The 57,671-nt window shown below is 36.9% G+C and carries 50 protein-coding genes and 1 tRNA gene (2 of these 51 cut by a window edge); 24 read left to right on the top strand and 27 right to left on the bottom strand.

Going from position 1 to position 57,671, the window contains the following annotated elements; translation table 11 throughout:
* Positions 1-829 carry the 5' portion of an aminotransferase class I/II-fold pyridoxal phosphate-dependent enzyme gene (locus tag C7S20_RS15160; RefSeq protein WP_107014263.1) on the bottom strand. Its footprint begins 1,580 nt before the window's first position, so 829 of the gene's 2,409 nt are visible here — the first part of the coding sequence; its start codon is at positions 827-829; the stop codon falls past the left edge of the window.
* Positions 830-1,052: 223 nt separating this feature from the next.
* Between C7S20_RS15160 and C7S20_RS15155 the strand changes: the two genes are divergently transcribed.
* From C7S20_RS15155 to C7S20_RS15145, 3 genes are all read left to right on the top strand, one after another.
* Positions 1,053-1,421: a DUF7793 family protein gene (locus tag C7S20_RS15155; protein ID WP_227009023.1), complete on the top strand. Its 369-nt coding sequence runs from the start codon at positions 1,053-1,055 to the stop codon at positions 1,419-1,421.
* A 20-nt stretch (positions 1,422-1,441) separates the two neighbouring features.
* Positions 1,442-2,365 carry a helix-turn-helix domain-containing protein gene (locus C7S20_RS15150; protein ID WP_107013265.1) on the top strand — a complete coding sequence of 308 codons (924 nt, stop codon included), beginning with the start codon at positions 1,442-1,444 and terminating at the stop codon, positions 2,363-2,365.
* Positions 2,366-2,597: 232 nt separating this feature from the next.
* Entirely contained in the window at positions 2,598-2,888 is a 291-nt protein-coding gene (locus tag C7S20_RS15145) for a DUF6520 family protein (protein WP_107013264.1), read from the top strand.
* A 154-nt stretch (positions 2,889-3,042) separates the two neighbouring features.
* On the opposite strand, the gene C7S20_RS15140 is transcribed toward C7S20_RS15145, so the two are convergent.
* The 3 genes from C7S20_RS15140 to C7S20_RS15130 are packed head-to-tail and all read right to left on the bottom strand — an operon-like array spanning position 3,043 to position 10,320.
* Positions 3,043-5,892 (bottom strand): M16 family metallopeptidase, encoded by a 2,850-nt coding sequence (locus C7S20_RS15140; RefSeq protein ID WP_107013263.1) that lies wholly within the window; start codon positions 5,890-5,892, stop codon positions 3,043-3,045.
* Between the two features lie 13 nt (positions 5,893-5,905).
* Positions 5,906-7,309, bottom strand: a complete 1,404-nt coding sequence (locus C7S20_RS15135) for a RagB/SusD family nutrient uptake outer membrane protein (RefSeq protein WP_107013262.1) — start codon at positions 7,307-7,309, stop codon at positions 5,906-5,908.
* Positions 7,310-7,320: 11 nt separating this feature from the next.
* Positions 7,321-10,320: a SusC/RagA family TonB-linked outer membrane protein gene (locus C7S20_RS15130; RefSeq protein WP_107013261.1), complete on the bottom strand. Its 3,000-nt coding sequence runs from the start codon at positions 10,318-10,320 to the stop codon at positions 7,321-7,323.
* 708 nt (positions 10,321-11,028) lie between these two features.
* On the opposite strand from C7S20_RS15130, the gene C7S20_RS15125 reads away from it, so the two are divergent.
* From C7S20_RS15125 to C7S20_RS15090, 8 genes are all read left to right on the top strand, one after another.
* Positions 11,029-11,289 (top strand): helix-turn-helix domain-containing protein, encoded by a 261-nt coding sequence (locus tag C7S20_RS15125; protein ID WP_107013260.1) that lies wholly within the window; start codon positions 11,029-11,031, stop codon positions 11,287-11,289.
* A 315-nt stretch (positions 11,290-11,604) separates the two neighbouring features.
* The gene (locus tag C7S20_RS15120; protein WP_107013259.1) at positions 11,605-13,170 is read left to right on the top strand and encodes a type I restriction-modification system subunit M; all 1,566 of its coding nucleotides are present in this window, start codon (positions 11,605-11,607) and stop codon (positions 13,168-13,170) included.
* A complete protein-coding gene (locus C7S20_RS15115; RefSeq protein ID WP_107013258.1) occupies positions 13,154-14,371 on the top strand; it encodes a restriction endonuclease subunit S in 1,218 nt (405 codons plus the stop codon). The genes C7S20_RS15120 and C7S20_RS15115 overlap by 17 nt, the downstream gene beginning before the upstream one ends.
* Complete coding sequence (locus C7S20_RS15110) at positions 14,364-17,987, top strand: YobI family P-loop NTPase (protein ID WP_107013257.1); 3,624 nt, start codon at positions 14,364-14,366, stop codon at positions 17,985-17,987. Before C7S20_RS15115 ends, C7S20_RS15110 begins: the two co-directional genes overlap by 8 nt.
* Before the next feature lie 3 nt (positions 17,988-17,990).
* Positions 17,991-19,334 (top strand): Fic family protein, encoded by a 1,344-nt coding sequence (locus C7S20_RS15105; RefSeq protein WP_107013256.1) that lies wholly within the window; start codon positions 17,991-17,993, stop codon positions 19,332-19,334.
* The gene (locus C7S20_RS15100) at positions 19,331-22,471 is read left to right on the top strand and encodes a type I restriction endonuclease subunit R (protein ID WP_107013255.1); all 3,141 of its coding nucleotides are present in this window, start codon (positions 19,331-19,333) and stop codon (positions 22,469-22,471) included. Before C7S20_RS15105 ends, C7S20_RS15100 begins: the two co-directional genes overlap by 4 nt.
* Positions 22,472-23,282: 811 nt before the next feature.
* Complete coding sequence (locus C7S20_RS15095; RefSeq protein WP_107013254.1) at positions 23,283-24,488, top strand: site-specific integrase; 1,206 nt, start codon at positions 23,283-23,285, stop codon at positions 24,486-24,488.
* A 253-nt stretch (positions 24,489-24,741) separates the two neighbouring features.
* Positions 24,742-26,325 carry an SUMF1/EgtB/PvdO family nonheme iron enzyme gene (locus tag C7S20_RS15090; protein ID WP_107013253.1) on the top strand — a complete coding sequence of 528 codons (1,584 nt, stop codon included), beginning with the start codon at positions 24,742-24,744 and terminating at the stop codon, positions 26,323-26,325.
* A gap of 387 nt (positions 26,326-26,712) precedes the next feature.
* On the opposite strand, the gene C7S20_RS15080 is transcribed toward C7S20_RS15090, so the two are convergent.
* The 3 genes from C7S20_RS15080 to C7S20_RS15070 are packed head-to-tail and all read right to left on the bottom strand — an operon-like array spanning position 26,713 to position 28,436.
* The gene (locus tag C7S20_RS15080; protein WP_107013251.1) at positions 26,713-27,426 is read right to left on the bottom strand and encodes a TerC family protein; all 714 of its coding nucleotides are present in this window, start codon (positions 27,424-27,426) and stop codon (positions 26,713-26,715) included.
* A gap of 25 nt (positions 27,427-27,451) precedes the next feature.
* Positions 27,452-27,916 (bottom strand): COG2426 family protein, encoded by a 465-nt coding sequence (locus C7S20_RS15075; protein WP_107013250.1) that lies wholly within the window; start codon positions 27,914-27,916, stop codon positions 27,452-27,454.
* 40 nt (positions 27,917-27,956) lie between these two features.
* On the bottom strand, positions 27,957-28,436 hold the full coding sequence (locus C7S20_RS15070) for a DUF892 family protein (RefSeq protein WP_107013249.1): 480 nt from the start codon (positions 28,434-28,436) through the stop codon (positions 27,957-27,959).
* A 120-nt stretch (positions 28,437-28,556) separates the two neighbouring features.
* Between C7S20_RS15070 and C7S20_RS19580 the strand changes: the two genes are divergently transcribed.
* Positions 28,557-28,784 carry a hypothetical protein gene (locus C7S20_RS19580; protein WP_159039949.1) on the top strand — a complete coding sequence of 76 codons (228 nt, stop codon included), beginning with the start codon at positions 28,557-28,559 and terminating at the stop codon, positions 28,782-28,784.
* Positions 28,785-28,794: 10 nt separating this feature from the next.
* The gene (locus C7S20_RS15060; protein WP_107013247.1) at positions 28,795-29,139 is read left to right on the top strand and encodes a hypothetical protein; all 345 of its coding nucleotides are present in this window, start codon (positions 28,795-28,797) and stop codon (positions 29,137-29,139) included.
* Between the two features lie 277 nt (positions 29,140-29,416).
* Here the strand turns inward: C7S20_RS15060 and C7S20_RS15055 are convergent, their stop codons facing one another.
* From C7S20_RS15055 to C7S20_RS15030, 4 genes are all read right to left on the bottom strand, one after another.
* Complete coding sequence (locus tag C7S20_RS15055) at positions 29,417-30,145, bottom strand: class I SAM-dependent methyltransferase (RefSeq protein WP_227009022.1); 729 nt, start codon at positions 30,143-30,145, stop codon at positions 29,417-29,419.
* 570 nt (positions 30,146-30,715) lie between these two features.
* Positions 30,716-31,057, bottom strand: coding sequence for a hypothetical protein (locus tag C7S20_RS15040; RefSeq protein ID WP_107013244.1), 342 nt, complete (start codon positions 31,055-31,057; stop codon positions 30,716-30,718).
* Positions 31,058-31,285: 228 nt separating this feature from the next.
* Positions 31,286-31,930, bottom strand: coding sequence for an outer membrane beta-barrel protein (locus C7S20_RS15035; RefSeq protein WP_107013243.1), 645 nt, complete (start codon positions 31,928-31,930; stop codon positions 31,286-31,288).
* A gap of 143 nt (positions 31,931-32,073) precedes the next feature.
* A complete protein-coding gene (locus tag C7S20_RS15030) occupies positions 32,074-32,856 on the bottom strand; it encodes a hypothetical protein (protein ID WP_107013242.1) in 783 nt (260 codons plus the stop codon).
* Positions 32,857-33,542: 686 nt separating this feature from the next.
* Between C7S20_RS15030 and mbpA the strand changes: the two genes are divergently transcribed.
* Genes mbpA through C7S20_RS15015 form a run of 3 tightly spaced genes read left to right on the top strand, consistent with a single transcriptional unit; the run spans position 33,543 to position 35,206 of the window.
* A complete protein-coding gene (gene mbpA, locus C7S20_RS15025) occupies positions 33,543-34,028 on the top strand; it encodes a mobilization protein MbpA (RefSeq protein ID WP_227009021.1) in 486 nt (161 codons plus the stop codon).
* Positions 34,025-34,891 carry a relaxase/mobilization nuclease domain-containing protein gene (locus C7S20_RS15020; protein WP_227009020.1) on the top strand — a complete coding sequence of 289 codons (867 nt, stop codon included), beginning with the start codon at positions 34,025-34,027 and terminating at the stop codon, positions 34,889-34,891. Before mbpA ends, C7S20_RS15020 begins: the two co-directional genes overlap by 4 nt.
* A 12-nt stretch (positions 34,892-34,903) precedes the next feature.
* Positions 34,904-35,206: a DUF6730 family protein gene (locus tag C7S20_RS15015; RefSeq protein ID WP_107013240.1), complete on the top strand. Its 303-nt coding sequence runs from the start codon at positions 34,904-34,906 to the stop codon at positions 35,204-35,206.
* A 204-nt stretch (positions 35,207-35,410) separates the two neighbouring features.
* Here C7S20_RS15015 and C7S20_RS15010 read toward each other — a convergent pair.
* Positions 35,411-35,484, bottom strand: a tRNA-Met gene (locus tag C7S20_RS15010).
* 181 nt (positions 35,485-35,665) lie between these two features.
* Between C7S20_RS15010 and C7S20_RS15005 the strand changes: the two genes are divergently transcribed.
* Complete coding sequence (locus C7S20_RS15005) at positions 35,666-36,052, top strand: START-like domain-containing protein (protein ID WP_107013239.1); 387 nt, start codon at positions 35,666-35,668, stop codon at positions 36,050-36,052.
* A 51-nt stretch (positions 36,053-36,103) separates the two neighbouring features.
* A complete protein-coding gene (locus C7S20_RS15000; RefSeq protein ID WP_107013238.1) occupies positions 36,104-36,949 on the top strand; it encodes an aminotransferase class IV in 846 nt (281 codons plus the stop codon).
* Here the strand turns inward: C7S20_RS15000 and C7S20_RS14995 are convergent.
* From C7S20_RS14995 to C7S20_RS14975, 5 genes are all read right to left on the bottom strand, one after another.
* The gene (locus tag C7S20_RS14995; RefSeq protein ID WP_107013237.1) at positions 36,946-37,506 is read right to left on the bottom strand and encodes a YqgE/AlgH family protein; all 561 of its coding nucleotides are present in this window, start codon (positions 37,504-37,506) and stop codon (positions 36,946-36,948) included. The two genes, C7S20_RS15000 and C7S20_RS14995, sit on opposite strands and share 4 nt — an antisense overlap.
* Before the next feature lie 120 nt (positions 37,507-37,626).
* A complete protein-coding gene (locus C7S20_RS14990) occupies positions 37,627-37,899 on the bottom strand; it encodes an HU family DNA-binding protein (protein WP_006990442.1) in 273 nt (90 codons plus the stop codon).
* A gap of 186 nt (positions 37,900-38,085) precedes the next feature.
* Positions 38,086-39,036: a methionyl-tRNA formyltransferase gene (gene fmt / locus C7S20_RS14985; protein WP_107013236.1), complete on the bottom strand. Its 951-nt coding sequence runs from the start codon at positions 39,034-39,036 to the stop codon at positions 38,086-38,088.
* Entirely contained in the window at positions 39,033-40,934 is a 1,902-nt protein-coding gene (locus C7S20_RS14980) for a RecQ family ATP-dependent DNA helicase (protein WP_107013235.1), read from the bottom strand. Before C7S20_RS14980 ends, fmt begins: the two co-directional genes overlap by 4 nt.
* A gap of 8 nt (positions 40,935-40,942) precedes the next feature.
* Positions 40,943-41,476 (bottom strand): AAA family ATPase, encoded by a 534-nt coding sequence (locus C7S20_RS14975; protein ID WP_107013234.1) that lies wholly within the window; start codon positions 41,474-41,476, stop codon positions 40,943-40,945.
* 81 nt (positions 41,477-41,557) lie between these two features.
* Here C7S20_RS14975 and C7S20_RS14970 point away from each other — a divergent pair, with 81 nt between their 5' ends.
* The 3 genes from C7S20_RS14970 (at position 41,558) to murA (ending at position 43,919) form a co-directional block, all read left to right on the top strand.
* Positions 41,558-41,851, top strand: coding sequence for a DUF493 family protein (locus C7S20_RS14970; RefSeq protein WP_107013233.1), 294 nt, complete (start codon positions 41,558-41,560; stop codon positions 41,849-41,851).
* A gap of 101 nt (positions 41,852-41,952) precedes the next feature.
* Entirely contained in the window at positions 41,953-42,591 is a 639-nt protein-coding gene (locus C7S20_RS14965) for a DUF4290 domain-containing protein (RefSeq protein ID WP_107013232.1), read from the top strand.
* A gap of 14 nt (positions 42,592-42,605) precedes the next feature.
* Positions 42,606-43,919, top strand: a complete 1,314-nt coding sequence (murA, locus tag C7S20_RS14960) for a UDP-N-acetylglucosamine 1-carboxyvinyltransferase (RefSeq protein ID WP_107013231.1) — start codon at positions 42,606-42,608, stop codon at positions 43,917-43,919.
* A gap of 79 nt (positions 43,920-43,998) precedes the next feature.
* Here murA and C7S20_RS14955 read toward each other — a convergent pair whose 3' ends face one another.
* Entirely contained in the window at positions 43,999-45,465 is a 1,467-nt protein-coding gene (locus C7S20_RS14955) for a nicotinate-nucleotide adenylyltransferase (RefSeq protein WP_107014259.1), read from the bottom strand.
* Positions 45,466-45,567: 102 nt separating this feature from the next.
* On the opposite strand from C7S20_RS14955, the gene C7S20_RS14950 reads away from it, so the two are divergent.
* Positions 45,568-46,329 (top strand): MBL fold metallo-hydrolase, encoded by a 762-nt coding sequence (locus C7S20_RS14950; protein WP_107013230.1) that lies wholly within the window; start codon positions 45,568-45,570, stop codon positions 46,327-46,329.
* Positions 46,330-46,824, top strand: coding sequence for a hypothetical protein (locus C7S20_RS14945; protein ID WP_107013229.1), 495 nt, complete (start codon positions 46,330-46,332; stop codon positions 46,822-46,824).
* Here the strand turns inward: C7S20_RS14945 and C7S20_RS14940 are convergent.
* From C7S20_RS14940 to C7S20_RS14900, 9 genes are all read right to left on the bottom strand, one after another.
* The gene (locus tag C7S20_RS14940; RefSeq protein WP_107013228.1) at positions 46,807-47,469 is read right to left on the bottom strand and encodes an alpha/beta hydrolase; all 663 of its coding nucleotides are present in this window, start codon (positions 47,467-47,469) and stop codon (positions 46,807-46,809) included. The genes C7S20_RS14945 and C7S20_RS14940 overlap by 18 nt on opposite strands.
* Positions 47,466-47,789, bottom strand: coding sequence for a DUF4870 domain-containing protein (locus C7S20_RS14935; protein WP_107013227.1), 324 nt, complete (start codon positions 47,787-47,789; stop codon positions 47,466-47,468). The genes C7S20_RS14940 and C7S20_RS14935 overlap by 4 nt, the downstream gene beginning before the upstream one ends.
* A 4-nt stretch (positions 47,790-47,793) precedes the next feature.
* Entirely contained in the window at positions 47,794-49,047 is a 1,254-nt protein-coding gene (locus C7S20_RS14930) for a dihydroorotase (RefSeq protein WP_107013226.1), read from the bottom strand.
* On the bottom strand, positions 49,044-50,963 hold the full coding sequence (locus C7S20_RS14925) for a BatA domain-containing protein (protein WP_159039947.1): 1,920 nt from the start codon (positions 50,961-50,963) through the stop codon (positions 49,044-49,046). The genes C7S20_RS14930 and C7S20_RS14925 overlap by 4 nt, the downstream gene beginning before the upstream one ends.
* Before the next feature lie 48 nt (positions 50,964-51,011).
* Positions 51,012-52,217, bottom strand: a complete 1,206-nt coding sequence (locus tag C7S20_RS14920) for a GAF domain-containing sensor histidine kinase (RefSeq protein ID WP_107014258.1) — start codon at positions 52,215-52,217, stop codon at positions 51,012-51,014.
* Positions 52,218-52,283: 66 nt separating this feature from the next.
* Entirely contained in the window at positions 52,284-53,504 is a 1,221-nt protein-coding gene (locus C7S20_RS14915) for a sensor histidine kinase (RefSeq protein WP_107013224.1), read from the bottom strand.
* 55 nt (positions 53,505-53,559) lie between these two features.
* Positions 53,560-54,330 carry a TIGR02757 family protein gene (locus tag C7S20_RS14910; protein WP_107013223.1) on the bottom strand — a complete coding sequence of 257 codons (771 nt, stop codon included), beginning with the start codon at positions 54,328-54,330 and terminating at the stop codon, positions 53,560-53,562.
* A gap of 17 nt (positions 54,331-54,347) precedes the next feature.
* A complete protein-coding gene (locus C7S20_RS14905; protein WP_107013222.1) occupies positions 54,348-55,007 on the bottom strand; it encodes an ABC transporter ATP-binding protein in 660 nt (219 codons plus the stop codon).
* Between the two features lie 53 nt (positions 55,008-55,060).
* Entirely contained in the window at positions 55,061-57,499 is a 2,439-nt protein-coding gene (locus tag C7S20_RS14900) for a DUF5916 domain-containing protein (protein WP_107013221.1), read from the bottom strand.
* 134 nt (positions 57,500-57,633) lie between these two features.
* Here C7S20_RS14900 and msrA point away from each other — a divergent pair, with 134 nt between their 5' ends.
* Positions 57,634-57,671, top strand: partial view of a peptide-methionine (S)-S-oxide reductase MsrA gene (gene msrA, locus C7S20_RS14895; RefSeq protein WP_107013220.1) — the 5' portion only. Its footprint extends 523 nt past the window's final position; 38 of the gene's 561 nt are visible here — the first part of the coding sequence; it begins with the start codon at positions 57,634-57,636; the stop codon falls past the right edge of the window.

Below are 57,671 nucleotides of genomic sequence, written 5' to 3'. Positions count from 1 at the left end.
TGAGGGGGCCACCAAAATTTTTAATTTTTCTAAAGAGTTTTCGATCTGGACAAACCAAGACTGCACCCGAGGCTCCAAAGGTTTTGCTTAAAGTACCAAATAATAAAATTTTTTCAGGGAGTTCTTTTAGGACTTCCATTACATAGCCACTACCGTTATGTCCCTTCCAGCTCATGCCATGCACATCATCAAAATACAAGTGCAGCTGAGGATATTTTTCACAAAGGGAGATAAGATCTTCTATGGGGGCATAATCACCATACATGGAATAAACCCCATCTGCCATATACCATATTTTTTTAACCTTCCCGGATAATCTCTTTATTCGGTCTTCCAGCATGTCCATGGAATTATGGCGAATTAGGCTTACAGGTATACCTCTAATTTTAAGGAATTGGGCCGCATTTTGAACACTCCAGTGCACCTGGTGATCTAAGATTACCGCATCCTCATCCCTTACCGCAGTTGGTATAACCGCGATATGACCTAACGTACTGTTCTTGGTTATAAGAATTGGATTGTTGTAGATGGCTTCTATTTTTTCTTCTAACTCCGCATACAATGGATGAGAGATATAAGTCTTTGAAAGTGGAAATTGAGTACCATATTTTTGAATGGCATCTATAGCAGCATTTTTAAGACGCTGGTCTTGTTCCAGACCCAGGTAGCCCGTGGTTCCGAAATGAAAGGATTCTATTCCATTAACTTTTATTTTCCGTCCATTCAATCCTGATCCCTCAGCATGCAAATGTAAAACTCCTGCTTTAGTTGCATTGGTAATTACTTCATCTACGGTATCGAGAAAATTGTTGTGGGTAATTTTTGCCATAACTTTCGATTTGAAATTGTATTTCAAACTATAACAATTATTTATTATAAATCTAACCGTTACTCTTAAAGGTCTTTTCAGAACAGTTATTCGGCTTTTCATCCAAATGCCGGTAAATGCTATGAGTATAATTTTAAATCATAGTATTTAATGCGCCTTAAGATGTTCTGATAAGCCTTTATAAAATTTTATTATATATTAGTGATATCCAAATCTTTACAGGATGATTGTGGATGGAACATATGCAAAAATGTGGATCTCCGATGGGATCTTATTCTTTGTCTATAAAGAAATTTATGAGATCAATAGGAGTATGGCCAAAGAGATCGTTAGTCAACGTTTGCAGTTGCAAAATGAAAATTCATATCCGATATTTTGCGATCTGCGAGCTGTTACCAATGCACAAAAGGAAGCCAGGGATTATCTGGCGATAGAAGGTGCTTATATGACCAAAGCACTGGCGTTACTGGTGAAAGACGATCATTCGATGGCCATTACGCAGTTATTTATAAAAACAAGCAGCCCGGCTTATCCGACCCGGGTATTTAGAGATAAGAACAAAGCCCTTTTGTTCCTGCAAGACTATAAATAGTAATCTTTAATATAAGAGTTATGGAATATGCATTCAATAACGAAGACAAAATGAGGTTCAATTCTTTATATAACCAGATCATCGAAATTGCCTGCGGTAACTTTATGTTTCGTCAGGAACCGTCCGATCGCAGGGATCCCATTGATACTATTTCCGTTCTGCTAAATATGATGTCTGAGGAGATATATAATTTTTGTTTTGGGGCAAATCAGGAAAAAAAGCAACCGGAAATACAATTCGTAATATTCTTAGATAAGAATTTTCATATTACCTCATATTCTTCCGGCACTCCTGAAATTTTAAAATGGGAACAGGATATGTGTGACCGTCCGGTATCTGAAATTCTTTCAAAAAATTCTATACAAGCGTTGATGGACGAACTTGATTCAGACCCAGGAAGCGTTTATCAGCAATTTGTTCCTGTTGACTTTATTATTGAAGGTAAAGGCCTGTATAGATGTCCCTGCATTATTCAGGGGATGGTGGGAGTAGATCCATCCTGTACATATGCAATTACAGCTTTTCGGTTTGCTAATGGGGAGGCCCCCACCAAGAAAGCAAGCAGTACAGCTCATTCCATCAACTCAGAAAAAAAGGAGAGTGCCGCAACAAAAATACTTTTAAAACAGGTACGGCTTTATGTGCTCAGAAATCTCCATACCGAGCTGCCTTCCCTTAAAGAATTAGGGCTAATCCATCGAACCAACAAAACGAAACTCAAGGAAGGATTTAAGAAAATGTATGGCACAACCATCTATCGATTTCACATGGAAAAAAGACTTGAAAAAGGAGCTCTTTTAATCCGAAATACGGAACTACCCATTTCCATAATAACTCAAAAATGCGGTTTCAAGGATCATTCTCATTTTTCTAAGAATTTCCGCAAACAATTTGGGCAGACACCCTCTCAGTACAGAAGAGAATATCAGCGGTCGATTCTATAATAGAACAGCTTATCGGCTTTAGCAACCATTTTATTTGAAGGTATTTGGTGAAATTTACTATTGTAAAATAAGACAGTAATAAAGTTTATATCCTTAGGTTATTTACTGCTCTCATTTCAGTAAGACACTGGAATGTTTACACTCTTAAAAGAATTATCAAAATCTTTTTGCGCAGAAAGTAGGAGAAGCCGAAAATCCTTCAAAGAGTAGGTATACTTTAAATATTTATATTATGAAAAAGCTATTTTTAATTCCAATAATGGCACTTCTCGTTGTATTTGGGATGTCCTTTACAATCAATGGAAGTAAAATTGAAGAGCAACCTGATGAAGCCGTTGCCAGCGATTATATCCTATTTAATGGATCATGGCGAGCCATAGATGAGCAGGATTGTCCGGGGACTGGAAACACCTGTAAAGTGAAATTTACGCAGAACGGCACCGAATATGCTGTGTATGATGAAATGGATGACACACTACCAAAAGATAGCGCTAGTGAAGAGGCTGTACTTATCGATCCATAAAATTTGGAAGTATTAGCATCTTAAATTTCTCAAGGGCTCTTTAATTTTGAGCTCTGGATTAAATCAGATATCACCTCAGGCTTATGCCCGAGGTGATATTTTTATTAAATATAAAAGCCTACAAGACTGGAAATCAGGAGTGATAAGACTTTTTCTAATTTAGTTCATATTCCTCAGGATATCCCAGGAACACCTGTTTGTAATCCTCTATTAGATATTTTTGAGCGGCAGCATTTAAATCGTTCGAGTCAATAAAATGTTCAAGTAATGTTCCTGTAGTAAGGATATCAAATTCGGGATCCTTTCCTTTTTCCAGTTTTGATTGTAAATAATCCGGCCATAAATTAGAATAACCAAAACTTTCAAACTTCCTTTCAAACGACCTTAGTTCGTTGGAAGCTGCTGCTTTTAACCATTCACCATCAACTCCTTTTTCCTTTACAGCCCTAAATGCCTCCATCGCATATTCCCGCATACGATCTTCATTTCCCAGGGCACTGTCAAATTGTATGTGAAAGGCAAAAATTCCATTATTATAATCCAACCATTCTCCAATTGCACTGGGGGCATAACAACCATTACGTAATCTTTTATAAACCTCTTTATGTAGCGCATCATTCAAAAACTGAAGTACAATTTCAGTCTTTAAATCTTTAGGAACTTTTACCGGAAAATAAATGTTGGTAAACACCTGATCTATACTTTTGTATTCAAGACTATGCTCCATCTTTTGTAAGGGAAATTTTAAATTCTGCTTAGAGGTGACCATCTTATTTTTATCGTTTACTACTGGAAATGCGGATAAAGTGTTAACTAATAATGGTGTTATTTCGTTTTTATCAAAATCGCCGGTTACAATAAAAGTAAAGTCTTCAATACCCGAATTCCATTTTTTGAATGACTGTAAGAGACCGTCCATATTCATTGTTTTAAGATCTTCCTTTTTTAAGTGGGGTAACTCTGGATACCAAACATATTTAATCTTTTCAGTGACGAAATTTTCTGATCCTTTTATAGCCTTTCCCTCAAGTTCATCATTTTTCAAAGCTTTCCAGGCCTCAAATCCTTCCTGATCCTTTCGGGGCTGATCTAAATAAAGATAGAGCAGGTTAAAAAATTCCGGTAACTCCTCAAGTTTGGATTGACCATAGATCATTTGATTGTCAGTCGTAGTACGAAATCCAAGCTCAATACCTTTTTCTTTCTTAAACCTATCCAACTCAAACTTATTAAAGGGGCCAGCGCCGGTATATTGCACTAATTCAGGCGCTATTTTGGCCGAAAGGTATTCTTGTCGATTTTTCAGTGGAAATCTGTTAGGGCGAAAAGCCTGAATGGAAACCTGATTCTCAAACATTTTCTTACGAGGCTTCGTTGGTTTAAGTATTAACGTTACACCATTAGCCATTTCAATGGTAGTAACGCCAATCATATTTTCAGTTTCCCTGACGACTTCCTTTTCTTTTGAAGTCGGAATATTTACAAAATTGGCAAGAGCGTGTATAGGTTTATTTTCGATAATTGGCTCTAAAGACATGTTATCCACTTCTTGGATCCATTGTTTTAATACCTTTTCGTTAGGGACATTCACGCCTCTGCCTTTAAAGAATATATAATGAACGTTATGGCTCAGATTTTCATATCGCTGCTGATAATCCTGAATATCATTAAGATCAATTTCAGCAAGAATGGTTGATATGATATTTATTTTTACTTCTGGCTTAGGAGCTGCTTTACCATAAAAGAAATGCATCTCTAAGTCTATTGCTAAGGAGGAAGAATTCAAATGGCTTTCATTATCATATTCTTGTATAATAATTTCTTTGGCCGCTTCTAATTCTTTCTTATTAAATCCGGATTGCATTCTTTTCCAGGCTATCAGACCATTTTGAAAATCTGATTTCTGTTGCTCTATATTATCTGAATCCAATTTTAAATTCATCTTAAATCCCTTTAACTGCCAGTCTGGTAAATGATTTACCCCGTGGTTTGTCACGAAATTTTCAAAAGGGGGATTAAACTGTTGTTTCAGTTGGTCTTCTTTTTCCTCGATCATTAAAGTGTAGAGCTGTTGCACCAACATATTTTTATAATCTTTGGTGCTTTTAGGAGCCTGTGCAAAATTCGGTGCGGTGTGAATTATGTTCAGAGCTAATTCATCACTAGTACTATCTTTTACTGTTGTAAAGAAATTCTTTCCCTCAAGCTTAATGGTGTGATTAAGCACTCTGGCATTGGCATCTTTCTTTTTTGCAGGAATTTTTAGATCAGAGAATAATTGTTTGATTTCGGCCTCTATAGTATCAGGGTTTATATTTCCAACAATTATCGCTGCTTCCAGGTCAGGCCGGTACCAGTCTTTATAAAACCTCTTAAAAGCTTTAGAGTTAAAATTTCTAAGATTATCAATGTGTTTTTTATCATCATATATTTTATAGGATAGGTTATTCAGAGTTTCTATTTCTATTTTTTTTCCAACCCACTGCCGATGGGGGTTTAAATTTCTGAATTCCCCTTCTACCGCTGCACGTTGCACCTCTATTTGATCAGGTTTGTATTCATTCACCTGGCCCCAGTCTCGTAGTAGCTGTAAAGTTTTTTTGATGACCAGTTTATCTCCTGAAGGTATTTTAGCATAATAGTTTGTATGTCGAGATCCCACATTGGCATTACTATACCCCCCAATCTTATTCATAAAATCATGGACACTTGGAAAATGTTTGGTGCTTCCAGCCACTAAATGTTCTAAAAGATGGGCATATTCCAATCGATCTTTATCTTCATGCATTCTACCCGCTTTCACGACCAGTCTCATATGTATCTTGTTCTCCGGATTATCATTTTTTAGTAAATAATAAGTAAATCCATTATCCAGTTTTCCATAACGTACTTCGGGATTTAAAGGAATGGTATCATGCTGCTGTATAAGCTTTTGATTCTGACTTTTTACGTGGCCTACTCCTGAAATGATTAGGAATAGGAAAATATATAGTTTGAAATTCATAATATCGATTTTATTAATAACCAGGATTTTGACTTAGGTTAGGGTTTTTCTCCCTTTCCTGGGAGGGTATTGGGTACAACATATCGGTTGGTTCCCAGAGAGGATTGCTTCCAAGGGCTTCATTTGCTCTATCGGTTCTTTTTAAATCCAGCCAGCGATGACTCCATTCGGCAAATAACTCTTTCTGCCGTTCCGCCATTATCAAATCCAGTAATGCATCCTGACCAATTCCCGGATCATTCTCCTCAACAGATGCGAGTCCTGCTCTCATTCTTATAACATCCAGGTCCTCAATAGCACCGGCTAGATCTCCCTGTTTGGCCCTTGCCTCTGAGCGAATCAAATACTGTTCTGCTAATCTTAAAACCATGGAGTATTCGATTATCGGAAACTCATTACTACTCCAGACCTTATATTTAAATGGAAAATAGGCATCCAATTCTTCGTTGAATCCTATCCAGTTTGATAGTCTTTGATCTTCCTGGTCAAATTGCTCCACGAAATCTTCCTCCATTTTAATTACTGCAAAAAAGGAAAAGATGGGATCTATGATAAAAAGGCTTCCTTCATTGGTATTGGTGATCTGGCCACCTCCTCCCAGAGGAGAGATTTGCCAAATAGCTTCTTTACTGTTTGCCAGGAATACCTGGTCAAAATCCTGTAAGATCTCATAGGTTCCATTTTGGTCAATTACCTCACTACTCAGTCTTTCGGCCGCCTCCCAGTCTTCCAGATATAAGTACACCCGTGCCAATAGCGATGCCGCTGCAAATTTGTTTACAGTAGTTCTTTCACCATTTTTGTATTCGGAACCCAGTGAATCCACAGCTATTTCGAGGTCACTTATAATTTGCTCGTAGACTCCTGCAGTAGATGTCCTTGTGGCTAATTGATTTTCATGATAATTGGTTGAAATGATTAGAGGTACATCCCCGTACAGATTCACCAGGTAGAAATACGAAAATGCCCTTATGAATCGTGCCTCACCTTCAAGCTGTGTTTTTAAATCGGAACTGATCTGTTCTGAATTATTCAGCCCTTCTAATAAAGAATTCGTCAGATAAATTAAGTTGTAGGCACTGGCCCAGATATCGAGGTTCCCGGGATTATCAGCAGTTATTTCGTGCTGCTCGAATTCCATCCGGGTTATATTTGAACTAGAGATATTCTGGAAAGTATCAGCTGATAAACCGGAAAGGAATGTTACGCTTGTTCTTTGCCCGTTTGCAAAATCCGTCAAAAATAACTGATTATAAATTCCGGTCATGGCACTTTCCGCGGTAGCATCATTACTAAATACTACATCGCTCACCAATTTGTTATCAGGTGCGTCTACTTCCACAAAATCTTCACAGGAGAAGAAAAGTAATGGAAGAATTAGCCATATGTTATATGATATTTTATAATTGAATTTCATCTTGATTGTATTTAAAAGTTAATGTGCATCCCACCTGTTAGAGTTCTCAGGTTACCGATAGCGACTGAATAAGGATTTTCCGGATCCAGTCCTTCATAATCGGTAAGGGTGAGTAAGTTCTGCCCCCTCACATACAGCTTCCAATTTTTTGCACCTATGGAATTTGTAAACTTTAAAGGAAGCTGGTACGCCAGAGACAATGTCTTCAGCCTTAAATAGGAGGCGTCATGCATAGGGAAGGTGGTACTAAGTACATAATTATAAGCTCTGCTGGCCGCTACCGACTGTGAGAGTTGCTGATAAGGCCCTACACCATCTAATGAGCTTAGAATCACATCACTAGAATTACCAATATTACCTGCCGAAAAACCGCTAGAAAACCCATCCTGTTTTACAAATTCCCAAAGAAATTGAAGAGAAATAGATTTATAGGTAAGGTTGTTATTAAGGCCTCCAAAGAATTTTCGATTTCTGTCCTGAATGACTATCCTATCCTGGTAATCAAATCGGCCATCCTCGTTTACGTCACGGATGGTATAGAAACGGGTTTCAGGGTCCAGACCCGTATATTCATATAATAATGAGATGTTCAACGGATGTCCTACCCTGTAGGTATTTGCATAAGATGATTGCTCAATATCCGGATAGCTTACCAGTTCATTTTCCGGGAAACTCAGATTAAAGGAAGTATCCCATTTAAATTTATCATTGTCAACGTTTATGCTATTAAACGTGATCTCCCAACCTGAATTTTCGACGGTTGCAGGTAAATTGGCCTGGACGGTGGTAAAACCGGTTAAGTAGGGCAGGGGATAGCCTACCAATTGATTGGAGGAGCGGTTCAGATACCTACTTAGACTTAGCCGAAAACGATCCTGCAAAAAGCCTAATTCCATACCTGCCTCTAACTTCTTATTGATTTCCCAGGAATAGTCAGGGTTTGCCAGGCCTGTTGGATAGAGTCCGCCCGGGCCCCTGGTAGCCTCATAGGCGTCCAGATATCCATAATCTCCAATTTGATCATTACCGGTAGTACCATAACTACCTCGTAGTTTTCCAAAAGACAGAAATGGAAGATTGTTTTTAATGAATGGTTCCTCTGAAAATATCCATGCAGTACCAATAGCCCCGAAATTAGCGAAACGATTGTTCGGACCGAACCTTGACGAACCGTCCCTTCTACCCGTAAGATTCAGATAATATTTTCTATCCCAGTTAAATCCTAACCGTGAAAATATGGCTGCATATCGATAATCCGTATTATCACGCTTAGCATTGATGATCTTCTCCGCAGCACCGATATTTCCTATAAGTGATTCAGAGGCGTATCCATCACTCAGGAAACTTTCACGAATGCTATTATTTTCCTGAAAGGTTGCACCTGCTAATGCTTCCAGATTTAATTTGCCGAAAGCCTGATTGTATAGAATTTGTGGTTCCACGATCCAGGACCGTCTATCAGCTTTTAAATGATTGGCTTTATTAGTTATGGATTCAGAAGGATCGTAGGAGCGTCTGGGTTGTTCACGTAATTCACTGGAATTATAATAGGTGTATCCCATACTAGTTTTTAACCGTAGTCCGGTTACAATTTCATAGGACAGACCAATATTTGAAATCAAATTGTCGGAGTTTGTGGAGGTGTTATTAAAATACCCCTGCAATGGGTTTTTTAATCCCGCTCCTCCCCAGTCTTCCCAATTCAGACTACCATCCTCATTAAAGATTTTTGGTGCATTAGGAGCAAGATATATGGTGCTGGCATTGAAATCCACATTGCCGACCAGGTTATTTCTGTCCACACCATAGTTAACCGCAAGATTTAATTGAAACCTGTTATCCTTAGAGGTATGGTTCAGATTTAAATTTCCGGTTACCTTTCTGTAATCATAATCTCCAGGGTAGATGGTTCCCTGTGTAAAGTAGGATCCTCCTAATCGAAAGGATGTCCGCTCACTTCCTCCAGTAAAGGCGATATTCGCATTAGCCGTTTCAGCAGTTCCACCAAATAGGAACTCTTGCCAGTCGGTATATCGATCCTGGTCCCAAACCAATAGATCATAAGCATTTCTTTCAGTTGGTTCTACGCCATCATTTTGAAGAGCTCTACGTCTTACATCGAGATATTCTTGAGTATTTAATAAATCCAGGCGATTTGGTACTGTGGCGGCCCCGTAATAGAATCCGACTTCCAGTCCCGTTCCTAACATCCGTCCTTTTTTGGTAGTAATCAAAACGACGCCATTAGCCCCCCGGGAACCATAGATCGCGGTGGCATCGGCATCCTTTAGAACCTCTATGCTCTCAATATTATTAATATCCAGGTTGTTTAAAGGATCGATGCCTACATTACCCAGAAGACTGGTACTTTCCAATGGGATGGAGTTAACAGGAACACCATCAATTATATATAATGGAAAATTTCCTTCTTCACGTAAGCTATTAACACCCCTTATACGTATGTTAGATGCAGCCCCTGGAGAGGAAGCATTTGTTGTTATTTCTACCCCAGCCATTCTTCCTTGTAAAGCCTGTAGCGGACTTACCAGCGGCTGGTTCTCTATTTCCTCTGCGGTTACCCTTGAAATATTCCCTGTACTTTCTCTTCGAGTTGTATTATAATAGCCAGCATTAATCTGTACCTCATTGAGTGAAGCTACATCCTTCTGTAAGGATATAGAAATAGTAGTTTGACTATTTACCGATACCTCGCGGGTTTTGTATCCAATAGATGAAAAAATAAGTGTGTCCCCGGGAGAGGCATAGATAGAATAATCTCCATCCAAATTTGTATTTACTCCTTGATTTTTATTTTTAATTTGAACTGTAACTCCCAATAGAGGTTCACCATTAGTATTCGTAACGGTACCACTTATGTCCTGCTGGTAAAATAGAAGAGTGGAGGAGGAGGGTGTTGCCGCTTTGGCTTGACCCATCGCTAACATGACCAATAAGGCCATGGCTAAGAGGAACATGATGATAAGCATGCCCCGCTTGTAAAAATTTTTCATAATTTTACATTAGTTAAATGAAACATTTGTTTTATTAAAGCTTAGGCCTTCCCTGTACGACTGCAATCTCAAGGGAAGGCTTTTTTGCTTTTACCCGTCAAAACGAGTGTTCACTTTTCTTTTTTCCATAAGCATTTTTTTATTGGCTAAACAAACTATTAAATTGGAGCAAAAAATCACCGTTCCCAAAGCCATCTCTACATGAGAATTGGCTTTTGCCCACCCAACTACTGTAATACAATAAACTGTTTACAGTATCCCACGGGATTATTAGCGGAATTTACCTCGTTCCCGTAAACAAGCTTTATAAAAACACTCCGTAGGGAATGCCGGCCGCTTTGACCTTTGTTTAAAATGTAGGGTTAATTGTAGCGACGTCTTTTTAGTGAAGAAACAAATGCTTTAAAAATAAGTAGAGCAGGAAACACCTAAATACAAAAAAGGCGTGAAAGCTCAACTTATCGAATCGCGGTACTGGTATACCTTGTACACAATAAGTGAGCCCACGCCCGGGTCGTGAGCACTTCACCTATCATCTCGTGTACTAAAAATTACCAGTTTTCGATTCGAGATTCAAAGCGAATGCTTCTAATATTTTACTTAAAGAAGTTTCGCAAATATATTATAATGAATCAAATATAATAAAAATTATTTTATGGTACCTTATAGGTTACCATAATTTTTGTTTTTAACCTAGAATTTTATAGTATGATTGAGAATACCTTAAAATTCAGTGAACATAAAATAAGATTTGGCAAGCATATAAGGTCATTAAGAGAAAGAATTGTTAGTCTTGAATATCCAAATAGAAATATTTCACAGCAAGAGCTGAGTGATCGAAGGGGCCTTTTATCTAAAAAAACTATAGGTGAAATAGAGAGGGGGGAGGCAAATCCTACTTTTGAAACATTAATTGCCTTGGCAATAGTTTTAGAGGTTTCTGTTACAGAGTTATTTGACTACGATTAATTTGCGTTTATCCCGCTAAATCGGAGTGGAAAATAACCAATAAATTGCGTATATAAGACTTGTGATCGCAAATAATGTATTGATAAAAAATTTAATTTTTGGAACCCCGGAAAGAAAACAGTTAAGTTTACAAGTCGATGTCCTTACTACTTTAACCTATCAATCGTGTGTCGAACAAACAATATTTGGCAATTCAAATACTCATTTTCTCATCTTTAGAATCCTTTAACATTAGAAAGATTTTTGCTAAATTGCCACGGCTTCCCCACCCTACCTCGGAAGCATAATTATTTACTACATACCCGAATCTGAATAATGGCCAAAAAGAAAACTACCAAAGAAAAATCTATTGAAGAAAGCCTGTGGGATGCTGCGAATAAATTACGTGGCTCCATTGAACCTTCTGAATATAAACACGTAGTACTGGGACTTATCTTCCTGAAATTTGCCAGTGATAAATTTGAAGTGCGCCGTGAGGAGCTAATTGCCGAAGGGAAAGAAAAGTACCTTGAGATGAAAGACTTCTACAATATGAAGAACGTCTTCTTCTTAGCAGAAACATCACGGTGGAACTATCTCATTAAAAATGCGAAGCAAGACGATATTGCACTAAAGATTGATACCGCCTTAAACCAGATCGAAAAGAATAATCCCTCTCTAAAAGGTGCATTGCCGGATAATTATTTTTCCCGCTTAGGACTGGATAAAAGTAAGTTGGCTTCCTTGCTGGATACCATAAATAAAATAGATACCCAAAAAGACAAATCCCAGGATGTTGTGGGGCGTGTGTATGAATACTTCTTATCTAAATTCGCTTTGGCGGAAGGGAAAGGAAAGGGAGAGTTTTATACACCAAAAAGTATTGTAAACCTTATTGCTGAAATGATCGAGCCCTATAAAGGGATTATTTATGATCCGGCCTGTGGTTCTGGTGGAATGTTCGTGCAGTCTATCAAGTTTATTGAAAGCCACCACGGGAGCAAACGGGAAATTTCAATTTACGGACAGGAGTACACCAATACTACTTACAAACTGGCAAAAATGAACCTTGCCATTCGGGGAATATCTGCTAATCTGGGTGAAAAAGCGGCCGATACCTTTAGCAATGATCAGCATAAAGATCTGAAAGCAGATTATATTATGGCTAACCCACCCTTTAATCAAAAGGACTGGCGTGGGCCGCAGGAATTAATTGATGATCCACGCTGGCAGGGTTATGAGGTACCTCCAAAAAGTAACGCAAACTACGCTTGGATCCTAAATATGATTTCCAAACTTTCAGATGATGGCGTTGCCGGATTTATTCTGGCCAATGGTGCCCTTTCCGGTGGTGGTGAAGAATATAAAATTAGGAGAAAGTTGGTGGAGAACAACCTGGTTGAAGCCATAGTGATCCTACCACAAAATATGTTCTATACGACTAATATAAGTGTAACCGTTTGGATCCTTAACAGGAATAAAACCGCACATTCCCGTTCTATTGGCGATGAAGAAAGGCATTACCGGGACCGGCAGGAAGAAGTGTTGTTTATGGATTTGCGGCAGATTGGAGAACCATTTGAAAAGAAATTCACTCAGTTTAGTCCAAAGCATATACAGGATATTGCCAAAACCTACCACGATTGGCAACAGGAAAACACCGATTATAAAGATATCCCGGAATACTGCTACAGTGCTACCAAAACAGATATTAAAAAGAAAGATTTCTCACTGGTGCCCAGCAAATATATTGAATTTGTAAACCGCGATGAAAACATCGATTTTGACTCCAAAATGGCAGGTTTACAAACTGAACTGACAGATTTGCTAAAAGAAGAAGAGCAATCCAAAAAGGAATTATTAGAGGTTTTTAAAGAGCTTGGGTATGCAATCAAACTATAAACCTATTGGAGATTACATACAAAAACTAAAAGTCCGAAATTCAGAAGATAGATATTCTGAACTTTTAGGTATTAATATAGATAAGTTTTTTATGCCTTCAGTAGCCAATGTAGTAGGCACTAATCTATCAAGATATTTAATTGTAAGACCTGGGCAATTTGCCTGTAACCGAATGCACGTTGGCAGGGATTATAGAATACCAATTGCACTTTCAGAAAATGAAGAACCTTTTATAATATCACCTGCATATGATGTCTTTGAAATAAAGGATACTTCTATATTATTACCTGAATATTTGATGATGTGGTTTAGTCGTGCTGAATTTGATAGAAATGCCTGGTTCTATACGGATGCTGACGTTAGGGGAGGTTTAGCCTGGGATGCCTTTTGCAGTATTGAACTCCCCGTTCCTTCCATAGAGATACAGCGGGAAATTGTAAGGGAATACAATGTGATAAAAAACCGTATTGAGTTAAATAAGCAACTCAACCAAAAACTAGAAGAGACAGCACAGGCTTTATATAAATATTGGTTTTTGGATTTTGAATTTCCAAATGAAGAAGGAAAGCCTTATAAATCTTCCGGCGGAAAAATGGTTTATAATGAGGAGCTGGATAAAGAGATTCCTGAGGGGTGGTCAAATGGAACTTTTCAAGACCATGTAAAGGTGAAGATGGGACAATCTCCAAAAGGAAATACATATAATCAAAATGGTTATGGAACTCCCTTAATTAATGGTCCTGTAGAATTCGGTGATTTTTTTACAGAAAAAAGTAAATGGACTACGGCACCAACTAAAATTTGTGAGAAGGGAGAATTGATTATATGCGTCAGAGGAAGTACAGTAGGTAGATTTGTTAAAAGTGATGGGATCTATTGTTTAGGTCGTGGAGTTTGTAGCTTCAGAGGGATTCAATCACAAAGATTTGTTGATGAATTATATAAATATAGTCTAGAAGAGCTATTGTCATATACAACCGGATCTACTTTTCCCAATCTCGATGGACAGACATTACTAAACTTTCCTTCAATAGTACCTTCGGCTGAATTAGTTGAATTGTTTGATCAATTTATTAACTCAATTATGTCATTAGTTGAAAATAAAGCAAAACAAAATAATTATTTAATTGAAATTCAAAATCTTCTACTTTCCAAAATGGCAAGGGTAGAACAAGAAAAAACATCTTTTGCCTATGAGTAAAAATTTACAAATGAATCCGGAGAATAAGGATCAGAAACAAAATATCCCTTTTAACTCTCTTTCTCCTGTTAGTGATCCTGAAAAGCATAAATTCTACTGTGATTCTTTAGAGTGGGCTCTGTCTAATCGGAAAGAAAAAGACATTAAAAATATCGCGCTATCTGGAACCTATGGTTCCGGCAAAAGCAGCATTTTAAAAACTTTTCAGGAAACCAATAAAAATGAAAATTTAAAATTTTTAAATATTTCATTGGCAACTTTTAAAGAAGAGAAAAAGAATGACACTGATAGATATGCACATTTAAGAAGTGAAAATATAAATAGTGACAAACTTTCAAAAAATGATCAGCTTCGATTAGTAGAATTAAGCATTCTTCAACAAATCTTTTATCATGAAGAATACGATAATATACCCGATTCCAGGTTCAAGAAAATAAGAAGTTTGAATCCCCAGGAAGTTCAGGAAACAACCTGGTTATTATTCGGACTTATCTCTGTATTGTACACTTTTTTTAATTTCCATTTCCTTAGAACCCTAATTAATTTGCCAGAACCAAAAATATGGTTCGCATATACTATACAGGGTTTGTTGGCTATTGGAGGTTTAGTTCTTTCATTTTACTTCCTACGTGCTGTGGTAGGATTTTCTCAAAAACTCACGATTAGTAAATTAAATTTCCAGAATCTTGAAATCCAGGTGGCTGATAAAATAGACAAATCTATCCTCAACAATCATCTGGATGAAATTTTATATTTTTTTGAAGTAACAGAATATAATGTTGTAATTATTGAGGATCTGGACCGTTTTGAGCAAACAGAAATTTTCACAAAACTTCGAGAAATAAATCTTCTAATAAATAATTCAAAATCGATTAATCGTACCGTAACTTTTATTTATGCTATACGCGATGAAATGTTTAAGGACAAAGACCGGACTAAATTTTTCGACTTTATAATTCCCGTTATACCAGTTATCAACTACTCTAATTCCAATGAACAATTAACTCGGGCATTAGAAAAATTTGAGTATTCTTTATCCACAGAATTGATAGATCAGGTCGCATTTTATGTAGATGATATGCGGCTTCTTTACAATATTGTAAACGAATTCCATATTTATTTTCAAAAATTTAAAGGTGAAAAATATCAGAATAAACTTTTTGCAATAATCGTTTATAAGAATATTTATCCCGAAGATTTTGTTATGCTAGGTAAAAATCAAGGTATTCTTTATAAAAACCTTGTAGAGAATAAGTTGAGTTGGATAAATGATGCTAGTCGGAAAATTGAAGAAGAGAATTCTAGATTAAAAATGGAGTTAGACAATTTAGAAAGGGTTCTACCTAAAAATTTGGAGGAATTGAGGCGCATTTACCTTATGGAATATATGAAAAATGCTAACAACCTTTCACATTTCCGTATTGCGAATAAAAATTACTCCGTGGAACAAATGTTAGAAGATGAAAATTTTGAGAATTTAAAAAATGGATCTATAAGCTATAGAGAAAATCAATATAATAGAGAATTCAATTTTAAATTTTCTGATGTAGAATCACGTCTTGATCCGGATAAGTCTTACTCGGATAGAAAAACTGAAATTGAAAACAAAAATGCCGGGAGGGTTAAAGATATTAGAGTTAGGTTAAAGCAGAATGAGGAAGAAAATAGAAGAATTAAAAATGCCAAGATAAAATATCTTTTAAAGAACAAAAAAATTTCTTTGTCTTCACAACCTTCCAAACAGGAACAGCTGATAATTCTATTAGTTCGTAATGGCTATATAGCTGAAGATTATCTTAATTATATTTCCTATTTCTATCCGGGAAGTATTACTGAAAGAGATCACTGGTTTTTGATGAATGTAAGGAATGAAATGGATAGTAAATTTGATTATAAACTGGATGAAGTAGAGAATGTTATTAAAAAAATAAGTGAATCAGAATTTGAAAGGAGATCTGTTTTAAATTATAGTCTTCTAGACCAGTTTTTAAAGAGTAAAAAATTTCCCTTGAAAAAGGAATTATTTTTTAAGCAGCTGTCAAACGAATCAAATGATTCTGTCAAATTTATTTACTCTTATATCAAAGAGGATAAAAATTCGGGGGTACTCATAAAAACTTTATGCAAAAGTTGGATAGGTATTTGGAAATTTATCGAAGAAGATAGCTCGCTTACGGACGGTGAAAAATCAAATTATCTCTCCCTTATTCTAAACAATGCTGAAATTGAAGATATTGAAAACATTGCTTCGACCTCCCAACTAGAAGCTGTACTAAATGCAAAATCGGATTTTTTATCAATAGTTAGTGATTCGAAGAGACAAATTGAAATCATAGATGAGTTTGACCTCAAATTCAACTCCTTAAAATGGGATGAATCCCGTAAGGAAATAAGGGAATACATATATTCTATGAATAACTATGAAATCAATCCTCCTATGTTAAGGATAATGATCAAGGAATTTGGTGAATATAGAGAGGAGGATTTTAATCACAGTAATTATGCAGCCATTAAATTGTCTGGTTGTGATAGATTAATTGAATATGTAGAAAAGAATATAGAGGAGTACATAAATGCGGTTTATTTAAAGCTCAAAGATAACTTCAAAGAAAAACAGGCCTATCTACTAAAGTTACTAAACAATTCAAACATCAAAAAGACAAGTAAAGAAAGTATAATAACTCAAACTGAAACTTTATTGCCTTCCCTTTCTGAATTAGAAGATTCTAAGGAGTTGAGTGATTTTTTAATTGAGAATTTAAAGATAGAACCAACATGGAAAAATGTAATCTTTAAGTATCAAGAAAATGAAAATAAATTTTCGGAAACACTTACTGGTTTCCTAAATAATCCAAAAATTACTAAAAACCTAGTAAAAGACTCTATTCCAACAGATAAGGAACTTTTAAGTTTCAGACGTGATTTCTTGTTAAACAATAAGATTCTCGATGAATTATATATTTCTTATCTAAAAACAGTACCACTAGCATTTAAAGAGTTAAGCTTTGAAAGCTTATCGTTTAAAAAAGTAGAAGCATTAGTAAATGAGCTAAAATTATCATTTAATCAAGAAAATTATAACAAACTAAGATCAAGTTTTTCTCCCATACATCTCATTTTTATTATCCTGAATATTTCAGAGTTCTTTAAAATATATTCAGAAATAGTTCTATCAGAATCAGATTTGGCGGAAATCCTGGGAAATTCTATGTTAACTGATTCTCATAAAATAAAATTAATAGAAAAATTCGAAGCCGATAACGCTATTTCGGATCAGAAGGCACTTTCTTTAATAGGAAAAATGGCCTTAAAACACAAAGAACTAAAATTGTCTGATTCAAATATTTCTTCAATTCTAATAAAATCTGCATTAAAGACTAATGAGAAAATTGAGCTTTTCATGAACAATCTTACTCCCTTTGATAAAGAATTTATAACATCCTTTTTAAGTTCTTTAGGGGGAGATTATAAGCAATTAAATGAAAAAGGTCCTATGCCATACTTTAAAAACACTGCCCTTCTACTCAGTTTTTTTCAGTATTTAAAACAAGAAGGCAAAATATCTAAAATCAAAGAAAAAAAAGACCATATTCAAGTTACAACATTTAGAAAATAAAAAATGTCCGAAACCAATCGTATAGAATATAAGCGTGAACTTTCCGAAGGACTGGAGAAAGAAGTTGTGGCTTTTTTGAATTACAGAGAAGGTGGCATAATTTATATAGGCATAGATAAAGAAGGTAGGACAGTTGGCGTTCAGGATGCCGATAGCAACCAGTTAAAAATAAAAGACCGGTTAAAAAACAACATTCGTCCTTCAGCCCTCGGACTGTTTGATATTGTAAGCGAAGAAAGGGATGGGAAAGAAATTTTAAAGATTATTGTAGCCAGCGGTTCTGAGAAACCATACCATCTCAAAAAATACGGGATGAGTGAAAAAGGCTGTTTTATACGCCTGGGTTCTGCTGCAGAACCGATGTCGCAGAAACAAATTGAGGAACTTTTTGCCTCTCGTACCCGGAATTCCATAGGGAAAATAAAAGCCCATCGCCAGGATCTAAACTTTGAGCAGCTTCATATTTATTACCAGGAAAAACAAAAACCCCTTAATAAACAGTTCAGGAAGAATTTAGAGCTTACAACCATCGAGGGTGATTTGAATTACGCCGCTTATTTGCTGGCCGATGAAAATAACCTTTCCGTAAAGGTCGCAAAATATAAGGGTGACACGCGAGTAGATTTAATGGAAAGCAACGAATACGGTTATTGTTCCCTTGTGAAAGCTACTAAGAGTGTACTGGATAAAATAAGCCTGGAAAACCGCACCATCACACAAATAACTCAGAAAGAACGAAAGGAACATCGTCTATGGAATGCCATTGCACTTAGGGAAGCAATTATAAATGCCTTTGTCCATAATGACTATACCCGCGAAATAGCACCAAAATTTGAGATCTTTAATGATCGCATCGAAATAACTTCCGCAGGTTCTTTACCTGATGGCTTAAGTAAAAATGAGTTTTTCGAAGGCTTTTCAATTCCCCGGAACAAGGAGCTGATGCGTATTTATAAAGATCTGGACCTGGTAGAGCAATTAGGTTCGGGAATTCCCAGAATACTGGAATCGTACAGCAAAGAATGTTTCCGTTTTTCTGATAATTTCCTCCGGATGATATTTCCTGCGGCAGATGATGTTTATAGGGAGACCCCGCAAGTCTCCCCCCAAGTTACCCCGCAAGTCACCCCCCAAGTACAAGAACTTTTAAACGTCATTAACGGCGAAGTCAGTAGAACCGAATTGCAAAACTCCTTAGGGCTTTCGGATAGGAAAAACTTTAGAATTAATTATTTAAACCCCGCCTTAGAAGAGGGTTTTGTAGAATTAACAATACCGGACAAACCCAAAAGCAGTAAACAGAAGTATAGGTTAACTGAGAAGGGAAGAAAAGCCAGACAGGAATGAAATTTACCGAAGCACAACTGGAAAGCGTTTTTGCCAACCAGCTGGAACAAGAAGATTATAAGCATAAATTAGGAGGCACTATCTCACGAAAGGAAGATGAAGTGCTCATTGAAAGTGATCTTCGGGAATTTCTATTGACAAGGTACCGGAAAAACGGGATTACTAAAAATGAAATAGATTCCATTATTCTTAGACTTAAAACTCTTCCGGCATCAGACCTCTATGAAAGCAACAAAGAATTTATGCAAATGCTTTCTGATGGTTTTTCGCTAAAGCGGGAAGACCGTTCTCAAAAAGATATCTGGATCTATTTAATTGATTATTCAGAAGACAACCAAAATACTTATAAGTTCGTTAATCAGCTGGAAATTACCGGAACCCAAAAACGTATTCCTGACGGGATTCTTTATATTAATGGAATTCCGGTAGTTGTTTTCGAATTCAAAACGGCGATTCAGGAAAATACCACCATTTATGACGCCTATATTCAATTAACAGTGCGTTACCAAAGGGACATACCTGAACTTTTTAAATACAATGCATTTTGTGTAATTAGTGATGGTGTAAATACCAAAGCAGGTTCATTTTTTGCGCCTTATGAATTCTTTTATGCCTGGCGCAGGATCGCAGGATTGGCAAAGGAAGTTGATGGTATCGATAGTATGTTCACCCTTATCCAGGGAATGTTGCATCAAAACAGGCTGCGGGACATCATTAAAAACTTTATTTATTTACCGGACAGTTCCAAGAAAGACGAAAAGATCGTGTGCCGCTATCCCCAGTATTATGCGGCCAGGGCTCTATTTGAAAATATTCAGAAAGTCCAAAAACCTAACGGAAACGGAAAAGGAGGCACCTATTTTGGAGCAACTGGTTCCGGTAAAAGTTTTACAATGCTTTTCCTAACCCGGCTTTTAATGAGAAGTGATCATTTTGAAAGTCCTACTATTATTTTGATTACTGATCGAACCGATTTGGATGATCAGCTTACAGGCCAATTTACCAATGCCAAAGCCTTTATTGGGGATGATGCTATCGTCAGTGCAGAAAGCCGTGCAGACTTACGCAAACGGATTAGAGGAAGGGAAAGTGGAGGCGTGTTCCTTACCACTATACATAAGTTTACAGAAGATACCGAGTTACTTACGAATAGAAGCAATGTTATTTGTATATCTGATGAAGCTCACCGGAGCCAGACCAATCTTGACCAGAAAATAAAAATCACAGAAAAAGGGGTACAGAAAACTTTTGGCTTTGCTAAGTACCTTCACGATTCTTTGCCTAATGCTACTTTTGTAGGTTTTACCGGGACGCCAATCGATGCTACTTTAGATGTATTTGGGAAGGTGGTAGATGAATATACAATGACAGAATCTGTAATAGATGAAATTACAGTACGTATTGTATATGAAGGTAGGGCAGCGAAAGTGGCCCTTGAGAACAGGGAATTAAAGAAAATTGAGGAATATTACCGGGTAGCTGAGGAAGAAGGTGCGAATGAGTACCAGGTAGAAGAGAGTAAAAAACAGTCGGCTAACATTAATGCCATTTTGAGTGATCCGGATCGTTTACAGGCCATAGCAGAAGATTTTGTCAATCATTATGAAAAAAGACTAGAGGAAGGTGCTACCGTAAAAGGAAAAGCAATTTTTGTTTGTAGCAGTCGTGAAATAGCTTACGAGCTTTATAAGAACATCATCGAATTAAGACCGGAATGGGCAAAGATTAGAAAGGCAGAAGAAGGTGCCGATTTAACTGAAAAAGACTGGAAGCAACTCAAGCCTATTGAGCGGATAAAGATGATCATGACAAGGGGAAAAGACGATCCAAAAGAAATGTATGATCTTTTAGGAACAAAAGAGTACCGGAAAGAGCTGGACCGTCAATTTAAAAATGAGAAATCGAATTTTAAAATTGCCATTGTCGTCGATATGTGGCTCACAGGCTTTGATGTGCCGTTTCTGGATAGTATCTATATCGATAAGCCCATCCAGCAACATAACCTTATCCAGACGATTTCCCGGGTAAACCGGAAATTCCAGGGCAAAAACAAAGGACTGGTAGTAGATTATATTGGTATTAAGAAACAAATGAACTTAGCTCTTGCCAAATACAATAAGGGTGAGCGTCAGAATTTCGAAGATATTGAAAAGTCCCTGAAGATAGTTAGGGACCACCTGGATTTACTGGCCAGGATTTTTCACAAATTCGATAGTACCGATTATTTCCATGGAGATCCTTTAAGCCAGCTAAACAACCTGAACCAGGCCGTTGAATACGTGCAGCAAACTAAGGAGCTGGAAACACGCTTTATGGATTTGGTGAAACGCCTGAAAGCCGCCTATGATATTTGTGCTGGAAGTGAGAAATTAACCCAACAAGAACGGGATTATACTCATTTTTATTTAGCTGTAAAGTCTATAGTCTTTAAGCTCACCAGGGGAAATGCACCGGATACCGCCCAGATGAATGCCAAAGTAAGGGAAATGATTAAAAATGCTTTGGCAAGTGAAGGCGTGGAGGAAATCTTTAAAATGGGTGATCAAACCAATAGTCAGCAGGATATATTTGATGAGGATTATCTGGCAAAAATCGATAAGATCAAATTGCCCAATACTAAAATCAAACTTTTACAGCACTTACTGGCCAGGGCTATTGGAGAGATTAAAAAAGTGAACAAGGTAAAAGGAGTAGATTTTTCTAAAAAGATGGAAGGCCTCGTCTCACGATACAATGAGAGAAAAGGTGATGTGTTACGCGGAGAGGTCTACGAAGAGATGGCAGAGCAGCTCACAGACCTAATCTGGCAGGTACAAAAAGAGTTTTCGGCCGGGGAAAAGTTGGGAATTGATTTTGAAGAAAAAGCTTTCTATGATATTTTAAGAGAGCTCTGTGTAAAGTATGATTTTCAATATCCCGAAAATAAGCTCATCGAGCTTTCAAAAGCTATAAAAGATTTAGTGGACGAACAGGCGAAATTCCCGGACTGGAGCAAAAGAAACGACATTAAATCTGCCTTAAAAGTGGGGCTAATTTTATTACTCGATGAACACGGTTATCCACCGGTAGAGCGAGATGAAGTTTATGAAGAAATATTTGAACAAGCGGAGAATTTTAAGAAGAATAGAACGGTGTAAATGAGTTACTATGCTTTATAGCATTCCTTTAAATGATGACTCCTTTTAGACAATTATCCTAATAGCCTTAAAATAATAGCTCCAATTACATGTAATTCACCCTTCCTTTAAAAAGCTCTTTCACTCTAATTAATGGGTGTAATTCATTGTTATAGGCTATGTTTGCACCCTGATTTTTTATTTTGTGTGATTATTTCAAGAATCTAACGTTTCGCATTTCTTCACTGCTTTACTTTTAGGAATTTTTTAAAGCTACATCTCTAAGGGATATATATAAGAACTTTTTACGATAGGGAAGAGGATGTATTTCATAGCTATCAGGTTTCAGGCATGCTGAGCTATTCCAGGGAAGTAATGGGCAGTGATTCAAGATTGGATCTTAATTACTAAAATTTTGAATCTTATTAACGATGGAAAATTAATGGTTACTTTCTAGAGTTAATTTCCGGAATAAATATAAAATTCCGTTTCAATTGATATCAAACGGAGATTTTCTATATGGCTCTTATTTATTTATTAAAAAAAATGAGATTCTGTACTTATTCTGTACTAGATGAAAAAACAAAAGGCTCTCGATTTCTCGAAAGCCTTGATTTTACTTGTAGCGAGACCGAGATTTGAACTCGGGACCTCCGGGTTATGAAAAATCAAAAGAGTGTTATAAAAACAGTGTAATTAACACAAAATCAATTAATTGAATCAAATTTAATTTTACTTACATTCATTAAATATCAAGCAAAATGGCCAAATGTTGTACCTATGTTGTACCCAAATTTTGGTAAATTTAGAGAGGATAATTTATAAAAAATATATGTCTTCTATAAGTGCTACTCTCCGTAAAAAATCGAACAAATCAGGTGAATTTCCAATCGCAATTCGAATTACCCGGAATAGGCGCACGACCTACTTATATACTGGTCAATATATTGAAAAGTTGTACTGGGATGAAAGGAGGTCTCGTGTAAAAAAATCTCATCCAAATGCATTGAGGTTAAACCATCTCATTTTAAGCAAATTACATGAAGCAAATGAAAAGCTTCTTGAGAATGAATCAATTAAAAGAAAATTATCGGTAGGAAAGCTTAAGGAGGCTATCAGGAGGGAAAATAATAGTGACTTTAAAAGCATGGCAGCTATTTATTTAAATAATATAAAATCCAGGAAAAAGATAAATCAATATAAAACCGAGAAGAACAGAGTAGAGCAATTTTTAAATTTTGCCGGGAACGGAATTGAATTTCATGAGATCGATGTTCCATTGCTAAAGAGTTTTGCTTCTTATCTTCAATTCAAAAAGCATAGGGCAAAAAGAACTGTGGTCAATTTTATGATCTGTATTAGAGCTATATATAATCTAGCATTATCAGCGAATAAGGCGGATCGAAATGATTATCCATTCGGAAAGGGGAAATATCAAATCAAAATTCCTGAAGCTAAAAAAATAGGACTAACAGTTGAGGAACTTAGAAAATTAGAGAATGCCACAGGTTTAAATGAGGCTAATCGGCATACACTTAACGTTTGGTTGCTGAGCTTTTATTTTGCTGGGGTTCGTATTACTGACATTATCCAGTTGAAATGGACTGATTTAAAAGATGGAAGGCTGTATTACCGTATGAAGAAGAATGACAAATTAGTCTCCCTTCAAATTCCAATCAAAGCACAGGAGATTCTGGAATCCTATAAAAAGGTTAGAAGCGAAGAAAGTGAACTTGTTTTTCCTGAATTAAGAGGAGTTGATCTTACAGATGACATTCTTGTTAGGATTAGAATTAAAACCATCACCCGAAATTTCAACCGGCAATTGGGCCGAATAGCTAAACAACTAGAAATTGATAAAAAGCTGACTATGCATATTGCGCGGCACAGCTTTGGAAATATTTCAGGAGATAAAATTCCTATCCAGATGCTTCAAAAATTGTATCGCCATTCTTCTGTTACAACGACTATGATGTACCAATCAAATTTTATGACCCAGGAAACGGATAAGGCTTTAAATAGTGTTTTGAACTTCTAAATTATTAAACCAGAATTATGAAGAGGAGCAACTAAAGGCGTCAAAATTTCATTTTTTTTATGCTAGGGAAATAATATTACACCAACCTCCTAATCTTTGAAAACAAACAATGAGGAGGATTCCAACCAGATAAATAAAATTAAATTCATCTTTTTTGTCCTTCAATCTACGCTTCTTTTACAATTTTTAAATTTTATTTGAAAAAGAATTAACATCAATTCTCGAAAATTCCTTTTTCTTATAATAAAAAGGTATGGTTAAGTCAAGATTGTTTTTGAAAATTTTTTTGTCCGCATCGTCAATTCTTTTTTTTAGCTGTAATACCCTAAGTGGACGCGAAAGTGACTCAAGGGCAACCGGATGGAAAATTAATGATGAAGATGGAGGTTTTCAATATAATAATGAAAATTATGATCCGTTGGAAACGCCGCCAGGAATGGTTTATATTGAGGGAGGCACCTTTACTATGGGAAGGGTGCAAGATGATCCTCTTCACGAATGGAATAATGGCCCTACACAACAAACCGTTCGATCTTTTTATATGGATGAAACGGAGGTAACAAACCGGATGTATCTAGAATATCTTGATTGGTTAAAAAAAGTTTTCCCCCCTGAAAATCCTCGATATAAAAATATTTATAAAAGTGCGTTACCTGACACTTTAGTCTGGAGAAATAGGCTTGGCTATGCTGAGCATCTTGTAAATAATTATTTAAGACATCCAGCATATTCCGATTATCCTGTTGTAGGTGTTAGTTGGATTCAGGCAGTAGAATTTAGTCGATGGAGGACTGATAGATTGAACGAATTGATGCTGGACAGGAAAGGTTATCTAGAACATAAACAGCGAATGGATTATGCCAAAGGATTCAGTTTTGATACTGATACTTATATTAATGCACCTTCTAAAGCGATTAAAAGCCTGCAGGGTGAAGAAGTTGATTATGCTACGTTAACCGATGGTGTATTATACCCTCAGTACCGGCTACCCACAGAAGCAGAATGGGAATATGCAGCAAAGAGTCTCGTTGGAATTAGGGAATACAATTCATTTAAGGGAAGAAAAATGTATCCCTGGAATGGCAGGACTACAGATAACCTTTTCACTGGGAACGGACCTAGCCATTTGGCCAATTTTAAACAAGGTGATGGTGATTATGGCGGTATTGCCGGCTGGAATGAAGATGAAGCAGCAATTACAGCTCCGGTGAAATCATTTTCTCCAAATGCCTTTGGTCTTTATAATATGGCTGGAAATGTTGCCGAATGGGTAGCAGATGTCTATAGGCCAACCATCATGGATAACTACAATGATTTTAATTACTTTAGGGGAAATGTATATAAAAAGAAAGTTCAGAAAAATGGCTCCTATGAAATAGTTAGTAATGAGCAAATACCCTATGATACATTAATTACAGGAGAAATCTTTGCTATGCAGCTTCCGGGTGAAATTTTAAAAAAGAATGTAGATTCTTCCGATACCTATATGCGCATTAATTATTCTCGTGCTGATAATAGGAATTACTTAAGCGGTGATAAAAGATCCACTCGATTTTATCAGGATTTCCAAAAAATAAACAGTCCTTCAAAGAGGATGTATGATTCGCCTTTATATGATAAGCAAATTAAAAGCACTCGAAATGTGCTAGACAGAACTACTTTAATCAATAATGAAGTAAGGGTTGTAAAAGGGGGAAGTTGGAAAGACAGAGCTTATTGGTTAGATCCTTCTCAACGACGGTTTTACCATCAGGATTTAGGTGCAGATTATATAGGTTTTAGAAATGCAATGAGCTACTTAGGTCCAAAAAAGAACCTTAAAACTGTGTCCAATTAGCTTAAGATAGAAATAATAAAGCAGTTCCAACAAAGGAGGAAAGAAATATTATGATTACTCCTGTTACGGCCAGGAATTTTAGAGATTGCAATTTTTTATTTAAGAACGAATAATTTATTAGTAATAAAAGAAATAGAAAAAATATTCCTAATATTCCGAAAATTGCAATTCGTCTTGTAAAGTTGAGGTAAAAAGATTCGTATAGTTCCTTCAGATTTGGATCTAATCCAATGTAAAAATATCTTGAGGAAATTAGAACAATTAGAGCGATGAATATAAGCCAGAGGCGATTAAAAAATTTAATCATGCTTTAAGAATAATTAAACAACGTAACTGTCACATCTTCTGAATTTCTCTCAAAATTTCGTTTTAATAAAGCTTTCAAAGTCATGTGTTTTTCTTTCTATATCTCATATTCAACATTTCAATGGCCAATGAAAAAAATACGGCAAAATAGATATATCCCTTAGGGACATGGTAGTGAGCACCTTCAACGATTAGCATAACTCCTATTAAAATTAGAAATGACAACGCTAATATTTGAATGGTAGGATGTTGGTTTACAAATTCTCCGACTGGTTTGGCAAATATCATCATTACAATAATTGCTATTATAACTGCGATAATCATCAATATAAGTTTATCTGTGAGCCCCACGGCTGTAAGTATGGAATCAAAGGAAAAAACAATATCTAAAAGAACAATTTGAATAATCGCTGAAGAAAAGGACAGAGAAGAACCTATCTTAGTAGAATTTTCCTGATCTTTTGCTTCCACCTTATGATGAATTTCTAAAGTACTTTTAATCAATAAAAATATTCCACCTGATATTAAAATTATATCTCGCCAACTCAGTTCAAAATTTATAAGAGTTAATACTGGTTTAGTCAAACCGATAATCCACGTGATACTTAAAAGAAGTAAAATTCTCATTACAAGAGCAATCGATAAGCCTCCCAAACGCGCTTTCTTCTGATTTTCTTTGGGGACTTTTCCAGCAACAAGGGAAATAAAAATTATATTGTCGATACCTAGAACTATTTCAAGAAATGTGAGTGTGAGTAAAGCGATCCAAGTATCAGGTTGTAGAAATATTTCCATAGAAAGTTCTATAAAGATTTATAAATTAATTGTTCAAGAAAAGGGCAGAGGACCAAACTAAAACACAAGATATGAATATTCCTATAGTATTAGCTAAAAAGGCTTTTTGTCTGTGTATTCCAAATAAATAGGAAGCAATTGTGCCCGCATATACCCCAGTACCAGGAATAGGAAGCATTACGAAAAAAATCAGGCCAATAAAACCATATTTTTTAATTCCTTTTCCAGCCCCTTTTTTTGCTCGCTTGGCAACAAAAATTGCAGACCTTTTATAAGGTCGCCACTTGAATAATGGTTTATTTATCTTATCTAAAAAAAACATCATTAGAGGAAAAACAAGGGCATTGGCGATGAAACATGAAATCAAGGTGAAAATTGGATCAATGCCACGTAATAAAGCCATAGGAATACCAACTTTGGCCTCTCCTAGAGGAGATAGGCTCCATAAGATAGCTATAAAGGCTTCCTCTAAAAGGATGTCGTTTCTCATGCTAATATTATTTTAGAGGAATTCCATAACCTCATTATAATTAATTTATTATCCAATGAAGATTAGTAGCTCTTACCTGTTTTAATTCTTCCTGGATTAAAACTGCGTCATCAAGAATGTTCATTAGTGCAATGGAGGCGTCATTGATATTAAGGTCTCTGGATTGTTCTTTTGCTATATCAAAGGCTGCAATTTTATGAGAAATAGCATAGAAAAAAAAGTTAAATATATGAATGTTTTTTAATGAGCTATTCTCCTTTCTACATTTATGATGAGCTTCTTGAAGTAAACATTCTAGAATAGAGTTAGAATAAGATGCAACGTCCGAACCCAAGGATTGGATTAAATCTTGAATTTCATTTTGATGGTCTTTAGAATTCTCCCGTACTTCTTCAATAATAGAACGCAAATTTTGGTTGGTAACCTGTTTCAACAAAGAAGGTACAGATTCTTGCATCCCTTTTTCTAATGTATTCAAATAATTAAGCTGAAATATTAAAACTTCTTTTAATTGATTCATGCCAGCGTTTTACATGATCAAGAAAATATCGTTCCAAAACTTCCTATTTTTTTGTTTTTATTAAAATTTTACCTGAGGCCCCGGCATAGTCCTTGTGACCTCTTTCATAAAAAAAGAATAGTGAGATTAAAGGCGATTTCAAAACCTCAGAACAAGAAATATAAAATTCTTGCTGAAGAGGAAATAAAATTTTTAGGTATTCCTATAACCTCGATCAACAAGGAGTTTGTTGTTTCCGATCGAGGAAACGGTCAATATGAAATAAAAAACGCCAAATCTATTTCTAAAAAGAAAAGATCAAAGATCCGCAAGTGGTTAAAGGATCATAAAAAATTTATAGAAGATTAATTTTAGTAAAATGAAGTACTATTTATTTATTATTTTTTCCCTTTTTTTGGGGTTTGCTAATTCACAAGAGATTAATTACACCGAACAGGATCCATTACCTCGAGAACCTGAATCTTTATCTTTGACGTCTTTTCCTGATGATATTTATTTTATTGCCAAAAAAGATTTTCATTTAAAAAGTACCCCTAATAATTTCGGAAGAAAATTAGAGATGATTCTGAAAGGAACAAAGATAAAACCCCTTGATTCCATAGGGGCTTTTTATTTATTATGTCAAAAAGGGAATTGTGGATACGCACATAAAAATTTCCTTCAATATTCTGAAAAAGTTGTTAGAAATAAAAACAAGAAATAGAAGTGACTGAAAATGATTTCATCGATTTGGATCCGGAGGTACAATTGCTTTCTGCTGGCAAGTGGAAAGATATAATACTTTACCAAAGAATCTAAATTAATTCCTTACAGTCAATTAATAAGGTAATTTTATTTTAATTTTGGAATAAACTAATTACCTTTTGCAAACACTCACATTTACCTAATATTTTAGTTTAAATTTGAATTAGGTGTGGTGTTTGGTTTTTAAGATTCCCGCAATTTAGGCGGGAATCTTTTATATGAAGAAGTTTTAGATTTTACTTTGTCGCTTTCCTTGCGATGGTTGCGAATTGAACATAGAACATATCTATTGCAGTCGAAAAGAGGAATATATTATAAATATAAGGCATTAAAGATTTAGTCTTATTAATTCCTTTATGATACTGGATTTCATAACCCGCATCTTCGAATAATTTTTTTATAGATTTAGAGGTGAAAAAACGTAGATGAGTAAAATCCATAACTCCAGCACGTTCATACTTCCAATTTTTTTTAAAGAGATATTGTTGAAAGACTTTATGGTATCGTACATTAGGGATAGAACTAATTATCTTCCCATCTTTAGTCAATTTTGATCTGATATTTTTTAAAACTTCATTAGGGTTTGCTAAATGCTCTAGAACATCATTAAAAAATATTGTATCAAAATAATTATCAGGAAGTTTTTTCATACTATTTTCAATGGTATCATTAATTACATAATCTAATTTCTGAGCTGCGATACTGGCCTCTGATTCCATAAATTCAATTCCCCAAACTTCAATGCTAAATTTTTTCTTTAATTCCTCAGCCATTCTGGCTTCACCACAGCCTACATCTAAAATTTTGCTCGCATTTTTTGGAAGTAACGCCTGCATTTCCGGCCGGCTTTTGTTGTAATATTTACCTGATTTATTTTCATATTCCATAATAAAAGTGGGACTTGGAGAGATGTTTTCTTCCTGAAAGATTAATATAAAAGAGGAAAGTTCCGCTGTTACCTGCAACCTTCCTCTTTAAAATAATCAATGTCTTTAAATATAAAAAAATCTATATATCTATACAAAGCTTTTGTTAAAATTCGGTTTAGCCTTTTTACTATAGAATGAAAAAGAATGACAAATTAGTATCATTACAGATTCCATCAAAAGCACATGAAATCCTTGAAAGTTATAAAAGAATTAAATGTAAAGAAACTTTACTCGTTTTTTCTGAATTAATAGGAATTGATCTTACAGATGACTTTCTTGTTAGGATTAGAATTAAAACCATCACCGAAATTTCAACCGGCAATTATGCCGGATAGCTAAACAACTAGAAATTGATAAAAAGCTGACTATGCAAATTGCGCGGTACAGCTTTGGAAATATTTCAGGAGATAAAATTCCTATCCAGATGTTACAGAAATTATATAGGCATTCTTCTGTTACAACGACTATGATGTACCAATCTAATTTTATGAATCAAGAGACGGATAAGGCATTGAATCATGTTTTGGATTTTTAATTTTTTTCATTTTACATGGGAGCAACAGCTTGAATTAAGACGGAAATTTTAAGATTGACTATTTTACTTAATCAGTTATATTCTTTAAATCCATGTTCCTTAAAAGGGATTAAATCACCGTTTTTTACTTTAAGTAAAATCCTTACCCCGCTTAAACACATACAAGCATTGCAGTCTTGTGCAGTTCCTTTATTGTCTACTTTTACATCAAATACTTCAATATTTTCTGTAATAAAATAATCTCTTACTTTATTTGCTAATTCAAGTTTATCATTGGAATAACCCCATGGATCACTGCAATAGGTTTGATTATATAAAACAGAAATATATTCATTTGATCCTTCATCGTCCTTTGAACAACTAAAATTAAGAAGTATCAGTCCGAAAAAAATAAATAAAAAGATTTTTTTCATGATTATTTTTTTAAAGTAGATGCTATTTCTTATAAATAGTTGCTTTAAATATCCTTTTATTAAGGAAAGCCATTTATTTGGATTCTTTAGGTCTATGGAAGAACTAAAATTATAGTTGGTTGCGTTAATTTATTGAATTGGGATTCTTCTTATAAAATGCACTTCGACATGCGGTTAACTATAAGTGCCGCGGAGTTATGAAAGCGCCATTGCGGTTTTCCCTGGTACTCACCGTGATTTTAATAAATAACTAATTCGTAAAAAGAAACTATTTGTTCTTAGCTCACTTTCATCTGTTTTATAGAGATGCGAAATAGATTTTTGATAATTATAACCTACATTTAAAATCCATTTCTCCATTAAAGCATAATTAATTGAAACTCCTAAATAAGCTTCTAAAAAATAGTTATTACTAATTTTCTTTATATCATTTTTTAATTTAAAGTTATTCTCGAATCCTCCTTCCAAAGCAGGTTTAAATTTTCCTTTTAAAAATAGGTATTCAATTGATAATGGAATAGTTAAAAACCTTTGTTCTATAGTTGTCTCAGGGAAAATTCCTATAAAGTCACAGGTAGCGCAGTTATATCTTCCTGAGAAATCTTTATTTGAATATGAAATTCCTGATGATAGGTCTAATTTTTCTTTAAGAGAATATTTAGCTCGTAATCCAATACTATAATTTTTTTGATCAAATTTGACAGAATATCCATTTATACTTTCATCTGTCCTAATATACTTTTGTCCATAATTATTTCGCGGAATGGACAAATTTTCGATCGATGTCTCAATTCCAAGCCTCCATTTTTGAGCATTTTGACCAAAGGCTATAGTTTGAATTAAAATTAATGCTATTATCAAAAAATTTTTCATAATAATGGTGGTAACGTCATCATTTTATGACACATGCCATGGAGTAGGGAAGCTGATTTGTCGTCTCAACGCTTTGGCCTATTATAAAAATTAAATTAGTTCTTTTTTCTAAACCCGCAATTGCTATGATTGGGAATAGTCTTTTAGTTATTAAGCCAACTATGGAAACTTATATTATCCCAGCCATAGATGGAAATTGTAACACCTGAATTTTCCTCAATATTCTCTGATGTAAAATTTTCAAGTAAGCCTTTTATATTTTTATATTCGTCATAATCTGAGTATTTAAAAAATTTTGATGGATGATTAACCCAGTGCCCACTAGAACTATCTGGGTAAGGAATTCTACCTTCACCTTGAAATTCAAACTCCGTAAAATTTTCATTCTGTTTCAGAATATTTAAAAATTCTTCATAAACCTCGGTATTATCGGTATTTGTACCACATACATAAGCAAAAGAATTTTCGGGATATCGGAAAGTGTTATTGTATAAAGTATGTGTAAAGCTGTTTTCAACAGGCTGAATAAAAATCTTCTCCTGGCCAACTTCTATAGAATATTTATCAGTTTCATTTCCATTTATGAAGATTACTTCATGTATGTTCTCGGGTAAATCTATATATGATCTTGCAGGACCTATTGATGTCAAACAGTTGCCCGGAGCATAGATTTCCTGGAACCTTATAATCAGTTCATCGTTATCTATGGTTTGTTCTGTGATGATGCTGTAATTGCTACAGGGGTAGTTCTTTAATGTTGTGAGTAATAGTTTTAGTGAAGGAATTTCTGAGAGGTTCCAGTTATTATATACCTCTACGGGCATAAAATTAATGTCAGTATCTACCACGCTAATCTCCTCATTTGTACTACAACTCACTGCAGCCAAAAAAGTCAGGATGATATATATTCTTTTCACTATGATCATTTTTAATTAAGATGTAAAAAAATACAAATGGTTGCGTTAAGAGCAGGTAATTTTTTCAAAACCATGTTATTGGTTTCTCCCAGGCTAAGTAAAAAAGCTCTTCTCTTTTAAATTCAGTTTGCATAGTCGATTTTTTAAGTGAACGAATTATTAAAAAAGTAAGGGTGAAAACAGGAAGTTTATTTGTGGTCCTAAATGAGAAAGAGGTGTCCCGTATCGGGTACAACCTATAAGATTACTTGTCCTGTATTGGGACACCGGTGTCCCAATAAGGGACTACATACCATTAATAAATAAACATTTAAACAATTAAATGAAAAAATAATTATTATTTCGATAGGTTCAAAGTATATTTTCCCAATTAACCTTCCGGCTATTCATTTTTACGGACTCTCAATTGAAAAGGTATTTTTAGGAATAATGATTCAAAAAATGCTTTTCAAAAATTAACAATTAAGAGTCATCCATAGAGGAATCGGATTTATTAAATTTTGTACTTTTAGAAAGTGACTTTTCAAAAAAAAGGTTACTCAAACAGGCTCGAAATTTAAGAAGTCTTCGACTTAAAAATTTCGGCCCGTTTTCACCATGACATGGTAAAAGAAGCTTGAAGGTTTAAGTTCCTTCGGAATAAACCTCAAGCCTCTTTCGGTTGATTTGATTTTCGTGTTTTAAAATCAATCGCCATGAAGAAAAAAAACGATTCCCAGCTTAATCTTTTCAAGCTTAAAATTCCTTTTGAAGAAACTGAAAGTCCACCCAAAGATCCTGAGGATTCAGGAGATAATTTATCGTCTGAATTCAGTAATTCAAGATGTGTGTCTGTGGACACAATCTTGATTGCTCCCGATGGTCGCAATGAAAAAAAGAGGTTTAGGGGGAAAGGTGATCTCGTTAAATTTCGATGCTCATCTTTTGAAAAGAAATTACTGCTGATCAAAGCTAAAAAGAGCGGATTAACCCTTAGCGAATATTGCAGAAGAAGTGCTTTCGGATTAGAAATAACCGAAAGGCTTTCTGATGATCAAATTGCTATCTATAAAACCCTGCTGCAATTCCATAACAACTTCAAGTGGATAGGAAATATGTTCCGTAAGAAAGATCCTCGTCTTTCAGGTGCGGTTTATAAACTGGCGGAAGATATCAAGTCTCACCTTCAAAAAATTGTATGATGATTGGAAAAGGAAAATCCATTAGCCACACCCGGGCCTCCATGACCTATGGATGGAACCAGGAAAAAGAAGCTCAGGTAGTTTTTAAACAGGAACTCATTGGGGAAACCCCTAAAGAAATAACAAAAGAGTTTCAAGCCATACAGGATCTAAATGAAAACTGTCAGAAAAATACTCTCTCCTTTGTCTTGAGTCCTACTATCGAAGATGGTCAAAAACTTAGTAACAAACAACTAAAGGAAATCTGTAAATCTTTTGTGGAGAAGATGAACCTGGGAGATCGTCAGTCCATAGCCTTTATTCACAAAGATAAGGAGCATAAGCATATTCATTTATATGTAAACCGAATCAATTACCAGGGGCAGGCCTATAACGATAGTTTTATTGGAAAGCGTAGTCAGCAGATGGCTGAAAAGGTTGCACAGGAACATAAACTGGAGACAGTAAAAGAGGTACAAATGGAGAAGCTAATTAATTTGAAAGATATCCGCGCAGAGATCAAAAGAAGACATGATATTGCTTTAAAAAATTTTCGACCTAACACCTTCGAAAGATACCAAGAGGCTATGCGCTACAATGGTGTTAAAGTGATCCCTTGTATCAATAAAGCAGAGAAGCTGCAAGGATTTCGTTTTGAATTTGATAAATACAATTTAAAAGGAAGTGAAATTCACAGGAGCATGAGCATGGGCAACATTGCAAAGCAACTGGATAAAAACCAGCAACGGTATGAAGAGATCGGAAAACAATTGGCGGCAAAAATGATTGGGAAGGGATTGGATGCTGCTGGGAATCTCCCACTCAAAATAGCCAAAGAGGTTGTCAAAAAAACAATATCAAAAGGGATGGATTTAGGAATGTAAAATCATAAAAAAATGGCAAAAGTAGAAGAACTAATGACACTGATGATCGAAGAGATCAACCGGTATGAACAGTTGGTAAAAAAAATGGAAAAGCTACAGCAACAAAAAATAGAAATTGATGTATCCAAATTAGAAGCATTCCTAAAAACTCATGAAGATCAAATGGAGCAAAACAGAAAAAATCTGGAAAAGTTTCATCGAAAAATGGAGAATTTAATGGAGGATGCAAAGATATATCCGAAATGGGCGGTGATAGTTTTCATAATTTCAATAATAATAAATTGTGCTCTTGTGTCATACCTTCTTATATTCTGATTTCAGGCACAAACTTCCCTAGGGCTAGGAAACAAAAAAGGTCAAAATTAGCTATTTAATTTTTTCAGTTATGAATTGTAATCAATTAAAGGTATATGAGATAATTTTATAAGAAATAGGTTCATTTTTTAAAATGTTGTACCTATGTTGTACCTGGGAAAGAAAAAAGGGATTTCGAAAAATCGAAACCCCTTATTTTACAAGTAGCGAGACCGAGATTTGAACTCGGGACCTCCGGGTTATGAATCCGACGCTCTAACCAACTGAGCTACCTCGCCATTTCGCTGTAAACCTGCATGAGCGCTGCCATAAAAACATTCTTACGCTCATTTTGTCAACGAGGGTGCAAATATAAAAACTATTTATTTTGGCGCAAACTTTATTTTCTGAATTATTTATTTTGATTTCTTTTAATCTTTCCAATTAATATCTATATTGCCCGAAACTAATTAATCAGAAATGGAAGAAAAGATCAAATACGAAATGGAATTTCCTATCCAGGCTTCTCCTTCATTATTATTCCAGTATATTTCAACTCCCTCAGGTTTAAGCGAATGGTATGCCGATAATGTGAACTCACGGGGTGAGTTTTTTACTTTTATTTGGGAAGGTAGTGAAGAGAAGGCTAAACTCGTTAGCAAAAAGAACGATGAGCGCATTAAATTCAAGTGGGTAGACGATGAGGATACCCCTTATTTTTTTGAAATGCGCATTCAGGTTGACGATATTACCAAGGATGTTTCACTTATGATCACCGATTTTGCCGAAGAAGATGAAATAGATGAAGGAAAGATGCTTTGGGAAAATATGATATCAGACCTTAAATCTATTTTAGGTTCAGTTTAAAAACAATTTTATAAATAGTACCTTTGACCCCGCTAAAAACGGGGTTTTTTTATGATCAATCTGGAAGGAAAAATAGTCGACGAAAAGGAAGCTAAATTATCGGTTTTTAATCGTGGTTTTGCTTACGGTGATTCGGTTTTTGAGACCATACGCGTCATCAACGGTAAAATTATGTTCTGGGAAGACCATTATTTCCGGCTAATGGCTTCCATGCGTATCATGAGAATGGAGATCCCCGCTCAGTTTTCTCCCGAATTTTTGGAAAAAGAGATCCTGGAAATTATTGAAACGAACCAACTTTCTCAGCAGGCTGCCAGGGTTCGTTTTGCTGTTTATCGCCTTCAGGGAGGATATTATACTCCCGCTACCAGGGAAATTGGTTATGTGATAAGCACTGAAAAAATGGAAAGCTCCTTTTATTTGCTGAAAGAAGATTTTTATGAAATCGAACTTTTCAAAGATCATTACGTTACCAGTGGCTTGCTTTCTACCATCAAATCGAACAATCGCGCGGTAAATGTCCTTGGAAGTATTTTTGCCCGTGAGAATTCTTATGATAATTGTTTGCTGATCAACGAAAAGAAAAATGTAGTGGAAGCCCTTAACGGAAATATATTTCTGGTAAAAGGAAATGAGATCAAAACGCCACCGCTTACCGACGGGGCTTTAAACGGAATAATTCGGAAACAGCTGATCAATATTCTGAAAAAAATGGAAGATTATAACTTTCAGGAAACTTCAATATCACCCTTTGAGCTACAAAAAGCCGACGAAATTTTCATTACTAATGTGGCCATGGGAATTCAGCCCGTAAGCAAGTACCGCAAAAAAGAATATTCCTATAAGGTAGCTAAGGAATTGATTGGTAAACTGAATGTACAGGCGAGATTAGCCTAATTGTAAGTTGGATTTTCGGGAGAATTAGACCACAACATATACTCACCTCCCAGCTCGAGCATCTTGTCTTTCCAATAGGAATTATAGGGTTTTTCAAGAAGTTCTGTGTGATCTTCATTAACGGTGACCACCCACGAATGACTGTTTAGTTCTTCATCTAACTGGTTAGCATCCCATCCGGAATATCCCAGGAAGAATTTTATTTGTTTATCATCGATAAGGCCTTTAGAGATAAGGTCCATCACCACTTCAAAATTTCCTCCCCAGTAGATCCCATTGGCGATCTCAATGCTGTCGGGAATCAGGTCTGGAATTTTATGAATGAAATAAAGATTATCCTGCTCTACGGGCCCGCCGTTATATACTTTAAAATCCCCGTCTATATCGGGAATGAGGTCTTTAAGTGTAAAATCGAGGATTTTATTCAGGATAAAACCTACCGAGCCGGTATCGGAATGATCGGCAAGTAACACCACAGAGCGGTTAAAAGAAACATCACCTATAATAGAGGGTTCTGCAACTAGAAGATGGCCTTTGGTCGGTTTTATTGCGATCATAATAGCAGTCTTTATGTCTAAACTAAATATTTCCTGCAAATAAAGCAATACTATTACTAAAATTTTAAATAAAAAAAGCCTTCTGTTAGGAAGGCTTTAAGAATTTACTAATACAAATTATTAGTTCACAGCTTTTTGTAAATCTGCTCCGGCTTTAAATTTCACTACGTTTTTAGCAGCAATTTTAATGGTTTTTCCGGTTTGTGGGTTTCTTCCTTCACGAGCAGCTCTTTTGGATACTGACCATGATCCAAATCCTACTAGTGATACTCGGTCTCCTTTCTTAAGAGATTTTTCTACGTTTTCAAGGAAAGACTCTAATGCTTTTTTCGCTGCTGCTTTAGAAATTCCAGCGTTTTCAGCCATTGCATCGATTAAATCTGTTTTGTTCATAATTTGAATTTTAAAATTAATTGTTGGTTAAACATTCTGTTAAACTGGTATACAAATTTATACGGAATTCTTTGCCACGCAAGTAATAGCAAGGCAAAAGCCTCTATTTGTTAATAACTTGGCGGATTTGTTAATAAAGATAATTGTTTTTTATTAAAATGCAACAAAATCAGTGTTAATAAGGCTTTAGCGCATTTTAGCTTCGGGGGCGAAATCAAAACCATTTAAGAGGTCTTTTGTCTTCATTCTTTTCTTCCCGGGAAGCTGAATTTCTTTGATCAATATAAAGCCATGGTCCACGGCAACTTTTAATTTATCACCCTGCACACATATAGTACCGTTCGGCAAATGATGTTCCTGGTATATCTTCTCTCCATCATAGATCTTTACCCTGAATTCGTCATTTGGAGAATTTTCAAGATATGACCAGGCAACGGGATATGGACTTAAACCCCGAATTAGATTATGTATATTTTCAATTGAATCATTCCAGTCTATTTTAGTGTTTTCCGAAGAAAGTTTTGGAGCCGGCCTCAGATTTTTAGATGGAAGTTGCGGGGTTGGTTTCACTTTGTCTTTGGCAATCAGGTTAAGTGTTTTCACCACCAGGTCGGCACCGGTTTCCATTAACCTGTCATGCAATTCGCCAACATTTTCATTTTCTGAAATTTTCAGTTCTTTTTGGAGAATTATAGATCCGGTATCAATTTTTTCATCCAGAAAAAAGCTTGAAACGCCTGTTTTTTGTTCTCCATTAATAATTGCCCAATTAATGGGCGCCGCACCGCGGTACTGAGGCAGGAGGGAAGCATGTAAATTAAAGGTCCCATATTTGGGGAATTTCCACACTTTCTCGGGAAGCATCCTAAAAGCCACCACCACCTGTACATTTGGATTTAACTCTTTTAACTGATCTTGAAATTGCTCCGATTTCAGATTTGAGGGTTGTAATACTTTTAAGTTTTTCGATTCGGCGTAACGTTTAACGTCGCTCTGCTGAAGCTTTCGGCCTCTTCCGGCAGGCCTGTCTGGAGCGGTCACAACTCCCACCACATTAAATCCTTCCTTTAAAATGGCTTCAAGGCTTTTAACGGCAAATTCGGGCGTGCCCATAAAAACGATCCTCAGATCTCTCATTTCTTAACTAATTGGTATTTATTATCTACAGTTGTTTTCAAAACTCCCTTTTCTACCAGCAAACTTAGGACTTTTATTACAGAAGCTTCGGCATAAGGCAATTCGTTTACCAGTTCTCTTGAAGTTTTGTGACCTGTTTGAAGGATTTTTTCAATACCCATATAAATTTCGTTCATCTCTTTTTTTGTCAGCTCTTTTCTTTCTGAAACACAAACCGAACATTTTCCGCAAGGGCGAATAGAAGTTTCCCCGAAATATTCCAGTAATTGCTGTTGCCGGCATTTGGTATCGTTCGCAACATATTTTAATACCGCCTCGATCTTTTCTTTTTTTGACTGGTTATATTGCTGAATAAAAGGAATAACCGGATTTATAGTAGCGCTATCTTCACGGGGAACGAGAAATGTAATACTGGCATCATGCCTGGCAAAATTGAAATCGATCACTTCCTTTTCGGCCAGTTCCTCCAGAATACCAATCGCTCGCTCTTCTGAAATTCCCGATTTTTCTGAAACTGACGCCAGGCTGAATGGGATGAGATTTTCAAAAATCCCACCGTAATTTCTCAAAATCGTTCTTAATAAGGAAGCATATTTTGGGTTTTCATCCAGAAAAAGATCCAGATGTGCTCCGCTTAAGAGCACCTGTATCTCTGTTTTCTTTCTATAGTTTTGGGTAAAACGCAAAATGCTGCAACGATCCAGCAGCTGAATGGCATTATAGGTTTTATTGGAGTTGAACTGGTACTGATGGCAGAAATCGGCGAAATTAAAATCATGCTCGGTGTTTTCACCTTCGCCATAAGCAATGACAAAGTATGAATTTAACTTTCTGTAAACCAGTTTCAGGTCTTCTACTGAAGCAAGATTATGTAAAAACTGATTTTTTAAAACAGGAATATCGGCATCATTGGTGAGAATTACAGCACTTGCAAGTTTACCATCCCTTCCCGCACGTCCGGCTTCCTGGAAATAACTTTCAAGACTTTCCGGAAGATCGATGTGGATCACGGTTCGAACATCGGGCTTGTCAATTCCCATTCCGAAAGCAGTGGTAGCAACAATGACGCTGGTTTTATTGGTCATCCATTTTTCGAAAATAGCCGATTTCTCATTTTTTTTCATACCGCCGTGATAAGGTGCAGCGGTAATATTATTTTTTGTGAGGAACTCAGAAATTTCCTGCGTGGCTTTTCGGCTTCTTACATAAATAATGGCCGAATCTCCCTTCAGGATCTGTCTTAACCGGTAAGATTTATCTTCAGTCCTAATTACCTCATACTTAAGATTAGATCTTTCATAAGATTTTTTATGAATCGCAGCATCCTTCAGTTTTAGTTGGTTACAAATGTCCTTAACAACCTCTTTTGTGGCAGTTGCCGTAAAAGCGGCTACGGGACTTTCGGGTAAAAGTTCGCGTAATTCCGCAATATTCCGGTAGGCAGGCCTGAAGTCATGGCCCCATTGGGAAATACAATGCGCTTCATCTACAGCGATAAGATTTACCTGCATCTGCTTTATTCGTTCCCGAACAATTTCCTGCTGAAGCCTTTCCGGAGAAAGATAAAGGAATTTATAATTTCCGTAGATGCAGTTATCGAGCATGCGATCAAGGTCATCAAACGAAATACCGCCGGTAATGGCCATAGCTTTGATATTCTTTTGCGCCAGCGCGTTTACCTGATCTTCCATAAGAGAGACCAGTGGAGAAATTACCAGGCAAATACCATCCTGGATCAAGCTGGGAATTTGAAAACACAAAGATTTACCGCCACCGGTGGGAAATAGGGTTAAAGTATCTTTCTGCGAAAGTATAGATTCTATTACCTCGCCCTGCTGCGACCTGAATTCCTGAAAACCCCAGTATTTTTCGAGTATTTTTAAAGCTTCCTGTTGCAAATTAGCGTTTAGAGATTTTCGAGAATAAACCTGCAGCGTTTTTCCACACTATCTTTTGGGACTTCAATAGGCTTATATCCATAATCTTTATAGGTTTTATAAAGATAAGACGAAATTTTCAGGGCTTCTTCAAAGTTTTCATAGCGCTCGTTATCACTTTGATAAATTTCTTCCCAGGGGGGCAGAAAAAAAATTTCATCATAACGGTGCTTTCCACAGGTATTTACAAAAGTCTGGGGATAAGGAGTATTGAAAAAATCCATATAAGCTATTACATCGGGCAGGCCGCGATCAATAAAAATATGATCGGCTTCAAAGGCGGTGGCTTCATGGAATTGCTTCAACCTGCCTTCCAGGAGTTTTTGGCTAAACAACAATGGCCGCGAAAGGAACAGTTGCTCAATTCCATCTTTTCTGGCATCGAGGGTGATTTGTCTCGAAATCTCATGGAGACAGGTTTCACCTTTTCTTTCGAGTTCTTTTACAATAGATGATTTTCCGGTACCAGGCCCGCCGGTAATAACAATTTTCTTTGTTTTCACAGGGCAAATTTCGACAATTGAAATTGATTATAAAAATGTAATCATTCCTTGTATCTTTGCATAAAACAGAAGGAGAAAAATATGAGTGATAAGAAAGATTCAGAAGAATTTTACGCAAAATTAAAGAAGCAGCTTCAGGATACTTCAATGTGGCCTTCAGAATATCTTTATAAATTCATCGTTCCTACCAAAGGAGAGCAAATTTCCCAGGTGGAGAAAATTTTTGATAACACTGGTGCGGTTATTGAAACAAAAAAATCGAAAAAAGGTACCTACACCAGCGTTTCTATAAATGTAAGAATGAAAAATCCCGACGCGGTCATTGAAAAATACCGCGAGGTGGCAAAAAAGGTGGAAGGGGTGATTTCGCTATAATTCACAAAACCTTTATTATTTTGCAGTTCTTACTGAATATTTAGTATTTTGCAATCAGGAGAATTTCTTCAAAAATTTATTACCTAAATTAAATTTCAATTTTGACCAACGCATTAGAATACAACTCTGAAAGGAGTAAACTCATAATTCCCGAGTACGGGAGACATCTTCAGAAAATGGTGGAACATGCCGTAAGCATTGAAGATGATAAGGAACGGAATAAAGTTGCCCAGTCCATAATTTCGGTAATGGGTAATATGAATCCTCATCTACGTGATGTTCCCGATTTTCAGCATAAACTATGGGACCAGCTGTTCATCATCAGCGATTTTAAGCTTGATGTGGACTCTCCTTTTCCAAAACCTACGCCTGAAATGCTCGCCGAAAGACCTGAGGGGTTGGATTATCCTGAAAATAATCCCAAATATCGCTTCTACGGAAACAATATCAAGAAGATGATAGACGAGGTGAAAGACTGGGAAGAGAGCGATCTTAAAGAAGCCTTGGTACTGAGTATCGCCAATCATATGAAGAAGTCTTACCTGAACTGGAACCGCGATACGGTTGATGATAAGGTCATTTTTGATCATCTAAAGGAACTTAGCAATGGAAAGCTAAATCTTAAAAATGCCGATGAAGATCTTAGCGAAGCCTCAGATCTCATTCGGGGTGGAGGTAAAAAGAAATACTCGAAAAGCAATAAAAAATCAGGCCGAAAAGGAGGCCGCAAACGCCACTAAATCTCTGACTTTTAATGGGAACTTTTCAAATTGAAGGCGGCCATCGTTTAAGCGGGGAGATACAGCCTCAGGGTGCAAAAAACGAAGCTCTCCAAATTTTATGCGCTGTTTTACTTACCGAAGAAGAAGTCAGGATCAACAACATTCCAGATATCCTGGATGTTAATAAACTTATCACTCTTCTTAAAAACCTCGGTGTCAAGATCGAAAAACTTGGCAAGGGAAGTTATAGCTTCAAAAGTGATAATTTAGATCAGGAGTATCTTTCCAGTGAACAATTTAAAAAAGACGGGGGAGGCTTAAGAGGCTCTATTATGATCGTGGGCCCTTTACTTGGGCGCTTCGGAAAAGGTTTTATTCCCAAACCCGGAGGTGATAAAATTGGTAGACGAAGACTGGACACCCACTTTGAGGGTTTTATGAAACTTGGAGCCAATTTTCGGTATAATAAAGAAGAAAGGTTTTACGGCGTTGAAGCACCAAATGGATTGAAAGGTGATTTCATGCTTCTTGAAGAAGCCTCGGTTACTGGCACCGCCAATATTGTAATGGCTGCCGTTCTTGCCAAAGGCACTACCACTATTTATAACGCGGCCTGTGAACCCTATTTGCAGCAGCTTTGTAAAATGCTGAATTCCATGGGCGCTAAAATAAGCGGTGTGGGTTCTAACCTTTTGAGTATTGAAGGAGTTGAAAAACTTGGTGGCTGCGAGCACACGATTTTGCCTGATATGGTTGAGATTGGTTCCTGGATAGGTCTTGCGGCGATGACCCGCAGCGAGATCACCATTAAAAATGTGAACTGGGAAATGTTGGGAATAATACCCACTACCTTTAGAAAACTTGGGATCACCGTAGAAAAAAAGGGAGATGACATTCATATTCCTGCCCATACTGAGGGTTACGAGGTTCAAAGTTTTATAGATGGTTCTATCATGAGCATTAGTGATGCGCCATGGCCCGGTTTTACCCCCGATCTTTTAAGTATAATTTTGGTAGTGGCTACTCAGGCCAGGGGTAGTATTTTAGTGCATCAGAAGATGTTTGAAAGCAGGCTGTTCTTTGTAGATAAGCTTATAGATATGGGAGCAAAGATCATTCTCTGTGATCCGCACCGTGCTACAGTGATCGGACACGATTTTAAATCTCAGTTGAAAGCGACTACCATGACCTCGCCAGATATTCGCGCGGGTATTTCTCTTTTAATTGCTGCACTTTCGGCGAAAGGCACTTCTACCATTCATAATATCGAACAGATCGATCGTGGTTATGAAAATATTGAAGAAAGACTTAAGGCTATTGGAGCTAAAATTGAAAGACTGGAGTAGATCTCTTTCTTTGCAAAAAAATAAATAAAAAAAGCTGCTCATTTTCGTGAGCAGCTTTACTTTTAGGTAGAAAAAAAACTTAAACTTTCTGTGTGTTCTCAGCTTTCTTCTTGCTTTCTTTATAATGGAAAAGATTCTGCTCTTTGATCATTTTTGTAGTTTTCTCTGGTAACATATCTTCCCAGCCATCTTTACCTTCACTGATCATTTTTAACACTTCACGTGAATAAATATCCAGGATTTCGGGATTGTAATCAGTGATATCTTCTACGCGTCCGTTATACTTGAAGAATTTGTAAAGTTCTTTCATTCGCGGATGAACTTTCACGTTCTCACTGGTAGTAATTTCTCCCGTATCCGGATCTTTAAGCGGATAGAGGTAAACCTTCAAATCTTTAAAAAACAGCTTTCCGAAAGCTTCCAGGATACCTCCGCTCAGGTGGCGGTAATATTTTTCGTCGAAGACATCTATAAGGTTTTGAACTCCCATGGTTAATCCCATGCGCTGTTTCGAATATCTTGAGAAGTATTCAACTACGCGATAATATTCCTGGAAATTCGAGATCATTACGGTCTGGCCTAAGGAACAAAGTAACTCTGCGCGATCCATAAAATCTCTTTCGTCAATTTCCCCTTCTGCCCGAAGATTGGAAAGTGTGATCTCAAAAATGATCTCCGTATTTTCTTTGGAAACTTTACTTTCCCTGAAGAACATCTCTTTGGAGCGCTCGTACATATCCATATTTACCTTGGTAACAGGCCTGAAACTACCGCGAAGAGCAAGAATATTCTTTTTGTAAAGGATTTTTGCCGGCAGCACGTTATTTCCGTCAGGTCCGAACATTACCGCTTCGGTCATCCCGTTCTTAACGAGCTGAAGGCTCATAAGGCGGTTATCCACATTTTCAAATCGCGGCCCGGAAAAATTGATGGTATCGATCTCGATCTGGTCTTTATCAATATGATCGTAAAGATATCGAAGTAATTTTTTAGGATTATCATACTTGTAATAGGCACCGTAAATAAGATTTACACCTAAAATTCCAAGTGTATTCTGCTGGTGACGTGCGTCGTTTTCGTGAAAACGAATGTGAAGAATAATTTCGTTATAATCTTCTTTTGGTTCCACCTGGTATCGAATGCCTACCCATCCGTGACCTTTATATTTCTTGGCAAAATCGATGGTTGCAACCGTGTTGGCGTAGGTAAAAAAGAGTTTATTGGGATGTTTTTCGCGAGAAATTCTTTCTTCAATAAGGCGGGTTTCATGAGAAAGCATCTTTTTTAAACGTGCCTCGGTGACATAACGGCGATCGCTTTCAACTCCATAAATAGCATCGCTAAAATCCTTGTCGTAGGCACTCATTGCTTTCGCAATCGTACCTGAGGCACCACCGGCCCGGAAAAAGTTTCTTACCGTTTCCTGACCTGCACCAATTTCTGAAAATGTTCCGTAGATATTTTCATTTAAATTGATGCGAAGGGCTTTACTGTTAATCGAAGGAACATTTTCAAATTCCTTGTCGCCCATTATGGTAATTGGCATAATTTTTCTTTTTGATGAACATTTCTTTGTGTACCCCAAAAGTACTAAAAGCGCTAGGCATACAAAAAAATATAATTACTTTTGTGTCAAAAATAACACCTTTTGGAAATAACATTTTTAGGCACAGGAACCTCACAGGGAATCCCGATAATTGGGAGTGAACATCCGGTATGTTTAAGCAAGAATCCAAAAGATAAAAGATTGAGAGTCTCTGTACTGGTTAAATGGAACGATTATAATATTCTAATCGATTGCGGCCCCGATTTCAGGCAGCAGATGCTGGCTAATAATGTAAAGCATCTCGACGCCATTCTTTTTACCCACGAGCATAACGATCACACAGCGGGATTAGACGATATCAGGCCATTTTTCTTCCGCCAGGGCGATATTCCTGTTTTTGCACACAAAAGGGTTTTAAAGGCCCTTCGCAAGCGTTTCGATTATATTTTTACTACTGAAAATAAATATCCCGGCGCACCCGGAGTGCAGGAACATGAAATTGAGAACAAGGCTTTCAATTTTCACGGTCTTAACATTATTCCTGTTGAATTCTGGCATAACCGCCTGCAGGTATTTGGTTTCAGGATGGAAGAATTTGCCTATCTCACCGATTTAAAATCTATAGAAGATCAAGAAGTGGAGAAACTTCAGGGATTAAAGGTTTTAGTGGTGAATGCATTGCGCGTTGAGCCTCATCATTCCCATTTTAATCTTGAAGAAGCACTGGAATTCATCGATAGGGTGAAACCTGAAAAGGCTTATCTTACCCATATAAGCCATTTGCTTGGCTTTCACGATGAAGTGGAGGCGAAATTACCCCCTAATGTTCACCTGGCCTATGATAATCTTAAAATCAAGATTTAAATGCGTAAACGAATTCTAATCTATTTATTCATTTTTGCACTTCTGTCTATCCTTTTCATTTATGTGAATGACAAGCGCATCCTCAGTGATAAAGATGAAAAAATAACCGCCCTTGAAAATGATCTGGAAGCGGCAAAAAAAGAAAATGACAGTTTATTGGCTATAGAAAGTAATGACTACTTCAATCTTTCTAATAACGAAGAAGCCATTTCTTATTTTGAAAAAAGAAGAATAGATACTAAAAACCTGATTTCAAAAATTGAAGATGCCATTATCAGTCAAAATAAGGCCCACGAGGATAATCCGCTTATTCCTTATGCGGGGATGGAAGGCAATATGCGGATCAATCGCATAAAGATCCTTAATCATAAATGGATCATTGCCGATTTTACCGATGGTACTTACTGGGGTGAGGTCTTTTTGTCTTATGAAGTAGGAGAGGATGGAAAGCTGAATTTCACTGCTGAAAAATCCTTTTTATATCCTCGTGGCTAACCATTCTCGAAATTCCCAGAAATTTTGCGGAGCAACGCCGTGACCTACGGGAAATTCGGAATAGGAATTCTCAATTTGCAGCTTATCGAGGAAAGGTTTGGTTTTTCGGGCCCATTCCACGGGGATCACCTGATCCTGAGAACCGTGAGAACAGTAAAACTTAAGCTGAGAAAAATCATTGTTCTCAAAGCCTTCCTTCAAAATGGCTTCATTGATGTATCCGCTGAGTGCAACCACATTTTTGACCTTTTCAGGGTAAGAAAGCGCGACGGCATAACTTAAGATACTTCCCTGGCTAAAACCTAAAAGGTTGATGTTTTCAGGATCTACAGGATAATTGTCAACCACTTCATCTATGAATTTCTTTATAAGTTCCCTTGATTCAATGGCCTGCTGATCATCGCTGAATTTCCCATCGGTAGAATCCCAGTGAATGGCATACCAGGCATTTCCAAACGGCTGCATACGAAAAGGAGCTTTGGCAGAAATGATGAAAAGTTCATCTGGCAACTCTTCAGCAAAAGAGAACAGGTCGTTTTCATCGCTGCCATAGCCATGCAACATGATCAAAGCAGGAGCTTTTGCAGTGGTTTCTTTTTTTGGTTTCCGAACGAGATGTTTTAAAGAAAGATTTGCAGCCATCATGAAATTGTACTAAACCATTTCTGAAATAAAGGGCCTAAGATCGGAATTTCCTTCATTTCTCCCTGAACACCGGCTACAAGTCCGTAAATCCAAAGAACAAAAAAGAAAGCGTAGAAAGCACCCACGATAAAGCCGCTGTGGACCATCCCCATAAGTGCTCCCAGCAGGTAAAAGGTGATATGAAGACCGAAGGCCTGGCGAATGTGAAAGCTGGCGAAGGGATCTTTGGGATCGAGATTCATAAAATAAGCGATGATGGTGCCAATGATCGTGATATACGCGACTATGGCGGTAGTTTTTCCTTCTGGTGAGCTGCTCATGATCTTACTGATTTTTTATGATTCCCTTACCTGTAATAATTCCCCATGCTTTTCCCTTGAGCTTTTTACCAAGGAATACGCTGTTTTTCGATGAAGAATGAATATCGTTTTCTGAAAATTCATATTCAACCTCAGGAATAAATAAACTCAGGTCTGCAGGTTTTTGTTCCTCAATGGCAAAATTAGGAATATTGAAACGTTCTTTTCCGGAGGTAAGGAATTTAACAACTTCTTCGATATTCGCCGCTGTGGCCAAAGCTCCGAATGCCGATTCCAGCCCTATACTTCCAAAAAGCGCATTATCAAATTCAACTTTCTTATGCTCCACATCAATAGGATTATGGTCACTGGTAACCATATCAATGGTTCCGTCTTTTAAGCCTTTCCACAATGCTTTTACATCAGTTTTGGTGCGAAGTGGCGGAAGCAATTTAGCATTGGTATTAAAATCTTCCAGTTCACCGTCATCTAAAAGCAAATTCTGCACGCTTACGCTACAACTAACATCAAGGCCTTTTTTCTTAGCTTCCCTGATAAGTTTAACCGATTTTTCAGTAGAAATTGTGGGAATATGAAGCTTTCCACCGGTATATTCCAGAAGATAAAGATCTCTGGTAACCTGCAGTTCTTCTGCAAGATTCGGAATTCCTTTGAGACCAAGGGAAGTACTTTTTTTGTGTTCATTCACCATTCCGTGGCCGGCAATTCTGTTCTCTTGCGGAAAACTTTGTACCACGGCATTGAAATTTCGTGCATATTGAAGGGCGATCTTAAGCAAATTCGGATTTTCCATTGGGAGCTTGTAATCTAAAAAGCTAACGGCACCGGCTTCCTGCATATCAAAGAGTTCTGCCAGTTCTTTGCCTTCGCTCTTTATCGTCAAAGCACCCGCAGGATAAAGGCTTACGGGATGCCCTGCAGCTTTAGACCTTACCGAAGCTATACTGCCGCTGTGATCCAGCACCGGCTGGGTGTAAGGATTCAAAACCACGGCGGTAAATCCTGATTTTCCAGCGGTCTCCAGACCATTAGCAATGGTTTCACGATCTTCAAATCCGGGTTCCCCAAAACTCACGCTACTGTCAAACCAGCCCCTGGAAACATGCAGATTCTTAACCTGAATTTCTTGGTCAGCCTTTTCGGAAATATTCTTTCCGATCTTCCCGATGACACCGTCTTTGATGAAAATATCGGTTTTCTTTTTGTGGTGAGCAGATTGGGGGTCGATGATAGTCACCGATTTTAAGAGTAGCTTCATTTGAGGAATTTTAATAGGAGCATTTCAATCGCTAAAAAGATCAATGCAAAAATAACAAACCATTTCCAAAGCAGCGTTATATGAGACGATGCAATTGCAGCAGAAAAATAGTCGTTGATATCTTTTTTGACCCTTGCATTTTTAAGATTTTGAAGAGAAGCATATTTCAACTTGCTTTCTTCCCGGCCATAATTAAAAGACAGCGTTCCTGTTTCATTTTCATTATTTATCAGTTTATAATTTCCGGCTGGAAGATTTTCTGAAGGAATAAGTATTTCAAGTTTGTTGCTGAAATTCTGCTGTTGTGGAATGAGGTCCAGGTCGTTTTTCACCAGGTGCAGGACATGATCATTTTCTATCTTCACAGGAATATCAATATTGTTTTGAGTATTAGATAAATAGTATAAATCATTGGTTTTAAAAGACTGTAAACCAATACTGTAAAAAACAGGAACAACCAAAGGCGAATTGAGAAAATTTGAATTCTCCCGGTTAAGCGGTGCCGTGAAAATAAATACATTATTATTCGCTGAAAGAAAGGGAGAGCCATCAGCAAAACGAAGAACCGGATTGCCAGAATTAAAGGGGAAGGATTTAGAAACTTTCGGGTATTCAAAATTCTCTACGCGGTCTTCGAATACGTCGCTTAAAAGCGGGTGATCAAATTCAATTTCAGTTATTAGCTTATCTGCTGGAACAATTTCTCCAAAATCCGGGAATCCTAAATTATTCAGCAAAGACGCATAATTTTCTGCCTTTTCCGGAGGAATAATTATCAGACTGGTTCCGGATTTATGTATGTTCTTAAGATTATTAAGGAGGGAAGCCGAAATATTTTCTACCTCACTCAGAATTACAAGATTAGCCGAATTAAGCTGGTTAAAATCAATTCGGGTAGGCGAAAAGACCGAAATTTCAAATTCTGGTTTTGTATAAATCTTTTCCAGGAAACTGGCCGGAGCATCAGAAATAACCACGACTTTAACCGGCTGTTTTTCGCCAATATTGAAGAAAAGTCGATTGTCATAGAGAAGGCCGGAATCTTCGATTTTTATAATTCCGTTGTTTATTTTTTCATTTTGAAGCCTGAATTGGATCTCTGTATTTTGTTCTTCCGAAAAATTAACTGTATTTCTTCCGAGCAATCTATCGCCGTCATAAACCGATACAGCAAAATCTTCCTCGCTGTTTCCGCTGGCGGAAAGACCAAACTTTAAATTGATGCTTTCAGGATCGCTGGAAGCGATGTAAGCGGTATCAATGCTGCTGTTAAAGAAATCTCCCGGTGTCTGGGCCAGAAAGGTATAGCTGATGCTATCCTTTGGTAATTCAGTTGGTATTTCTAAATTTTGCTGAAAATCACTGATCAAGATAAATTCCTTTTTCGAATTGGGATATTTTCTGAAATAATTTTCAGCCTTTAGTCTAAGCTGTCTGAAGTCGTATCTCTCCTGAGTAAAATTGACATTTTGAAGCTCCTTTTTTAACTGGGAAGCACTTAAATTGAAATACTCACGGTCATTAGTGAAAAGATCAAATTGTAGGTTTTCACCCAGACTTTCATAAAGTCTATTGAGAGAGTTCTTTAGCAAGGTCACGTCATTTAAAGGCGCCTGCATACTAAAGGAATTATCAAGAAAAACAAGGCGTTTGGGTTCCCGGGAAGATGCTGGACCATGAGGAATATAAGGTTGCGCAAAGGCTATAATGATGCAGGCAAGCAGAAGCATTCTGCTAAAAAGCACAAGAAATTTTTTAAGCCGGGAACTTTTGCGGGTTTCCTGAATAACCTTTTTTAGAAATTTTACATTGGTGAAATCCTCTTTCTGGAAACGACGTAACCTGAAGAGATGGACAATCAGCGGAATTAGAAGCAGGAAAAAAGCATAAAGTAATTCCGGGTGTAGAAAATGCATATCAGCAAAAAGGTTTCTCAAATATAGAAAATGAATAGCGAATTTGCGCTACCTTCTTTTTATGCTGAAAGTAAAGGTGCTGCCCTTGCCGGGAGTGGAGTCTATTTTTACCTCACCACCCATAGATTCAACAAGTTTTTTCACGGTCGCAAGGCCAATGCCGCTTCCGGGATTCCCCTGCCTGTCGGTAGCATCAAGAGTGGTGAAAATTTCAAAGATCTCCTTGAACTTGTCTTTTGGAATACCTTTGCCGTTATCTTTTACAGAAAAAATATAATATTTCTCTTTTTTCTTAAAACTGATGTTTACCTCCCTGATTTCCTTATCATTATATTTTAAGGCATTACTTATAAGGTTCATAAAAACCTGGGTGAGGGCTGCTTTATTGACATTTCTTAAAAGAACATCGTCGGGATAATTAATTTTGATATCATCGGCAACCTGGTAAAGATCGGCGATCCCTTTCAACATTTTATGAAGATCCACGTCTTCATAATCTTTTTCAAGCACGTGGTCACTGCGATAAAAACTCAGAATTCCGTCAACATAATTTCTAAGGGAATATGAAGATTCTATCAAAAATTTAAGATACTGCTCCGTTTCTTCATCAAATTTGCCTTTATTCTCATCTTTCAGCAGTTCGCTTAAAGAAATAATATTGGCCAGGGGAGATTTTAGGTCGTGCGACACCAGGCTGGCAAATCCTTCCAGCTCCTTATATTTTTCTTTCAGTTTATTTTGAACCTCGTAAAGCTCATTTTTTTGCTTTCTGAATTCAAAAAGGTTCATTGTTTGCTCAGCAAGAGCTTTCAAAGCTTTAATCTGGACATTATTAAGCTCCCTTTCCTTTGTATCAAAAATGGAAAGAACTGCAATGGCATGACCCTGGTGATTATATAGAGGAACGCCCGCGTAAAAACCAAATTCTTTTCCATAAATCGGTTTGGCTTTTTCAAAAAATTGCGGATAATCACTTTTATTCATAATGAGAATGCTCTCTTCTGACTGGATGGCCCGATCACAAAAGGAATTGGTTCGGGATATTTCTTCCAGTCTTTCTTCGCCATAAACCGCTTTGTTCCAAATGCGGTTTTCATCCACAATGCTGATTTTTGCATAGGGCACGTCACAGGTAGAAGCTGCCAGAAAGGTGAGATTGTCGTAATCTTTATCAGGGCCGGAATTAAGAATAGCATATTCCTCCAGCGCAGCCAGACGTAGCTTTTCATTAAAAGGAACAATTTTATGTTGCATTTTACCCGAAAAAGATTGTGGAACTAAATTTATCCAAAAAATAAACAACTTCCCTATAAAAAAATCCTAATCTGCCAGATCTGAGCGTTTTATTGAGAATTCCATTCGTGTTCCTTTTCCTTCTTGAGAAACAATTGTGATGCTGCCGCCCAAACTTTCAACGAGTTTTTTTACTGTTGAAAGGCCTATACCATGACCTTTCCGGCCCTGGCGGTCCTTATCGGCTACTGTAGTGAAAAGCTCAAAGATGGTCTGCTGTTTTTCTTCGGGAACTCCAATTCCATTATCGCTTATACTGAAATTAAAATATTCCCTGTTTTCAGTACAATCGATATCTATTACAATCTTTTCCCGGTTATTATACTTGAGACTGTTGCTGATAAGATTCATGAATACCTGCCCTAAAGCAGCACTGTTTCCGTGAATTTTTAAATTATTGTCAGGAAGATTTATTTCACAGGTTTCATTGATCTGAAGCAGGTCTATGATATCTTCCAGAAGATCATTTAGGAAAATTTCCTGCTGAATTTCTGCATGAAAATTACCGCTGGAGTAGTGATCCAGTAATCCGTTAATATAATCGCTCAGGGTTAGGCCAGATTGTTTGAGATAGTTCAGATAGTTAATCCCTTCTTCATCCAGCTTAGAAGAATACTTGGCCTTTAATACATCGGCGGTAAGGATCATATTGGCCAGAGGCATTTTGAGATCATGAGAAACGGTGCTGGCAAATTCTCTCAAAACTTTGTTGTTTTCATCAAGGCTGTTCCTGATGTCTTCCAGTGCCTTATTCTTTTTGCGATACTCATAAAGTATCTCCACCTGTTTACCCAGTGCCTTCAATGCTTTTTTCTGCCTTCTGTTAAGCGCATTTTTTTTAAAATCAAGAACGCATAAAGTTCCAAGCGGAAAGCCTTCGGGATCCAATAGTGGAACTCCCGCATAATATTTTACACCTTCTTTCTGGTCATTTACCAGCGGATTGTCCCGGAAACGTTCATCAGTGCTGGCATCTCTGATCTCCAACATATTTTTTGGATCCAGAATGGCATGAGTGCAAAAAGAAATTTCGCGGCTTGATTCCGAAATTTTAGAACCTACCTTAGATTTGAACCAGTTTCTTTTATCATCAATAACGGTAATGAGTGCCACCGGCATATTGCAAATCTGGCTGGCTATGGTGGTAATACTGTCAAAACTTTCTTCCGGGGAAGTATCCAGAATATCCAGATCCCTCACGGCCTGAAGGCGCTTTTCTTCATTTATTGGCTGAACCGGCTGAATCATACAGGTAGTGTAAATTAAATGTTAAAGAAAACTAAAAATTGTGAGATAGCCAAGCCTAGAACTGTGCTTTTTCGAATACCCCTATGCCAAAAAGTGCATAATCATATTTTACCGGATCCTCGGGATCTAATTTTCTTAGATTTTCATCAAGTTCAGAAAGCGCTTTTGCGTCATTGGCCTTCCTTTTGAGAAGTTTAAGTTTTCTGGCTACTTTCCCGGAATGTACGTCAAGAGGGCAGGAAAGAACTGATGGAGAAAGGCTTTTCCATATTCCAAAATCAACACCGGCGTTATCGTTTCGTACCATCCAGCGCAGGAACATATTAATCCTTTTTGCCGCAGAATTTTTTAAAGGATCGCTCACGTGTTTTTCCGTTCTTTTTTCATGAGCCAATTCAAAAAAAATAGTTTTGAAATGATGAATAGCAGGTTGTAAGGTCTCGCCCTGTTGAAAACCACTGAAAATGCTTTCCATTCCTTCATGATTTTGATAAATATTCCGCAATGACTCGATGAAATATCTCAAATCCACCGAATTAAAGGTGCGGTGTACAAAATTATCGAAACGATCAAGATCCTTTGGCTGGTGATTCAAAACAAAATCAAAGGGTTCCCGGTCCATAAGCTCCATAAGTTTATCGGCATTGTTAAGGATGCTTTTTCTATTTCCCCAGGCGATGGTCGCGGTAAGAAAACCTGCAATTTCAATATCTTCTTTCTTACTGAATTGATGCGGGATCTGAACCGGATCAGATGCAATAAATTCAGGAGTATTGTATTGCCTGACCTTGAAATCGAGAAAAGATTTTAATTCGGCTTTATTCAAAAGAAATTCTTATGTGATTATATAATAGCGCCATCAACCATGGTGAGCTTACGGTCTGCCATATTGGCCAGCTCTTCATTGTGAGTAACAATGACGAAGGTTTGCTTAAATTCATCTCGCAGCCTGAAAAATAATTGATGCAGATTTTCTGCCGATTCGCTGTCAAGATTTCCGGAAGGTTCATCAGCGAAGATCACAGCCGGATTGTTGATAAGGCTCCTTGCCACAGCGATTCGTTGCTGTTCGCCACCACTTAATTCTCCGGGTTTATGGGAAGCCCGGTTCTTCAACCCAAGAAAGCCAAGCAGTTCCATAGCCCGTTTTTCGGCTTCTTTTTTAGGCGTTTTCTGAATAAAAGCAGGGATACAGATGTTTTCCAGGGCCGTGAACTCGGGAAGTAACTGATGAAATTGAAAAATAAATCCAATATTCCTGTTCCGGAACCTCGAAAGTTCTTTTGAGGAAAGGCTGTAAATATCGGTTGAATTTATATCGAGTTGAGTGTCCTCATTTTTCGAAGGACGGTCCAGAGTTCCTAAAATTTGAAGCAGGGTGGTCTTTCCTGCTCCTGAAGCACCTACGATCGAAACGATCTCGCTTTTTTCTATATGAAGATTCACCGCTTTTAAAACGTGCAGATCTCCGTAGTATTTATGAATATTCCTGGCAATGATCATGAACAAAAAATAAGAGCTCCGAAATTAGCCAAATTAGTGACAATCGCAAAGCATTAACTGTTGAATAAGCTGCGTATGCGGTTGTAATCTATGTAATAAACAATTCGGAGGCTTAGGTTTTGCCTAATTGGTTCTTCAAAAAGATTATTAAGGCTTTCCTCGTAATTTAAATAGCTCAGGCTATCCTGGTTAAAGATAGAATTCCTGTAAAGCAAAACCGCTTCACTTCCGGGAGCGAACCGCCAGCGATAGCTCAGATCCAGATTCCAGATATTGAAATTGGTGTTAGGATTGGTATCATTGGTAAAAATGAAGTTATACGGCGAAAGCATGCCATGATCCTGTAATGAAGTGTAGGCTCCATTGGCGTAGGTTGCAGTTGCCCAAAAATTCCTGAAGCTCAAATTCAAACCCTGTTTAGGGTTGAAATTGTAATTGGCATGTATAGAATTTTCCAGGCTTACCTGATCGCGATTCCCAAAAACGATGGCATCTTCAGCTTTCGTGACATAACTTGGGCGGTTCTGCTCCTTACTAAATTCAAAAGAATAGGTAAGGTTGAAATTTTTGCTCACGCGAAAACGAGGTTTTATTTTGAACCAAAGGTCACTTTGAGGCGATTCATTAAATTTCTGATATTTTACGCGCAGGTCGTAAGCGAATTTCTTTCGGTAATCTGAAGAAATCCAGGCATTAATTTCGCCATTCGGCTGATATAATACATACTGGTCTTCTGTTCTGGTTTCAAAAAAGTCCCGCGATTTTGAATCAATTTCAAAAGAACCACCAAAAGCAAAACGGGTGCGGGTTTTGGCAAAAAAGTTTCCACCTACGCTGGTTTTCTGGGTTATATTTGGGCGATATCTTCGCCTATGCCTTCCGAAGAGTTCAATGCGGTATTCATTGTAAATCCCTCGAGGTTCAAAAATTTGATAAGAAGTTCGGCCGAAAAAATTACTGTAATTATTTACCCGATTGACTCCAAGATCATTAATATTATAAGTACCATTGGCAAATTCATGGGAAACCCGGTAACGAAAATTTCCTTTTGTTCGTTTAATGCTGAAATCGGAAGCAAAACCGGTGAGATCCTGATCTGGAAGGATCAGATTGCTGACTTTTGCGTCTCCTTCGAAATTAAAAGAATTAGATTTATTATAAATATCAAATAAAAAACCAGTGACATTCCCGTCCCTGAAATTGCCATTTCTGGTAACATTCGTATTGATAAGGCTGATAGAAGAATTCTGATTAAAGCGTTGGTCGAGTACCACGATGTTATAATTGGCAAGCGGCTCGGTGGTTAACCGGCGCAAATTTCCTGTGAGGGTGTCACGAAAAACCGCTTCTGCTTTTTGAGTGACCGCATTGAAAAAGCCAATTCCGAGTCCGCGGTCGGTTCTTCCTGAAATTTTCAGTGCGTTTAAAAGATTGGTTTTATCAGGATTTTCAACAATTTCTTCGTTTTCCAGTAATTCCTTCTGAGCATCATTAAAACCAATAGGAGCGCTTCCCACACGACGCGAATAGAATAAATGGCCTTTATTGAATAATTCTGTTCCTTCAGTAAAAAATGCCCGATTTTCATCATATATCTGTTCAAAAGGCCCAAGGTTAAGCTCTACCTTATCATAAGCGGTTTGCCCAAAATCGGGTACGAGTGTAAGGTCCAGCGTAAAAGATTCATTGATGCCGTATTTGAGATCCATACCGGCACTAAAATTATATTGGGTCTTTCCTTTATAAAAATCTAATTCTGAGCTGGTATATGGGTAGAAACTTAGTCTTACCGGAGGATCTATGTTCCTGATACCCTTTAAAAGACCATTATATTGGCTTAATTTTCCAACCGATTTATCTACATAATTCCAGACGTAGTTTTCATTGAGGTGAGTGATTTCCCTGTATAGCTGAATTCCCCAGCGTTGTATTTCCTTTTTCGGGAAACGCAGCGCAGAATAAGGAATTTTCATTTCAACATTCCAGCCATTCTCATCTTGTGAAACTGCTGATCTCCATACCAGGTTATAACTAAAATCTTCATGATTTCCGGTTATTCTTGCATCGGCCTGAGTGCCGGCCGCGGTAACAATGAAACGGGTTTGGTTTTCGCCGTCGTCATAGGTATTGATATCCATCAGAAAAAATTCTGCCTGATTAAGGTTGTCCCTTTGGGTAAGCTGCCTTAATACCCTCTCCGGATGTGGCTCTTTCAAAGTTGCTGCGACAAAAACAGCCTCATCATTATAAACAATTTTTACGCTGGTGTCATGCGAAGGAGGAATAGGATCGCCATCACCGGGCTCTACCATTACAAAATTTTTAGCTTCGGGAACATCCATCCAGGCTTTATCGTTCAGAATACCATCTATCTCCGGTGCTTTGGTGATTTTTGTTGCCGTATATGTTTTGCGTACGGATGGTTTATTTTGGGAAAAGACAAAAAAGCTAATAAAGGAAAGAAGAAGGAAAAGAAGGTTTTTCGGATGCATGAAAATTCTCGATTCTAAAAATTTTTACAAAAGTACCATGAAATGGGCTTGGCACAAAAACTTTTACCTAAATTCAAGTTAAAGGCTTCATGTTTGTTTAAATAAAATATAAATTTGCTAAACAAAAATATATTATGGACGAAAAAGAGAAACAGAAATTAGAGAAGGCGAC

This window comes from Christiangramia fulva (genome assembly GCF_003024155.1).
Taxonomy (GTDB): domain Bacteria; phylum Bacteroidota; class Bacteroidia; order Flavobacteriales; family Flavobacteriaceae; genus Christiangramia; species Christiangramia fulva.
The sequence above is the reverse complement of the archived record's forward strand: the minus strand, read 5'-3'. Positions and strand labels throughout refer to the sequence as shown.

Coding starts and splice junctions, on each gene's coding strand:
- C7S20_RS15075 (WP_107013250.1), bottom strand. CDS start 27,916: ATGAGAAACGACATCCTTTTAGAGGAAGCCTTTATAGCTATCTTATGG.
- fmt (WP_107013236.1), bottom strand. CDS start 39,036: ATGAGAGATCTGAGGATCGTTTTTATGGGCACGCCCGAATTTGCCGTT.
- C7S20_RS15005 (WP_107013239.1), top strand. CDS start 35,666: ATGGAAGAAAAGATCAAATACGAAATGGAATTTCCTATCCAGGCTTCT.
- C7S20_RS15115 (WP_107013258.1), top strand. CDS start 13,154: ATGCAATCAAACTATAAACCTATTGGAGATTACATACAAAAACTAAAA.
- C7S20_RS14970 (WP_107013233.1), top strand. CDS start 41,558: ATGAGTGATAAGAAAGATTCAGAAGAATTTTACGCAAAATTAAAGAAG.
- C7S20_RS15035 (WP_107013243.1), bottom strand. CDS start 31,930: ATGAAAAATTTTTTGATAATAGCATTAATTTTAATTCAAACTATAGCC.
- C7S20_RS15135 (WP_107013262.1), bottom strand. CDS start 7,309: ATGAAATTCAATTATAAAATATCATATAACATATGGCTAATTCTTCCA.
- C7S20_RS14940 (WP_107013228.1), bottom strand. CDS start 47,469: ATGATGGCTGCAAATCTTTCTTTAAAACATCTCGTTCGGAAACCAAAA.
- murA (WP_107013231.1), top strand. CDS start 42,606: ATGGGAACTTTTCAAATTGAAGGCGGCCATCGTTTAAGCGGGGAGATA.
- C7S20_RS14935 (WP_107013227.1), bottom strand. CDS start 47,789: ATGAGCAGCTCACCAGAAGGAAAAACTACCGCCATAGTCGCGTATATC.
- C7S20_RS15080 (WP_107013251.1), bottom strand. CDS start 27,426: ATGGAAATATTTCTACAACCTGATACTTGGATCGCTTTACTCACACTC.
- C7S20_RS15015 (WP_107013240.1), top strand. CDS start 34,904: ATGGCAAAAGTAGAAGAACTAATGACACTGATGATCGAAGAGATCAAC.
- mbpA (WP_227009021.1), top strand. CDS start 33,543: ATGAAGAAAAAAAACGATTCCCAGCTTAATCTTTTCAAGCTTAAAATT.
- C7S20_RS14925 (WP_159039947.1), bottom strand. CDS start 50,963: ATGCATTTTCTACACCCGGAATTACTTTATGCTTTTTTCCTGCTTCTA.
- C7S20_RS15140 (WP_107013263.1), bottom strand. CDS start 5,892: ATGAATTTCAAACTATATATTTTCCTATTCCTAATCATTTCAGGAGTA.
- C7S20_RS14915 (WP_107013224.1), bottom strand. CDS start 53,504: ATGATTCAGCCGGTTCAGCCAATAAATGAAGAAAAGCGCCTTCAGGCC.
- C7S20_RS15130 (WP_107013261.1), bottom strand. CDS start 10,320: ATGAAAAATTTTTACAAGCGGGGCATGCTTATCATCATGTTCCTCTTA.
- C7S20_RS15100 (WP_107013255.1), top strand. CDS start 19,331: ATGAAATTTACCGAAGCACAACTGGAAAGCGTTTTTGCCAACCAGCTG.
- C7S20_RS15030 (WP_107013242.1), bottom strand. CDS start 32,856: ATGATCATAGTGAAAAGAATATATATCATCCTGACTTTTTTGGCTGCA.
- C7S20_RS15000 (WP_107013238.1), top strand. CDS start 36,104: ATGATCAATCTGGAAGGAAAAATAGTCGACGAAAAGGAAGCTAAATTA.
- C7S20_RS15090 (WP_107013253.1), top strand. CDS start 24,742: ATGGTTAAGTCAAGATTGTTTTTGAAAATTTTTTTGTCCGCATCGTCA.
- C7S20_RS14945 (WP_107013229.1), top strand. CDS start 46,330: ATGCGTAAACGAATTCTAATCTATTTATTCATTTTTGCACTTCTGTCT.
- C7S20_RS14995 (WP_107013237.1), bottom strand. CDS start 37,506: ATGATCGCAATAAAACCGACCAAAGGCCATCTTCTAGTTGCAGAACCC.
- C7S20_RS14900 (WP_107013221.1), bottom strand. CDS start 57,499: ATGCATCCGAAAAACCTTCTTTTCCTTCTTCTTTCCTTTATTAGCTTT.
- C7S20_RS15120 (WP_107013259.1), top strand. CDS start 11,605: ATGGCCAAAAAGAAAACTACCAAAGAAAAATCTATTGAAGAAAGCCTG.
- C7S20_RS15020 (WP_227009020.1), top strand. CDS start 34,025: ATGATGATTGGAAAAGGAAAATCCATTAGCCACACCCGGGCCTCCATG.
- C7S20_RS15040 (WP_107013244.1), bottom strand. CDS start 31,057: ATGAAAAAAATCTTTTTATTTATTTTTTTCGGACTGATACTTCTTAAT.
- C7S20_RS15095 (WP_107013254.1), top strand. CDS start 23,283: ATGTCTTCTATAAGTGCTACTCTCCGTAAAAAATCGAACAAATCAGGT.
- C7S20_RS15150 (WP_107013265.1), top strand. CDS start 1,442: ATGGAATATGCATTCAATAACGAAGACAAAATGAGGTTCAATTCTTTA.
- C7S20_RS14920 (WP_107014258.1), bottom strand. CDS start 52,217: ATGCAACATAAAATTGTTCCTTTTAATGAAAAGCTACGTCTGGCTGCG.
- C7S20_RS14955 (WP_107014259.1), bottom strand. CDS start 45,465: ATGCCAATTACCATAATGGGCGACAAGGAATTTGAAAATGTTCCTTCG.
- C7S20_RS15105 (WP_107013256.1), top strand. CDS start 17,991: ATGTCCGAAACCAATCGTATAGAATATAAGCGTGAACTTTCCGAAGGA.
- C7S20_RS15145 (WP_107013264.1), top strand. CDS start 2,598: ATGAAAAAGCTATTTTTAATTCCAATAATGGCACTTCTCGTTGTATTT.
- C7S20_RS15155 (WP_227009023.1), top strand. CDS start 1,053: ATGATTGTGGATGGAACATATGCAAAAATGTGGATCTCCGATGGGATC.
- C7S20_RS14990 (WP_006990442.1), bottom strand. CDS start 37,899: ATGAACAAAACAGATTTAATCGATGCAATGGCTGAAAACGCTGGAATT.
- C7S20_RS15110 (WP_107013257.1), top strand. CDS start 14,364: ATGAGTAAAAATTTACAAATGAATCCGGAGAATAAGGATCAGAAACAA.
- C7S20_RS14930 (WP_107013226.1), bottom strand. CDS start 49,047: ATGAAGCTACTCTTAAAATCGGTGACTATCATCGACCCCCAATCTGCT.
- C7S20_RS15125 (WP_107013260.1), top strand. CDS start 11,029: ATGATTGAGAATACCTTAAAATTCAGTGAACATAAAATAAGATTTGGC.
- C7S20_RS15070 (WP_107013249.1), bottom strand. CDS start 28,436: ATGAATCAATTAAAAGAAGTTTTAATATTTCAGCTTAATTATTTGAAT.
- C7S20_RS15060 (WP_107013247.1), top strand. CDS start 28,795: ATGAAGTACTATTTATTTATTATTTTTTCCCTTTTTTTGGGGTTTGCT.
- C7S20_RS14905 (WP_107013222.1), bottom strand. CDS start 55,007: ATGATCATTGCCAGGAATATTCATAAATACTACGGAGATCTGCACGTT.